Consider the following 43,463-nt stretch of genomic DNA (forward strand, 5'->3'; position numbering starts at 1 on the left):
GTCGCGTTGCCCTCCGGATCAATCCTGCGGATGACATCGCCTTGCTCATTACGCTCGTATTTCCAGACCGCCTCACCACGCCGCACGACCCGTACGAAACCATTGTCATGCTCGTAGGACGTCGGCTCATCCTCACCCGGAAACAGCGCGACCAAGCGACCGGCGGCGTCGTACTGATACGCCGTCACCGCGCCCAGCGGGTCCTGCTCGACGGTCAGTCGGCCCTTGTCGTCGTAGGATTTGAAATGTCGGGCGCCGTCGGGATCGATGCGCTGTACCAGTCGCGCACGCTGGTCATGCACGTAAACTTCCTGGCTGCCATCGGCGTTGTGCACGTTGACGCTGCCGTCATCGCCCCATACATACCGCGTGTCCATCTGCGAAAAACTGGCCCAGTGCCGGACACAGCGCGCGGCTTTACCAGACCTTTCCCACGCCCAGAAGAAACTCGCCCCACCGGCCAACTGCCGCTCAAGAATGACGTGCTGTTCATCGTACCGATAAACCTCGCGTTCACCGACGGCATTGGTCGCCGACACCAGTCGTCCGGCGTCGTCGTAGGCGTAGGAAACGACGTTCTGCTCGGTCACCCAAACGAAGGGTTCATGGCCTTTGGCGCGATGAACCTGGTAGTCCACCGCCACAATCCGACCCAGCGCGTAGCGCAAGAGCAAAGAGCGCCCCGCGCCGTTATCCAGTCGCTCAATGCACCCCAACCGGTCCCGGAAAATACGCAGCCGGTTGTCATACGCATCGCTGATCGCCGTCAGCACGCCGTCGCAAAAGTGATAAAACCGAGAAGCCTGGGCCAGCACCAACTCGTCAGGAACCGAGCCCAAGTAGATCGCCGCTTCCGCCAGGCTATTGGTAATCGCCGGCCGAGCCGCCGTCGGCAAGGGCAGGGTGGTCGAGCGATTCTCATGGTCGGTCCACACCACCGAATCGGCTGACACAGAAAGCCTGTGCGCCAGCGCATGACTCCAGCCAAACCCCAGCCCGCAGTCCACGTCCACCGCACTGGTGCGGTACAAGCGCGTCCACTCGAACGGCAAGATCCCATCCAGCGCGCCGTCGGTCAGGGTCAGCAGTTCCTCGCCGGTGACCATCGACACCGGGCAACCGTGGGTAACGGTCTTGTCCGCAGAAGCCGCCGCATCGCCCTTCGGATTCGACGCCACGGCCGGCACATCATCCACCGGCTCCTGGCGCACCAACGCCGTACGCTGCGTCTTGTTGCGCACCATCGGCACCGCGTTCGAAACCAACTGCTCGCCTGCCTTCAACGGCGCCACCGGCACCGCTTTGACCGGCGTCGCCGCACTCAGCAACAGAGGCTTGGCCGCCTGCACGTGAGTTTCCAGCCCAGGCCCCGGCACCTGCCTGGCCAGCAACTCCAACAGCGCCCGCGCCCGCCCGGACTTGATAGAACTCAACACCTGAGCCCCCAGCCGAAGCTGCACCCCCAACCCCCGCGTGGCCCATATCAGCAAAAGATTGATCAGGACTTCGCCGGTGAGCTCACCCAGCAGTTCGTACATCTCGGGCGGCGGCAGCAGGCGGATCCAGCTGACCATCGCCGACAAATAGATAAACAGCAGCGGCTCGTCGCTGAGCACCAGAAAGCCTTGGGCGAGCGTGTCTTTACCCAGTTTCAGCAGTTCATCGAGTTCGGCCTGGGAAAGGTACTGCAGCAGCTTTTCGCTGTTGGACTTAAGGTTCGCCAGCAGGTCGTACAGCTCGGTGATGTTGTCCCACAGGTTGTAAAACGCCTGGCCAATCCCGCTTGCAAAGGCCGCACCCTGTTTCGCGCTGCGCTTGAAGGGCGGGGCTTTGGCAAAATCGGCCCATTGAGGCTCGAAGCGCTCGCGCCACTGCTTGCGCAGATCCGCTTCCAGCCCGGCAATCACCGACTGGTAGGACGCATACAGCGCCTTGACGTGATCTTTGGAAACATTGGGGTAGAAAGTGACTCGGTATCGCTGGTCGCGGGTGCACTCAGGGACTTGAAGGATGCCGCTGGGGCCGATGGTGCGGTGCAGCGGCGCGCCAAAGGGCGTGCCGTCCGGTGTAATGGCTTGCAGCGTGACCGGCGTGTTGCCGATGGGGACGAAGCGCGTGCTCTCGAACAGATGCACCAGGGTCAGCCCACCCTGGGCCTTGCATTGAGCGACGGTGCGACTGGGCGTGTCGGAAGAGATCGGCGCAACCAGTGCGACCTTGTCCCCGACCTTGAACACCTGCTCGACTTCCAGTGCCGAGCCACTGAAAAAGCTGTCGGCCCAGGCATCGAACGTGTTCAGGCAATTGCGCAAATCCCGCAGCACGCGTTCAACATCCGGCGCTTCGGGGTCCATGGGTGCCAGGACGAAGCTGGCCAGCGCCGGAATCAAAACACAGCCCCAATAACCGGGGCTCTAACGAAAAGAACCATCTGCAATCCCTCGCACTGAATAATCAGGCGAGGGACTTTGCAGCGGTTTGCGGGGCAGGGGAGTAGAGCTTATCCGGCAGTTACGTGGGAAGTTTCAACAACTCTGTCGCGCAGCACCAGGCTGCACAGCGCCGGCAAAAACAACAGCGTCAACACCGTGCCCACCAGCACTCCGCCGATCAGCACATAGGCCAGGGACGACCAGAACACCGACAACGTCAGCGGAATAAAGGCCAGCGCCGCCGCCAGGGCGGTGAGGATCACCGGTCGCGCACGACGCACGGTGGCTTCGACAATCGCTTCGCGTATGGGCATGCCGTGGTCCTGGTTCTGGCGAATCTGGTCGGTGAAGATCAGTGTGTTGCGCATCAGAATCCCGCCGATGCCGATCAGCCCGAGAATCGCGTTGAACCCGAACGGCTGGTTGAACAGCAGCAAGGTCGGCACCGCGCCAATCAGGCCCAGCGGCGCCGTGGCGAAGACCATGAACATCACGCCGAAGGAGCGCACCTGGAACATGATCACCGTGAGCGTCAGCAGGATCATGATCGGGAACAGTGCCGCCAGGGCGACGTTGGCCTTGGCGCTTTCTTCCACCGGGCCGCCGATATCGATGTGGTAACCGGCAGGCAACTTGGCGATCAGCGGCTGCAGGTCCTTGTACACGGCCATTTCCACGTCGGGCGGTTGTACGCCGTCGATGATGTCGGCGCGCACTTCCACCGTGGTCGCGCGGTTGCGGCGCTTGAGGATCGGTTCTTCCATCACCGCCTGGAAATGCCCCACCTGCGCCAGCGGCACCGAGGTGCCGGCGCTGTTGGTCAGGGTCATGTTGTTGAGGTTGCCCAGGTCTTCGCGTTGACTGCCCTGGGCGCGGGCCACCACCGACACCGTGCGGTTGCCTTCACGCACTTCGGTGATCGGGTTGCCGCTGAGCAGGGCATTGAGCTGGGACTTGACCTCATCGGGCGTGAAGCCGAGCAGGCGCAGGCGATCCTGGTCCAGCACCAGGCGATAACCGCTGGCGCGCTCGCCCCACTCGAGAAAGGCGTCGCGGGTCAGCCTGTTGTCGGCCACCACTTGACGCACCTGCTCGGAGAGCCCGCGCAGCACGTCCAGGTCCGGCCCGGACACACGGAACACCACCGGGAACGGCACCGGCGGGCCGAACACCAATTGCGTGACGCGCACCCGCGCCGCTGGAAACTCACCGGCGGCGATGCGTTCGCGCATGCGCACTTTCAACGCATCGCGGGCGTGGGAGTCCGGGGTTTGCACAATCAACTTGGCGAACGCCGGGTCTGGCATCTCAGGGTTCAACGACAGGAAAAAGCGCGGAGCGCCACCGCCCACATAGGTGTCGACCATGCTCGTCTGCGGTTCCTGCAGCAACGCTTTCTCCACCTGCGCCGCCACCGCTTCCGTGCTTTTGAAGGCGCTGCCGGGGGGCATGTACACCTCCAGGATCAGCTCCGAGCGGTCGGAGTCAGGGAAGAACTGTTTCTTCACCACTGCCATACCCAGGCCGCACAGCACAAACGCCGCCACCACCATCCCGGTCACCAGCCAGCGCCCGCGCACGCAGATCTCCACCAGGCTGCGCAGTTTCTGGTAGTAGCGCCCGGCGTAAATCGCATCGTGCCCGCCGGGCACCGGCTTGATCTGCGGCAACAGCTTCACGCCCAGATACGGGGTGAACACCACCGCCACCAACCAGGAGGAAATCAGGGCAAAGCCCACGATCCAGAAGATGTTCCCGGCGTATTCGCCGGCCCCGGAGCGCGCGAATCCCACGGGCAGGAAGCCGATGATCGTCACCAGCGTGCCGGTCAGCATGGGCGCCGCCGTGGAGCTCCAGGCGTAGGTGGCCGCATGGATGCGGTCGAAGCCTTCCTCGAGTTTCACCACCATCATTTCAATGGCGATGATCGCGTCGTCCACCAGCAGGCCCAGGGAAATGATCAGGGCGCCGAGGGTCACGCGGTCGAATTCACGCCCGGTGACCAGCATGATCACGAATACGATCGACAGCGTCAGCGGCACCGCCGCCGCCACCACCAGCCCCACACGAAAGCCCAGGGCCAGCAGGCTGATCAGCATCACCACGGCCAGGGCGACGAAGAACTTGAGCATGAACTCGTTCACCGCCAGGCTGATGTTTTTTGCCTGGTCGGACACCTTGGCGAAATTCACGCCCAGGGGCAGGTCGGCCTGGATCCGGGCTTCCTGGGCTTGCAGACGCTTGTCCAGCTCCAGGCCGTTCCAGTGCTTCTCCATGATCACCCCGAGCATCAGCGCCGGGTCGCCCTGATGACGGATGCGGTAGCTGGGCGGGTCTTCATAGCCACGCCGCACCGTCGCCACATCGGCGATGCGCAGCACGCGGCCATTGACTTGCAAGGGCACGTTCTCGATCAGCGCCAGGCTGTCGAAGGCGCCATCGATACGGATATAGGCGCGGGCGCCGGCGGTTTCGACGAAGCCCGAAGGCGCCACGGCGTTCTGCGCGGCGAGGGCGGCGAAGATCTGTTCGGGCTTGATGCCCAGGGTCGCCAGGCGCTCATAGGAGAACTCGACGAATACACGCTGGGCCTGTTCACCGAGGATATTGACCTTCTTCACCCCCGGCAGGTTGAGCAGGCCCTGGCGCAGCGCTTCGGCCATTTGCACTTGCTGGCGATGGGGCAGGTGTTCGGCCTCCAGGGCGTACAGCGCAAAGTACACATCCGAATATTCATCGTTGAAAAACGGCCCGATCACGCCTTTGGGCAGGTTCGCGGCTTCGTCGCTGAGCTTTTTACGGGTCTGGTAGAACAGGTCCTGTATTTCGCTCGGCCGCGTGGATTCGAGGAAGGTCATGCGCATCGAAACGAAACCCGGCTGGGCGATGGTCTCGACGCGGTCGTAGTAGTCGAGTTCCTGCAGGCGCTTTTCCAGGCGGTCGGCCACCTGCTCCTGCATTTCCTCGGCGGTGGCGCCGGGCCAGGCGGCGGTGATGGTCATGACCTTGACCGTGAACGACGGGTCTTCGGCGCGCCCCAGTTTGCCGAACGCGAAGATCCCGGCGGCGATGATCGCGATGATCAGGAACAGCGTGACGGCGCGGTGCTTGACCGCCAGTTCCGAGAGGTTGATTCCACGCATGCTCATTGGTCCTGTTTGCGGTTGAGGGCCAGCGCCTGGGCGGGCAGCAGGCGCACCCGGTCACCGCTGTGCAGCAGGTGCGCGCCGAGGGCGACGATGGTTTGGCCAGGCGTGACGCCGCTGTCGAGCAGCGCCTCTTCCTGGCCGAGGCTGGCGACTTTCACCGGGGCAAAACTGATCGTGTTGTCGTCAGCGATCAGCCACACGCCGGTGCCTTGGCCCGCGTCCTGCAAAGCACCGATGGGCACGCGGGTTTGCTGGGCCTGGCCGTCACCTTGCAGGCGCAAGGTAATGGTGGAACCGAGGGCGAAACGCTCGACCGGGCCGTGCAGCACGTAGCGCGCGCGGTAGGTGCGGGTGGTGGGGTCGGCGCTGGCGGACAGCTCGCGCAGCGTCGCGGTAACGGCCTGGTCCGGCGCACCGAACGGGAAGGCCAGGGCGTTTTGCGCAGCCCGGGCGCGTTGCTGTTCCGGCAGGTTGACGATGGCTTCGCGGGCACCGTCATGGGCCAGGCGCGCTACGATCTGCCCTTCGGCGACCACCTGGCCGCGATCAGCCAGCATGTCGGTGATGATGCCGTCGCCATCGGCCTTGAGCACCGAATAGGTGCGACGGTTCTCGATCTGGCTGGCATCCGATTGCGCCGCCGCCAGTTCCGCTTCGGCAACGCGCAGGTTGGTCGCCGACTGGTCGAAGATCTGCCGCGACACCGCGCCGGTGCTGGCCAGGCGTTGGTAGCGGTTTTCGTCGTCACGGCGCTGGCGCAACTGTGCCTGGGCGGCGTTGACGCGGTTTTTCGCCGAGCGCAACGCCAGTTCGAAGTCGCCGATATCCAGCACCAGCAGCGTGTCGCCACGGGAGACGTGCTGGCCGGGATCGACCTTGCGTTCGATCACTTTGCCGCTGACCCGAAAGCCCAGGTTGCTTTCTGTGCGGGCCGCCACCACCCCGGTATACGCGCTTTGCTGGGTGCCGCCAGCCTCGACCTTGACGGCCAGCACCGGGCGCGGTGGCGAGACTTGGGCGGCGTTGTCGGCCTGGCTGTTGCAGCCGCTGAGGATCATCAACAAGGCCAGGGGCGTGAAGAGGCGCAGGTGGAGAGGGGGCATGACGGACTCCTGGGTGATCATGGGGAAAAAATTATGGACATAATTTTTTGCTCATATTATGGTCGAAATATAAATTAATCCAGCCCCCGGATATTCCCCATGGCAAACACCCCGGCACCTTCACGCAGCTTGTTGTTCTTGTTGGTTGCCCTCACCGCATTGGGTGAAGTCTCGACGCAACTGATCATCCCGGGCCTGGGCGCCATCGAGCAGGCGCTGGCGGCGCCGCCAGGCTCGGCGTTGATGGCGCTGTCGGCGTTTGTCGGCGCATTCGGTCTGGGGCAGTTGCTGTTCGGGCCACTGTCGGACCGCATCGGCCGCCGCCCGGTATTGCTCGCCGGTCTGACGCTGTATGTGCTGGCGACGCTGTCGATGCTGCTGGTCACCGACATTCACCAATTTATCGCCGCCCGCGTACTGCAGGGCCTGGGCGCATGCGCCGCGCTGGTGCTGGCGCGCACCGTGGTGCGTGACGTATGGAAAGCCGAGGCAGGCCCGGCCCTGGCGCTGACCATGATCGGCATGCTCTATGCCATCGTGGTGGCACCGATGGCGGGCGGTTTGCTGATCAAGCTGTTCGGCTGGCATGCGCCAATCATTCTCGCCCTGATGATCGGCAGCGTCGTGTGGCTGCTGGCGGTGCTGTTCTTTCGCGAGAGCAACCATTACCTCGACCCCAAGGCTGCGCATTGGCGCACCCTCGGCGGGCAGTACCTGGACTTGCTCAAGGGCCGCCCGTACCGCGCCTACGCGGTGGCCCTGGCTTGTACCTACGGGGCCATGTTTGCGGTGATTGCCGGTTCGTCGGCGGTGTTTATCAACCTGCTGGGCCTGAGCAGCCTGGAGTACGGCATCAACTTTGGCCTGATCGTGTCGATGCTGATCGTCGGTTCCACCTATACCCGGCGCAATATCCTGCGCCTCGGGCCGCAGCGGATTGTGACGATGGGCGTGACGCTGGTTGCCGCGGGCGGGGTGTTGGCACTGCTGATTTATGCGCTGTTCGGGCTCTCCGTGGCGGGCCTGGATATTCCCATAGCCCTGGCCACGCTTGGCGGCGGGCTGGTACTGCCTGGTGCGGTCACGGGCGGGGTGATGCCCAACGCCCACCGTGCCGGGCTGGCGGCCGGGCTGATGGGCTTCGCGCAGATGTTCGGCGCCACCTGCAGCGGCGTGCTGTTGAGCCAGCTACGCGATGGCAGCGCGACGCCGATGATCGTCATCCAGGCCGCCTTTGCCGTCACGGCCTTCGTCGCCTTTCATCTACTGCGTCAGCGCACGATCAAAACACTGTCCTATACATAGGACGATCAGGGCTGCTTTCGCCGGCTAGTGCTCTGCGGGTTTGGGACTTATGGTGTAGGCACTTTGGAGGTACACCATGAAAAAACTGATCGGTCTCTACACCAGCCCCCGCGCCCATTGGGTCGGCGACGGCTTTCCGGTACGCACGCTGTTTTCCTACGACACCATGGGCAAACACATCAGCCCATTCCTGTTGCTGGACCACGCCGGCCCGGCCGATTTCACCCCCACCGAAACTCGTCGCGGCGTCGGCCAGCACCCGCATCGCGGCTTTGAAACGGTGACCATCGTCTATGACGGCGAAGTCGAGCACCGCGATTCCACCGGCGCCGGCGGCAAAATCGGGCCGGGCGATGTGCAATGGATGACGGCGGCCAAGGGCATTCTCCATGAGGAATTCCACTCTGAAGCCTTTGCCCGCACAGGCGGGGCATTGGAGATGGTGCAACTGTGGGTCAACCTGCCGGCCAAGGACAAAATGGCCGACGCCGGTTACCAGACCATCGTCAATGGCGACATCCCGGTATTGCCGCTGGCGGGCGACGCGGGGCAACTGCGCCTGATCGCCGGTGACTTCGCCGGTACCCAGGGGCCTGCCCGTACCTTCACGCCCATTGACGTGTGGGACCTGCGCCTCAATCCAGGTAAGGCCGTGACGCTGGACCTGCACGCCGGGCGCAACACCGCGCTGGTGATCCTGAGCGGAACCGTGCAAGTCAATGGCGATGAAGTCGCGCGCCAGGGGCAGTTGGCGTTGTTCGAGCGTGACGGTGACCGCATCACCCTGGAGTCCAACGACGGCGCCAAGGTGCTGCTGCTCAGCGGCGAGCCGATTGACGAGCCCATCGTCGGCCACGGCCCGTTCGTGATGAACACCGAGCAGGAGATCCACCAAGCGTTTGCCGATTTCCAATCCGGCAAGTTCGGGCGGATGCAGGCCTGAAGGCCAGAAGCCTGGCGCAAGCCCTGCGGGAGGGGGCTTGCGCTGAATGCCAGTCTGTTAAGCGTACACCGCCTTTTGTTGGAGCGAGGGGGGCGCCTAGCTCTTGCTCGCGAAAAACGTCAACGATAACGCGTGCCTCCTGAATCAACGCGGCGCCTGTGAGTTTTTCGCGAGCAAGCTCGCTCCTACATAAAGCAGCCGCGCCCACCCGTAACCACGATGCGCAGCGAGTCGCTCTTGATCTGGCTTTTGATCTTGATCTTAGGCGCCCCGTTAAACCACGCTGGCCGAACGCAGGCTTGAATCCGTGGGCAACCCGGCAGGACGCCGGGTTAGCCGCACTGGGCCAGGGATGGCCCATTGCGGCGGCCCACGGATTCAAGCCTGCGTTCGGGCACACCGAGCCTAAGCGAGGTGCCGAGTGGTGGGGCAAGAGCGTTTTGCTTACTTTTGCGCTTTTCAAAAGTGAGCCGCTGTAAAAGCGGAACCCATAGCAGCCGTGACCGCAGAAACGGATATGTACCCAGTCCAACCCAACATCCTGGCCAGCCCAGAGGCCGCCATCGGGGGCAAGTCGAATCGTCGCACCGCCCCTCCCACAGTGGACCGCGGCGTGTCAGTTGAGTAGCCGTCGGCCGGCAGCAAACCCCCTCCCACATTTGCTATACCCGCCAATCCCATTTCATGCGATCTTCTCGGCATTCGCCCTGGAGTCGCCCGGATGCCCTCATTTATCGCTGAAAACCCGATGGTGTGCGCCCTGGCGCTGATCCTCATCGACATCGCCGTATGGCGCCTTATCACCCCCACGCTGGCCAACTGGAAACTCGCCGCGCGGCTGGTGATCTTCGCGGTGTTCAGCGCAGTGTTGTTCAACGACGGCATGAACCCCATGCAGGCGGCGCCCTATGTCGACGACACCGCCCGGCACCTGGCGGCCACGGCCTTGCAGATCGGCTGGTGGCTGTTCGCCGCGCGCACCCTCACGGTCCTGCTCGGCGCGGTGATGATGCAGCGGGTCGGCCACACCGGGCGATTATTGCAGGACCTGATGGGCGCGGTGATTTTCCTGATCGCGATCATCGCCGCCATGGCCTACGTGCTCGACCTGCCGGTCAAGGGCGTGCTCGCCACCTCCGGCGCCGTGGCGATCATCGTCGGCCTGGCGCTGCAAAGCACCCTGAGCGACGTGTTTTCCGGGATCGTGCTCAACACCACCAAGCCTTACCAGATCGACGACTGGATCTCCATCGACGGCACCGAAGGCCGCGTCACCGATATCGACTGGCGCGCCACACGCCTGCAGACCTCCCAGGGCAGCCTGGCGGTGATCCCCAACTCCCTGGCGGCCAAGGCCAAGATCATCAACTTCTCGCGCCCGGCGGACATGTTCGGCCTCACGGTCAGCCTGCAAGTCAGCCCCCATGCGCGCCCGCAAACCGTGATCGAGGCCCTTGAACGGGCGATGCAGGGCTGTCGCGCGCTGTTGGCCAAGCCGGCGCCCAGCGTAGCGTTCAAGGCCTCGGCCAGTGGCGGCGTGGAATATGAAATCAGCGGTTTCGTGCCGGCCATGGGCCTCAAGCGCGAAGTGCGCAACCAGCTTTACGACCTGGCCTTCCGGCATTTGCAGGCGGCGGGCGTGGGGCTGTTGTCCGCCACTGAAGGCAGTACACCCGCCACGGTCTCCGGCGCGCGGGCACTGCTTGAGCGGTCGTCGATCTTCTCCACCCTGCGCCAGGAAGAAAAGGACACCTTCAGCCAGAACATGACCCTGCACACCTACCGCGCCGGCGACATGATCCTGCCGGCGGGGGAGGTCAGCGATCACCTGTTCATCATCGAGTCCGGCGTGGTCTCGGTGATGCTGGTCAAGGGCGGCCACACGTTCGAGGCCGGGCGCATGGGGCCGGGTGAGGTGATTGGCGAATCGGGCATCCTCACCGACCAGGCCACCCTGGCGGATTTCACCGCCAAGACCTTCTGCACGCTGTACCGCATCGAAAACGAATACCTCAAGCCTTGCCTGGATGCGCGCCATGACATCGGCGAAGCCATGAAGGCGCTGCTCGACTTCCGCGTGCACGCCGCCCAGGCGCTGACCGAAGACGCGCCGGTGGTGCCGGTGAAGAAAGGTTTCCTGCAGTGGTTGAGGAGCCGTGGCCTGTAGATTGGTCACCTGTTCTTCGCCCGGATTGGCTATTTCTCCAGAACGCCCAGGTGACTAATCTGCGCACCAATCCCACCGTTCTGGAGTTCCACCATGCAAACCCGTACCGATTTCTACACCGCCTCCCCGGACGCGATGAAGGCCATGCTGGCCCTGGAGGCGGCAGTCGGCAAACTGTCCATCGAACTGCCGCTGCTGGAACTGGTGCGCCTGCGCGTCTCGCAAATCAACGGCTGCGCATTCTGCCTGGACATGCACACCGCCGATGCGCGCAAGGGCGGTGAAACCGAGCGCCGTCTGTACACCCTGTCGTCCTGGCGTGAAACGCCGTTCTTCACCCCGCGTGAACGCGCCGCCCTGACCTGGGCCGAAAGCCTGACCCTGCTCAGCCAGACCCACGCCCCCGATGAAGACTTCAACGCCCTGGCGGCCGAGTTCAGCGCGCAGGAACAGGTCGACCTGAGTGTGGCGATTGCCACCATCAACAGTTGGAATCGCCTGGCGGTGGGTTTTCGCAAGATGCCCAAATAATCAGAAACTCACTGATGCACTCAAGCGCGCCGTCAACGGCGCGCCCTGGAACAGGTAGTCATCGCCCATGTACTCGCCGGCGTCGCGCCAGTAGCGCTTGTCGAACAGGTTGTCGACGCTCAGGCGAAACACGGTTTCATAGCCATCGACTTTGGTGGTGTAGCGGCTGCCGATATTGACCACCGCATAATCGCCCACTTCCACATTGCCGGTGCGGTTGGCGTACTTTTTGGCGCTGTATTGCACACCGCCGAGCACCGCCAGGCCATTGACCCACGGCAACGCATAATCGGCGTACAGGCTGGCGCGCAGCGTGGGCACGTTGATCGCCTGGTGGTCTTCATAGTCCGGCGTGCCGCTGCCGCTCACCCGTGCCCGAATCGCGGCCACGCTGGTTGCGATCTGCAGGCGGTCGGTGGCCCAGCCATTGGCGGACAGTTCGATCCCGGTGTTTTTCTGCTGGCCTTGTTGCACGTAGGTGAAGCCGCCACTGTCGGGCTTGGCGTACTGGTAAGCCTGGCGCGTCTGGAACACGGCGGCGGCGAAGCTGATACGGCGCCAGTCGTATTTCACCCCGGCTTCGAGCTGGCGCGAGAGCGTTGGCGCCAGTGTTTCGTCCGCGTTTTTTGCGAACCACGGCGCAGTGCCGCCCAAAGACAGGCCCTTGCTGTAACTGGTGTACAGCGAAACGTTGTCCACCGGTTTGTAGATCAGCGCGGCCTGGGGCAGGAACACGTACTGCTGGGTGTGGCGTGTTTGGTTGCCGGTGACGCCGTCGAAGGCTTTTTCATCCAGGCGCACTTCGCGGCCACCGAGGAGGGTTTGCCATTGCTCGTTGAAGCGGATGCGGTCGGTGACGAACAGCCCGTACTGGCGGCTGTCGAGGTTGCGGTGGCTGTCGTTCAACGGCTTGTCGGTGGGGGTAAAACTCGGCACCTGTTCGTCGATATTGGCGGTGCCAATCATCTCGTTGACCGACTTGCGCTTGTCGATCACCCGGCGAAAGGCGCTGGTGCCGAAGGTCAGTTCATGGCCGATGCCGGCGGTGTCGAACAGGCCGGTCATGGCCGCCTGGATTTCGTCGTCGCGACGCGTATCGTCGGGGCTGCGGTAGTCGTAGACGTCGTAATTGCCTTCGGGGCTGAAGTGGTTCGGCACGCTTGCCGAGCTGCAGCTGGTCGAGCCGTAGCAGCCCCAGGCAAACGAGCTGTAATCGTCAATCACCACCTTGCTGCGCGCCGCGCTGATGTTGCCTTTCCACTGATCGCTGAAACGGTATTCGAATTTGCCGTTGAGGTTCAGTGAATCGATGCCCACCTGCTTGCCCCCGGTCTGATGGCCCAGCAGCTTTTTCGGCGAGGCGTCGTGAGGCACTTCGGTGCCGCCCAGCAGTTGATAACCCGGAACCGAGCGCTGCTGTTTGTTCTGGTACTCGGCATCCAGTTGCAGCACGGCGTCGGGGCTGATGTTCCAGTCAAAGGCCAGGGACACAAAGTCGCGCTGGCCGTTGGCGTGTTCCACGTAGGTATTGAGGTCTTCATGGGCGACGTTGGCGCGCAGGCCAAATTGTTGCTCGCTGCCAAACCAGCCGCCGACATCGGTGGCGAGATAACCGCTGCCGCGATCATCGGTGGACACCGTCACCGAGCGCACCTCCTCAGGGCGCTTGGTCACGTAGTTGATCACGCCGCCGGGTTCGGAAATGCCGCTCTGCAACCCGGCCAGGCCCTTGAGCACTTCGACCTGTTGCTTGTTTTCCAGGGCGACGTTCTGCTCGCCGGTGATGGTGCGCCCATTGATCTTGTAGCTGCTCGCCGCATTCAGCGAGAAACCACGCACCACGAAGTTTTCGTAGTAGCCGATGGGCGCGTAGCTGTCGCCCACCGAGGCGTCGTTGCGCAGCACTTCGCTGAGCAGGCGGGCTTGCTGGTCCTTGATCAAGGCTGCGTTGATCACGCTGATGGAGGCCGGGGTATCGAGCAGGGGCGCTTCATCGAAGCCGCCGACCGCGGCGGTATCAGTGCGATAACCGGACTCATCCTGGCCCTGGACCTTCACCGCCGGCAGTTCGATCTGCGCCGCCAGGCTATTACCGATGCCGCCACTGAGGAGCAGGCCGAGGGCGAAATGTGACGTGACGACGGGACGAAAACGCAAAACCATGGGCAAGGCCTTAAAGCGCTGGGCGGGGGGCGCATAAGCTAGGGGGAAGTGCGGGACTTTACAAGATGCCCGTAAGGACTCGGTCAAAATGTGGGAGGGGCCTTGCCCCGATGCCAGTCTGTAGGAGCGAGCTTGCTCGCGAAAAACTCACAGGCACCGCGTTTATTCAGGAATCACGCGTTATCGTTGACGTTTTTCGCGAGCAAGCTCGCTCCTACAAAATGCCTTGACTGACTGGCATCAGGGCTTGCCCCTCCCACAGTGTGGATCACGTCAGGCTTGGGCACCGCACCGCTGCGCAATATGTTGCGTGCTGTCCCCGAACGCGAAGCATCGGCGCATACTCCAACTGCCTTCTGGCAGGCGCTGCGCGAGGTGCAGTTGATTTCACCTCGCGCGCCTCTGCCGCGTTAACTTCAGGAGTTCAACCATGAAAATCGATGTAAGCGGCAAAGTGGCGATCGTCAGTGGCAGCACCGCCGGCATTGGCCTGGGCATCAGTCAGGCCCTGGCGCAATCCGGCGCCACCGTGGTGGTGATCGGGCGTGACAGCGGCAAAGTCGACGCTGCGTTGGCGGGCATTCGCCAGGCGGTGCCGGGCGCCAATCTGCGTGGGCTGGTGGCCGACCTGGGGACGGCCGAAGGCGCCGAGGTACTGTTCGCCGCCGAACCGCGCGCCGACATCCTGGTCAACAACCTGGGCATCTTCAATGATGTGGATTTCTTCGAGGCGCCGGACAGTGAATGGACGCGCTTCTATGAGGTCAATGTGATCTCGGGCGTGCGCCTGGCGCGGCATTACGTGCCGGGGATGGTCGAGCAGGGCTGGGGGCGGGTGATCTTCGTGTCATCCGAATCCGGCGTGGCGACCCCGGCGGACATGATCAATTATGGCGTGACCAAAAGCGCCAACCTGGCGGTGTCCCATGGCCTGGCCAAGCGCCTGGCAGGTACCGGTGTGACGGTGAACGCGATCCTGCCGGGGCCGACCTTTACCGACGGCCTGGAACACATGCTCAAGGACGCCACGCAAAAATCCGGGCGCACCGCACGGGACGAGGCTGATGTGTTTGTGCGCAGTGCGCGGCCGACGTCGATTATCCAGCGTGCGGCAAATGTGGATGAAGTGGCCAACCTGGTGGCGTACATTGCTTCACCGCTGTCGTCTGCCACCACCGGTGCCGCGTTGCGGGTCGACGGCGGTGTGGTCGACAGCATGGCGATCTGAATTGTATTAATGTTATGGAGTATTCACCGTGGCAACAGCCTCTTCTGTGATTGAAATCCCTGCGTCGGCGGACCAGGTCTGGAACCTGATCGGCGGCTTCAACAGCCTGCCTGACTGGCTGCCCTTTATCGCCAGGAGCGAGCCGGGCGAAGGCGGCCGCGTGCGCCACCTGCATACCGCTGATGGCGGCGAGATCGTCGAGCGGTTGCAGACTTTCGACAATGTGGCGCGCACCTACAGCTACACCATTGAACAGTCGCCGTTTCCGGTGAGCGCCTACCTTGCGACCTTGCAGGTTGAAGCCTTGACTGACGCGTCGGCAAAAGTGACCTGGTCCGGTGTGTTCACACCGGTTGCGGGCACCACGGACGCGGCGGTGGAGGAGCTCTTTACCGGCGTGTACGGCGATGGCCTGAAGGCCTTGCGCGCCAATTTTCCCGGCTGACGCCTATCGGGGGTGGGAGCTGCGCTAACGCTCAACAGCTCTCACACTCGACAGATAGGCATGGGCTGCGGCGACGGCCTGCGCAGGCGTTAACGCTGCCGTATCGAGCGTGAAGGGCGGGCTGTCCCAGGCTTCATACTCATGTGCCAGCACCGATGGCCATGTCGGCGGCAACAGTCCTGGAATATCGCCCTCACGGCTTTCCACTCTGCGCCGATGCTCCTGCTGATCAGAACACTCCACCCGGATATCGATCAGTTCGACGCCCGCCGCCATGGCCACGGCCCGCCAAGCCTCACGGCTTTCGCTTACCGGGTTCACACAGTCAGCGATCACCCGCTGGCCCACACGCACATTACTCAATGCCAGCGCATTCGCCACGCCGTAGCCTGCGGCACCCACATCGCCGGCCAGTGCACCAGACTCGCGCAGTGCTTGTTCGATCACATCGATGCGCAGATAAACCGCGCCGATCCGGCGTGCCAACTCCCTGGCAATCGTGGTCTTGCCGGTGCCGGGCAGGCCGCTGAATACGATAAGCATGGTCCACCAATCCTTTTGTAGGAGCGAGCTTGCTCGCGAAAAACGTTAACGATAACGCGTAGCGCCAGGTAAAACCTGTTGCCCTTGCGCTTTTCGCGAGCAAGCTCGCTCCTGCAGGGGTGGTAGAGTAGGGCTGCTCAGTTGACCACAGGACTGCCCATGACTTTACCCTTCGTGAAGATGCACGCCCACGGCGACGACTTCATCATCATCGACCGCCGTGGCCAGGATAACCCCATTACCCCGCAAATCGCCCGGCGCCTGGGGGATCGACATACCGGTATCGGTTTCAATCAGCTCGCCGTGATTCTCGACTGCGAAGACGCCGCCGCCCGCGTGCAGTTCTGGAACACCGACGGCACGCCCCTGCAAACCTGCGGCAGCGCGACACGCGGCGTTGCTGATCGCCTGATGCATGAAACCGGCACCCACGCCATTGTGCTGCGCACCGACCGAGGTTTGCTGACATGCGTGCGCGTCAGTGGCCAGCGCGTCTCGATAGACATGGGCGCGCCTTCGTTGGAGTGGGCCGGCGTGCCGCTGTCCAGGGCGATAGACACCCGCGTGCTGCCTATCGACGGTGAGCCGGCTGCCTGCGGCATGGGCAACCCGCACTGCACGTTTTTCGTGGACGACATCGCCGTCGTCGATGTCCAGGCCATCGGCCCGGCCCTGGAACGTCACCCACTGTTCCCGGCCAGGACCAATGTGCATTTTGTCCAGGTGCTTGACCGCAACCGTATCCGCCTGCGCATCTGGGAACGTGGCGGTGGCGTGCCTTTAGGCTCCGGGTCGTGTTGCTGCGCGGCGGTGGTCAACGGGGTGCGGCGCGGGCTGCTCGATGACAAGGTAGAAGTCGAATGCGACGGCGGCACGCTGACGGTGCAGTGGGACGGGCAGGGCGGGGTGGTATTGACGGGCAGCGTCGAGCCGATCATGCAAGGTACGGCGTACCTGCCTGGAACGTCACGCTGAAGGTGGTGCCGCGCGTCGCGCAGGAGCTAACCGCCACATCGCCGCCGTGCACCCTGGCCAGTTCGCGCACGATATACAGGCCCAGGCCCACGCTGCGCACATCGCTGCCCTGGTGAGTGCCGCGGGTCATGGGCTCGAACAGCCCGGGCAGCAACGTCTGCGGAATCGGCGCGCCGTAGTTGTGTACCGACACCTCAGCGCCCCAGGCACCCAGGCGCGAGGTGATGGTGACCGGCTGTTGCAGGTCGCCATAGGCCACGCTATTGGCGACGAGGTTGCCGATCACCTGCTGCACACGGTCGGCGTCCAGGCACGCATTGCCAAGGCCCTGGGTTTGATGCACCAGCGTGGCTCTGGGGAAGGCCACCCGCAGTTCGTCCACGGCGCGATGAATCACGTCGTGCAGATCCAGCGGTTGGGCCCTGATGGTGATGCCCTGGCCGACCCGGGCCTGGGTGAAGTCCAAAAGGTCGGCAATCATGCGCTGGGCGCGCTCGGACGACTGGTCGATATGCCCAAGCAACTGGAGTTCCTTGGGCGTGCGCTCGCCGCGTCGAAGAAAGTCCGACGCCATGCGGATCGCGGTCAGCGGGTTCTTCAAGTCGTGGCTGACAATCGCCACCATCTGTTCGGCGAACAACGCGCGTTGCTGGGCAATGGCATAGGCTTCGCTCAGTTCGGCCTGGGCCTGGTGCAGGGCCCGTTCGGTGGCGGTTTTTTCCTCAAGCAGCGCTTCGGCCAGCTTGCGTGCGTTGAGCAGCTCGCGCTCGTACTTGTCGCGGTCGGTGGTGCCGAACAGCGCCAGGTCGTACACCACGCCCTCGCCCTCGGCCTGCTGGCGCTCACTGGCATTGAGCAGCACCGTGACTTTGTGCCCGTCGCGATGGCGAATGTCGAGCTTCACCTCGTTGACGCTGCCATGCATGCGCAGCATCGGCGCCAGATGGGTCTGGTAGAAAATCCGTCCGCCCATGGTCAGCAGGTCTTGAAAGCGTTGCCCGATCAGTTGGGCTGCGCTGAGGCCGAGCCAGTCGCTCAAGCGCTGGTTGGCGTGCACAATCGTACCGTCTTGCCGGGTCACCGCCAGGGCACAGGCGGCGTTGTCGAACAGCGCGTCAGCCGGCATTGGCGATTGCCCAGGGCGCCAGAAACGTGTCCATCGCCGCGGCGCACGCCTGGGGCGCACTCATGTGCGGGCAGTGGCCGATGTTGTCCACCAGGTGATAGGTGTTGTTGGGCAGCACGGCATGCAGGTATTCGCCAACGGCCACGGGCGCGATCAAGTCGTCGCTCGACTGCAGGATCAATACGGGCGTGGTCAGGCCGATCACATCCTGGCGGTTGTCCGAAAGAAACGTCACTCGAGCAAATTGCCTGGCGATGTCGGGTTCGGTGCGGCAGAAACTCGCGGTCAGTTCGGCGCTCAGTTCAGGTTGGTCCGGGGCGCCCATGATCACCGGCGCCATGCTGCTGGACCAGCCCAGGTAGTTGCTGTCGAGGGTGTCGAGCAGGTCGTCGATATCGTCGCGCTTGAAACCGCCGACATAGCCGTCGGTGTCGATATAGCACGGCGATGGGCCAATCATCACATGCGCCGCCACGCGCCCCGGGGCGAGACGGTCGGCAAGGGTGCCGATCATTGCGCTGACCGAGTGCCCCACCAGAATCACAGGGCCTTGGGCGTAAGCGTCGATAATTTCGTTGAGATCGCGGGCATAGCCGCCCAACGTCGCGTACTTGTCTTTATCGAACGCGCTGAGGTCCGACAGCCCGGCACCGACCAGGTCATACAGCACCACGCGAAAGCGTTCGAGAAAATGCGGCGCCAGGGCATTCCACATCGCCTGGTTGCAGCCAAAGCCATGGGAAAACACCAGGGTCGAAGCCCCTTGGCCCATCACACTGACGTTGTTGCGGTGACGTAGGTCCATGGCGTTCTCGTAGATGGCTTAGTGCTATGCGGCGTAGCGGCAGTTTAGAGAGTCGCGGGCCCTGGGTCACGCGCTTGCACGCAGATAGGGTAAAGTCGGCGCCTTCAGGAAGAAACTTCAGGTAACAATACATGATGGTGATGCTACGGCAATCAGTCTTGAGCGTGCTGGTTCTGGTACTGGCCAGTCTGTTGATCACCGCCAGGGCCGACACTTCGCCTATCGGCGTTGCGCTTGACCAGCGCGTCATTGACCTGACCAACACCCTCGACGCGGACAGCGTCCAGCGCCTCAAGCAGCAACTGGCCGACCTGGAGCAGCGCAAAGGCGCGCAGGTCGCCGTATTGCTGGTGCCCAGCACCGGTGATACCGCCATCGAAGACTATGCCAACCAACTGTTCCGCGCCTGGAAACTGGGGCGCAAGGACGTCGACGACGGCATCCTGCTGGTGGTGGCCAAGAACGATCACACATTGCGCATCGAGGTGGGGTACGGGTTGGAAGCCACGGTCACCGACCTGCTGGCCCATCGCATCATCGAAGAGCGCATCACGCCGGCGTTTCGCCAGGGCGACTTTGCCGGCGGTGTTCAACAGGGCGTGGACGCGCTGACGGTGCTGGTGGACGGCGGCGACCTGCCCGAGGTGGCCGCGCCCCGGATCAATCCGCAATTTTTCGCGCTGCTGGCGGCACTTGTGCTGGGCGGTCTGCTAGGTGTGCTGCTGGCTTCCGGCAAATTGCACTGGCGAAAGGCGTTGATCGTTGCGGTGGTGGCCACGCTGTTGCTGACGCTGCTGGGCGGAGGTCAGGAATGGCCGATGTTTCTGTTTATCATACCGTTCACCTTGTTGATTGGCGGTGCCCTGTTTGGCGCATTGTGGCAGGTGCGGGCGCTGTTCTACGGCGTGATCGGGTTGTTGGTCTATATTGCCGCTCTGGTGGTGGCGGACCGCTACGTGGACGTCAGTTTCATCCATTGGCTGCTGTGGCCGGTGTGCGTGTTGGTGGTGCTGGGGTTGTATCTCGTGCTGCTGCTGATCATGCGGCACACCTGGCGAACCAGCCGCACCGGTTTTATCGTGCGACTGGTAGCGGCGGTCGTGGTGTATGGGGTGGCCGGGCTGGTGATCGATCACGGCCGCGACGGCTGGCTGCTGGCGTTCCCTATCGCGTCGTTCGTGGCGTTGATTCTTTTCGGCAAGGTCGGCGAGGGTTCGGGGTCTGGGTCGGGCGGTGGCTCCGGTTCGAGCTCCAGCGGCTCCAGCTCCAGCAGCAGCTCGTCCGGTGGGGGCGGTTCCAGCGGCGGCGGCGGGGCGTCGGGGAGTTGGTAATGATGCCCATGGCGCCACTCAGATCCAAATGTGGGAGGGGGCTTGCCCCCGATAGCAGTGGTTCAGTCAATACCTACAGTGACTGACACACCGCCATCGGGGGCAAGCCCCCTCCCACAGTTTTGACCGAGTTGGGCATGCCAGGTTGGTCGGATGCAGTTCTTTCAAAAACAGAAAACCGAGACTCTGTATCAAACCCCACTCACCAACTTCCCGCCATCCATCCGGCGCTTATACGCACTGTCCCGACTCGCCAACCAGAAGTACAACGGCGACGTCACCACCAACCCCACCACCCACGACAGGTCCGCGCCGTTGATGTGTTCGGAGATCGGCCCTACGTACAGCGGCGTGTTCATGAACGGAATCTGCACCGCGATGCCCACCGCATACGCCAGCAGCGCCTGGGGGTTGTACTTGCCGTAGATGCCGCCGTCCACGCGGAAGATCGAGGCAATGTCGTATTGGCCTTTGTGGATCGCGTAGAAGTCGATCAGGTTGATCGCGGTCCACGGCACCAGCACTACGAGCAGCACCAGCACCATGTCGACGAAGTGGCCGATGAAGTCCTTGGAGGCGAACACCGCCGCAATTGCGCAGGCCACCAGCACCACAATCGAGATCACCGCGCGGCTTTTCGCCGTGGGGATCCAGCGGTAGGCGAAGGTCTGCACCAGGGTGATGATCGACAGCACCGCGCCGTACAGGTTGAGGGCGTTGTGGCTGATCACGCTGAGCAGAAACAGCACCAGCATCAAGGGGCCGATGGAACCGGTGGCGAGCTTGACCGCCTCCATGGTGTCCATGCCGACGGGCGTGGCGAGCACGGCGACGGCGCCGAAGATGAAGGCCAGGCTCGAACCCAGGGCCGAACCCAGGTAGGTGGTCCAGAAGGTGGCGGCGACGGGCACATCGGCGGGCAGATAGCGCGAGTAATCCGAGACGTACGGCGCAAAGGCGATCTGCCACAGCGCGGCCAGGGACACGGTGGCCAGCCAACCGGAAATGTTGAAGCTGCCACGGGTCAAAAAGTCGCTGGTCTGCACGTGGGTAAAGATGTAGCCGAAGCCCAGCACGATGCCGGCGCCGAGTACCCAGGTGCCGATACGGTTGAGCACATGAATGAAGCGATAGCCGATGATGCCGATGATCCCGGAACCGATGGCGCCGATCACGATGCCAACCGGCACCGGTACCGCATCGACCACGCCGTGCAGGGACTTACCGGCCAGCACAATGTTGGAGGCGAAGAAGCCGATGTACATCACGCCGGCAATCACCACCACCAACAACGCGCCAAGGGAGCCGAACTGGGCACGGCTCTGGATCATCTGCGGAATGCCCATCTGCGGGCCCTGGGCCGAGTGCAACGCCATCAACACACCGCCGACCAAGTGGCCGACCAGGATGGCGACGATGCCCCACACCAGATTGAGGTGGAACAACTGCACCCCCAGGGCGCCGGTCACGATCGGCAGCGGTGCGATGTTGCCGCCGAACCACAGGGTGAACAGGTCTCTTACCTTTCCATGGCGATCTTCCGGGGGCACGTATCCAATCGTGTGTTTTTCGATAAGCGGGGCGGAGGATGTTGCAGTGGTAACCATGACGAGCTCCAAGGCAAGGTGAGTACGTGGACGTACTTCGCTGTGCGCAGCAACGGCGGCGCTTTGTTGTTGCAGCGATCATCTGCAATGGACACGGGGAGGTAAATTAGTAAGTTTGTTGCTACAGACCTTAAAAAAAGTATCTCGCGGTGATTTTTGCTCCGGTATGTTGCATGGGCTCGGATCGATAAAAAAAGCCGGCTTTTCCTGCACTGGTCTGGGGCAGAACACCCTGTTTTTCGGAGGCCCGATGGCTGCCTACAACCTGCGCCAACTCAGATATTTCGTCACCACGGCCGAATGCGGCAGCGTCGCCGAGGCGTCGCGCAAGCTGTATATCGCGCAGCCGTCGGTTTCCACGGCGATCAAGCAGTTGGAAGACAGTTTCGGCGTGCAGTTGTTTATCCGGCATCACGCCCAGGGCGTGTCCCTGACCCCCAGCGGCGCGCGGTTCTATCGCAAGGCGCTGGAGCTGTTGCGCGTGGCCCATGAGTTCGAACAGAACGCCTTGGCCGACAATGATGTGGTGGCCGGGCAGATCGATATCGGCTGCTTTGAAACCGTGGCGCCGCTGTACCTGCCGCGCCTGATCGCCGGTTTCAAGGCGCGTTGGCCGGGAGTGGAGATCCGTATTCGCGATGGTGAGCAACAGGAGCTGGTACAGGCGCTGACCGCCGGCACCATCGATGTGGCGATGCTGTTCGAGCACGACCTGGGCGGCTCCATCGAAACCACGCCGCTGATGCCGCCGCAGCAGCCGTACGCGTTGTTGCCGGCCGATCATCGCTTTGCCCGGCAGGCCAAAGTGTCGTTGGCGGACCTGGTACTGGAACCGATGATCCTGCTGGACGTGCTGCCCAGTCGGACCTACTTCGTGAGCATCTTTGAAGAACGCGGGTTGACGCCGAATATCGTGTTCAGCTCGCCGTCCATCGAGATGGTGCGCGGGATGGTGGGGCGTGGGTTCGGGTTTTCGATCCTGGTGACCAAGCCGTTCAGCGAGTACACCTATGATGGGCAGCAGGTGGTGTGTATTCCGTTGGTGGAAACCGTCACCGGCTCCGGGTTGTCGGCCGTCTGGCTCAAGCGCGCACCGCTGACCAAACCGGTGCAGTTGTTCGTCGATTACTGCCGCAAAGAACTGGCGCGATTACTCGGGTAAAAACACAGGGTCCAATGTGGGAGGGGGCTTGCCCCCGATTACGGTGGATCAGCTACAGATAAGTTGACTGATACACCGCTATCGGGGGCAAGCCCCCTCCCACATTTGATTTGTAGTGCATTCAGAGGCGGATGGCGTCGAGCATCCGCTGCAACATCGCATCGCAACCCTTGAGCTGTTCCAGGCTGACAAATTCATCCGGCTTGTGCCCCTGGTCCATGCTCCCCGGCCCGCACACCACGGTGGGGATGCCGACTGCATCAAACAGCCCGCCCTCGGTGCCAAACGCCACGGTGCCGAACGCCTTGGAACCGGAAAACGCCGCAATCAGCTCGGCGGCCTGGCTGCGCTCATCGGTGGCCAAGCCCGGGTAGGCCGACAACTCGGTGAACCGGATCGAACTCTGCCGGCTCACGGCCTGCATGCGCGGCAGTACCTCTTGCATGGCGTAGGCTTGCAACGCCTCGGCCACTTCACCCGGGTCCGTCGAGGGCAGGGCACGTACTTCAAAATCAAACCGGCAATCGGCCGGCACGATATTCAGGGCCTTGCCGCCGCTGATCACTCCGGTCTGCACGGTGCTGAACGGCGGATCGAAGCGCGGGTCCTGGCGTGCGCGCAAGCGTTGGCCGATACGCCCCAGTTCGCCGATCAACTCGGCGGCATGCTCGATCGCATTCACACCGGACGGTGCATACGCTGAGTGACACGCCTCGCCATGCACCTCGCAGCGCATCGCCAGCTTGCCCTTGTGGCCGAGCACGGGTTTGAGCTCGGTCGGCTCGCCGATAATGCACAGCAACGGTTTTACCGGCCGTTGTTCCAGCACGCCAAGCAGCGAACGCACGCCGAGGCAGCCGACTTCTTCGTCGTAGGACAGGGCGATGTGCACCGGCAGGCGCAACGGCGCCTCGATCAGTTCCGGCACCAGCGCCAGCACGCAGGCGATATAGCCCTTCATGTCGGCGGTGCCACGGCCATACAGCTTGCCGTCACGCTCGGTCAGTTGAAACGCAGGCAGGGTCCAGGGCTGCCCATCCACCGGCACCACGTCGGTGTGCCCCGACAGCACAATGCCGGGCAGTTCCACCGGGCCGATGCTGGCGAACAGGTTAGCCTTGCTGCGCGATTCGTTGTAGATCAACTCACTGGCCACGCCGAAGCCCGCCAGGTAATCGCGCACAAATTCGATCAACTGCAGGTTGGATTCGCGGCTGGTGGTGTCGAACCCCACAAGGTTCTGCAGCAGTTCGCGGCTGCGGCTCATCGCTCGTCCCCGGCCACGCCGTAGCCCGGCGAGCGGTCGGGGGCGAGCGCGCGGTCGATGTAGTCCTGCACTTGCGGGCGGTAGGCGTCCCAGAGTGTTTGCAGTTCGTCGATGGGCGCTTCATCGGCCCAATCCACGCGCAAGTTGATGATCGGCCAGGTCAGCTCGCCCACCACCACCAGCGCAGCCGAATGCACTGGACCTGCTTCGCCGCCAGCGGCGATGGCGGCATGCATGGCCGCCAGCAAGCGGTCGGCCAACTGGCCTTCGCCGTGCTCGAAAGCCTGGACCATTGCTTCGATCACCCCCCGGTCAGCGAGCATATTGCCCGCCGCTACGCACTGTTCGCCCGACACGGCGTTGTGGGTGCCCAGGGTTTCGCTGCCGCTGAAATGCACGCTGCGGCCCAGGTGATCGATCGCGGTCAATTGCCGATATTGGCTGTAGCCGTTGCGCGTCAAGGCGGTGTCGATGGCATCGGCAGGCGTGAGGCCTTGTTCGAGCAAATCGAGCACGTCGGGGCCGAGGGCCGGCAATGTGATGTTTTGCGTAGCGACCGCGCCCACACCGGGGCGCAGCCATGGGCAGCGGGCGCCCACGGCGATGCTCGATGAGCTGATGGCAATGCCCAACTGGCCGGTTTCCGCGCAGCGGCCGACGATTGAAAAGGTCATGGGTGGCTCCTTATTCGGGAATGACCGCGATCACGTCGATTTCCATCAGCCACTGCGGCTGGCCCAGGGCCGAGACCACCAGCCCGGTGGAGATCGGGAACACGCCCTTGAGCCACTTGCCGACTTCCTGATACACCGGTTCGCGGTAGCGCGGGTCGATCAGGTAGGTGGTGGTCTTGACGATATGCGACAGATCCGAGCCCGCCTCCTCAAGCAGCTGCTTGACGTTTTTCATCGCCTGTTCGGCCTGGGCCCGCGGGTCACCAAGGCCCACCAGTTGGCCTTCGAAATCCGTGCCCACCTGGCCACGCACATACACGGTGTTACCGGCGCGCACGGCCTGGCACAGGTCGTTGTCCAGGCTCTGATTGGGGTAGGTTTGCTTGGTGTTGAACATGCGAATACGGGTGTGAGTAGGCATTGTAAAAACTCCGGCAAGGGGATCAGGCGCTGACAGGGGACGGGCGAACCAGCGAGGCGGGCGCGCGGTACTCAAGGTATTGACGCTGGATGGCGATGTGGTCGGCCACGTACTTGGCGTCATGCCACACGCCCCAGATAAACGACGAGCCACGCCGTGACTGCCAGGGCAGCCCGAGGAAATAAATCCCGGCCTCGCTGGACACACCGCGCTGGTGCCGGGGCTTGCCGGCCGCATCGAACGCATCCACCTGGAGCCAGCTGTAGTCCACGGCAAACCCGGTGGCCCAGATGATCGAGGTGATGCCGGCCTGGGCCAGGTCCAGTTCCAGGATCGGCTGCTGGATGCAGTCGGCATCCGGGAACACGCGGCGGGCTTCGGGCTCCAGGGGCAGGTCGAGGCCGTTGCGCTCGATGTAGGCGTCGGCTGCATCCAGCAGGGCCAGGTAGTTCTCATCGCCACGGGCCAGGTTGTCCACCAGGTTGGCTTGGAACGTTGCCACGTTGCCATTGAAGGATTGAGTGAGGCCGACCAACGTCATGCCTTGCTGGGCCAGCTCACGAAAATCAATGGTCTTGCCGCCGTGGGCACCGCTGACGGCGATGGTCACGTGCTCACGGCCAGGTTTCATCGCCGCCTGGTCCCACTCGCCCAGTACCCCCAGCCACCAGCAGAAGTCGCGGTTGCGATAAGCGCGCGGCGGGCGGTCATGGGCGCCGACCGACAGGTACACCTGGCGACCGGCACGCTGCAATTCATCGGCAATCTGCACGCCGGAAGAACCGGCACCCACCACCAGCACAGCACCTGCCGGCAATTGCGCGGGGTTGCGATAGTCGGCGGAATGGATCTGGTGCAGCGCAGTGTCTTTTGGCGCGATGGCCGGGATCACCGGCTTCTGGAACGGCCCGGTGGCGGCCACCACGCGATTGGCTTCGATCACGCCTTCGCTGGTGTGCACGGTAAAGCCCGGGCGACCTTCGTTGCGCACCACCGACGTGACGTCCACGCCCGTGCGAATCGGCGCATTGAACTTGCGTGCATACGCTTCGAAGTAATCCGCCACGCGCTCCTTCGGCGCAAAGCCGTCGGGCGCCACATCATCGAATTCCAGACCCGGGAAACGGTCATGCCAGGCCGGCCCGTTGGCGACCAGCGAGTCCCAGCGCCCGGTACGCCAGCGCTCGGCGATGCGGCTGCGCTCGAGCACCAGGTGCGGCACGCCGTGCTTGCTCAGGTGCTCGCTCATGGCCACGCCGGCCTGGCCGGCGCCCACCACCAGGGTGTCTGTTTTTGTTATTGCTTGGGTCATGTGTCTGTCCTTGCGTAATGCAGTTGGATTCAGCTTGGGCATGACTTCAAGGCTAGGGGGAGGGTGGTTTTTAATAAAATATTATTAAGCTGGGAAGTGAGCATAAATATCGGATGCAGAGACGGGGACGGCACAATGGGATAGAGCTTGCTCGTAAATGCAGCGTGACAGCGAGAAGAAGTCGATGAGCATAAGCCGGTATATTTTATGCGGCAACCGCCAAGCTCGTGTCAAGTGAGACTGAGTCGCAATTAAAAATAGATTGCAAATACTATCTAAATTTTAAATATGATATGGATATCAACAGAGTTGAAGATCTGGTGCCCGGCTTATCAAATGGATTCGCTAAGAAAAAGCGCTTAGATTACAGTCATTGCAACTCCTTGAGCTTATGCAGTTTTTTCTAAGAGTTCTCGGTGAAGAAAGCAATTTGCCATCTCGAAAAGTGCGCTTTCTTCCATCGTCTGAAACAACAAAACTCGTACCGGAAGACAAGACGTGCCCTTGATCAATAGCATTTGACACTCATAGCGGTAGGGTCTATTACTTTCCATGCCATTTCGGCACATACACACTCAAGGAGTTAACTATGGACAGTCAACAAGCAACTCAACTTGAACTGGATGAACAGTTGGTCGAAGTAGATCTTCACGCAGAAGTTGACGATGAACTGGTGCTCGCTATCTCAGCTCCAACGTCAAACAAAGAATGGCAAGAGTAATATAGCTTTTGCTTAATCCCAAAGCTAGGGCGCCCTAGCTTTGGGTACAAGGATGAAGTATGAAAAGCACACATGAAACTTTTGAGAAGCTTACACTCGTCGATCAATTAGAAGTACGCCCGGCATCAATAGTCGAGTATTACACTCGCAACAAAGTTCATCTTGCACCCTCCATGCCGCTGCGTGGCGGCGAGTTTTATACTGAAGCGTTCTGGCAAAAACAAATGCTGAATTATAAGTTGTCATTGGACGCTGACAGAGAGTTGCGCTTTATGATGTTGGATGGCGACGCTGTCATTGGCAGTATCCATTACGATCAGATCATTAAGGGTCCCTTTCAGGCCTGCTATCTGGGTTATAGCATCGATAGAGAGTATCAGGGCAAAGGACTGATGCGAGAGGCATTGTTACAAACCATCAGTCAGACACTATCAACGTTCGGTTTGAATCGCATCATGGCAAATTATGAGCCGTCTAACCAACGAAGCGGTAGATTACTCAAGTCATTGGGTTTTGAGCGAGAGGGCTATGCGAGAAAGTACCTTAAGCTAAATGGCACTTGGAAAGATCATATATTGACAAGTTATATTTCAGACTAGATTTCACGTGAGGTCTTACATGGACGTTATGCGTGCGCAGGAAATAAAGAAAAGGCTAGAACGTCGAGTCAAGGAAGTTGATGCATCTACTGTGTTGGCCCTGCTGGCGCCTGATAGCAATGTCATTGATATACGTGAGGACGAAGAAGTTATTCATGGCATGATACCGGGCGCTAAACACGTTAAGCGTGGAGCCCTGGAATCCTGGCTGGAAGATCATGTGCGCGATGTGGAAGATATTATAGTTTTATACTGCGAGTCAGGCAAGCGCTCAGTATATGCTGTTAACGCGCTGATGAGTTTGGGCTATAAAGATGTATCTTCGCTGCGCGGCGGTATAAATAACTGGAAGGCCCTTGGGCTACCGATTGAACAGCCTTCGAGTTTAAATAAATGCGATTTCGCCCGATACGCTCGGCAAATGATGCTGCCCGAAGTCGGAATTCGAGGTCAGGAAAATCTGGCGGCTGCAAAGGTATTAGTCGTCGGAGCGGGGGGGCTTGGGTCGCCTTGCTTATATTACTTAGTCGCTGCAGGGGTTGGGACGGTAGGCATTGCAGATCACGACATTGTCGATCAGAGCAATCTTCATCGACAGATATTATACGATCAATATGATGTCGGCACACGTAAGGCCATTGCGGCAGAACGAAAAATCAAAAATCTGAATACTCATGTTAAGACTAATCTCTATATAGACGCCGTCACCGAAAATAACGCCGCCGACATAATTGCTTCTTATGATCTAGTCATAGACTGCACTGACAATTTTGCAGTTCGGTATGCATTAAGTGATGCCGCAGTTAAAGTAAATATCCCTATAGTGCATGGCGCCGTGCATCGCTTTCAAGGCACGGTTGGAGTCTTTAATTTGCCAGGTGGGCCGTGTTACCGCTGTGTTTATCCTGAACCTCCTCCCAAAGCCTTATCTCCGAGCTGTACTGACGCCGGCGTATTAGGTGTAACTCCGGGCGTTATAGGCGTACTCCAGGCAGCCGAGGCAATTAAGTTAATTCTGTCGCCAGGCGCCGGCCGACATCACGCCTTGTTGAGATATAGCGGTACGAGCATGTCTTTAACGTCGGTGGAAATCGCAGCCCGTCCAGACTGTCCTTGTCAGTTTAGTAAGAAGAATGAGGCACCGCAATGTCAAACACTTTTGTAGAAATACTCGATAATTTCTATCCTGACCCCTTAACTATCAGGAATCTAGCACTTTCGTTGGATTATTCCCCTAAGGCGGGTGCTAATTATCCTGGTGGCGAGGCTTATAGTGATACCGTTGATTGGGCGCCAGTTAAACAGCAGGTCTTCTCATGTGTGCAGAGTAAAAACGAAGAAAAGCCAATCCCCGGTAAAAATTTTCTACAAGGAAAATTCCGGCTTGCGAACAGTGCAGATAATGAAACCCGACCTGACGGGGTCCATCAAGACCAACAAAGATACTCGGCGGTTATTTACCTTTCTCGTAATCAAGACGTGTCCGGCGGGATAGGGCTGTATAAATGTAAAGGCAGCGGGGAGTTGGCGATGACGACCAAGTGGGTTCAGATGATATCGATCAGGTCAAATGCCGTGCCCGGCGATGAAGCGTTCACGGCTTATCTGAAATCCTACATGCGTGATTGGGACAACTGGCAGCAGATCGGAGAACTCCCTATGCAATTCAACAGAGCGATCATATTGATGTCCAGGTGTTTTCATGCGTCTACAGGCCTATTTGGCTCATCAAAAATTGACGGCCGCTTAACCCAGCATTTTGAATATTACATTTAGTTATAGGAGGGTGAATGGCCCATATCACACTGAGGTTGCCTGATACTGTCTCCTCTGAACCTGAACTGGAAATGAACGCAGAACACTATCAGGATATACCCGCGCAACTAAAAAGAATTGATCGCGGCACTTACGAAAATCTGTATATGGAGAGAGCTGGAAAAACCACGCTGAAGCCATTTGCAAGTGTGTTTATAAATAATAAATTATATTTTGAGTGCGCTGAGAGACTGAACGACGGGGACGTCGTTGAGATAACCATTGCCATCGCAGGAGGCTAAAGTGGATACAAAAAGACTGCAGGCGCAATATGTCAGGCTTCTGTATTCCGGAAATACAGCGGTTCTGGATGCCTCAGAAGAGGCGAATTATCTTCTCGCTCACCTTGATCACGCAAGGTTGGAAGTCGAACATAAAGCCAGAATCAGAAATTTGCGCACGACACTTCATGCAGATATGAAATTTCTGAATCGCTTCATAGATAAAGTTTCGTTATTAGAAGCGGTGGAATCCTATTGCGGTTCTGATGACTTCTGGAAACACCAGGGCCGGACGTTGCTTGAGGATTTTTGTTTGTTCTACTGCAACAATCATAGCCACGAGCCCAGATTGAGAATGCTGGCCGAGATAGAAGGCACCGTCTCCGGCATGTCGATTGGAAATGTTACGACGTCTCCTTGGGTTGGCCATCAACAAAAGATGCAAAACACCGTCGAGGTGTTGGCCGCACATTACATAAAAAATATAAAACAGTTGCAAACTACAACCAGCATAGATGACTTTTCACCCACGCCTGATGGCGGGTTTTTTGAGCTCACCAAGGATGCGAACTCTATACGGATCAAAATAATGGGGGGGGCTTAAATGAGCAATGTAGGCCTAGGCTTGGACTTTCAGCACTTGGGAAGCTACGGCGTTTCTTTTGAGAACTTGATTTCAGCCTGCGAAAGTTCGTTGTCCCATTACTCGATCGTAGCAATCACTAATTCAGAAGAAGCCAAACGATTTAAAAAGATGTCAAACGGTACTCCCTTGATACACCATTTTACCGGTGTGGCGCCTGGAGGAATAGAAGGTGTGAACCGACGGCAATTGGCCGTTCAATCAAAAATTTCAAGCATTCTCGAGGCCAAGTGGTGCCTGGAAGACTTGGGTATATGGAACATTGGCCCTTACAGCATACCTTATTTCGCACCACCGGTTTTATGCGCTGCCACACTAGAACGTACCATCCAGGAAATTAAGGTTCTACAAGCAGAATCAGCGCTTGAGTTTCTGCCAGAAGTCCCATCCTGCAGTTTTGTGGTCGGTGACATTGGCTTGGGCGTCTTTTTTACAAAAATAGTAGACGCATGCGGGTGCAATATAGTCTTGGATATCAGTCACGTGTTTTCTTATGCGATTTATTATGATATTTCACTGAAAGAAGCATTGATGAGTTTTCCGTTGAATGCCGTCAAGGAATTCCACGTGGCTGGTGGTTCTGTACATCCCGAACATAAATGGAGATACAGAGATACACACAGTGAACATATTGTTCCGGCTGTCCTGGAACTTATGGAGTTCGCCATTCCCTTGTGCTGCAATTTAAAAGCGATTACTTATGAGATCGGTATTGGCCTGCCCCTGGAGTTGCTGTCCGTGGAAATCAGAGCACTTAACGCGATATGTGAAAAAGTGGGGTTTGTTAAGGGTATTTAACTGACGTGCGGTTATACATTTGAAGGGATATCAATGATGAGCGAAGATAGCGGATGTCTTGAATATGACGCAAAATGTTTGGTTGCAATCTATGATGATGGCATCGCGGGCGTGGTTTCAACTGTAAACGTATCGGCCACGAGCGCCGACCACTCGGTAAAAGTTGCCAATGTCAAACTCCGTGACTCTAAAATAACGCTGCCCCTTGTGGCGAAAGTTTTGTCGGTGAGTTACACCGATTGTATGCGATCAGGCTATGACAAAATAAAAGAACGCCTCGTAAGTGAGTATGGCCAAGTTACCATCGAGGCACATGCCTACTCAGCGCCTGAAAGTGCTAAATTGGAAAAATTTCATAAGCAAATTAGAACGTATAGCCGCGACAAGAAACTTCGGAGTTTAATAATTTGTTCGCCTGGGCATACCCAAGGACAAATGCGCTTTCCTGCGACGGTCGTCGGCGTTCATTCTGTTGGTTTGATCACAAGCGATAATCAAATTATTGGAGAGGCGGCTAACGGGGAGCTAAAACCAACCTTTCTCGTACGTGATGAGCCCTTCGAGACTAACGACAAAAATGGCCATCCCCAAGTGTTTCGAGGCACGTCGGCTGCAGTGGGCTACGTAGCCGCCCTGGCGGCGGTTGCTTTTCAGAACCTGAACAATCGGGATGATGCAGTGAATTCGCTGTTTGCGGCATTGATCTTAATCTCGAGAAAGTATCACGGAAGTTATCTGATCGATAGCGAACGTTTGCTTCATGATTCGCTAAGTGTTATCGAGGTTCCTAAAAAAACCACAAGACGAAGAGTGCTTGATTTGAGTTTCGTCAAAGGGAAGGGGCGCGATGCGCGCTTGGCGGTAGTTGCACAGCATTCTAATACACATCATGGTTGGGCCCCTCGTGACATAGCGATATCGGCGACGTTGAACGGTGGATGTTCTAAAACAGAAAATAACGCTACGAATGTGTTCATTGATGGCAGTTTGGAAGGCCAGGAAATTAAAATTGAAATCACGCTTGAGGGCGTGTGTGATACTGTAAGTATAGTCGCAAGTGGCGGCACCGCTGTGCTCAAAAGTGAAACCAGCCATTTGGTAAAAGCGCTAGATGATTTGGTCATTGTTGGGCTTTCCGCAAGTCATGATGCATCAGCTTGCGTCATGATAAATGAAAAAATAGCGACGGCGGTACAATTGGAGCGGCTCTCGAGAGTTAAACGTGATGGTGCGGTGTTTCTTCAAGGTGATGATGCGATAGACTATTGTTTAAGTGCTAATGGATTGACATTGGAAGACGTAGATTATTTTGCGTATAACATACAATCATTAACACCCGAATATGTGGGCTTGGGCCAGCCTGTTTCCAAGGGATTGAATGCTTTCGATCCACTCGGTGCAAATGCCATTTACACCAGCCATCACCTTTGCCATGCATTTGCTGCGCTATCTGGATCCAGGTTTTCATACCCGACAGTCGTAGTCGCAGATGGCTCTGGCGGAGTGACTGTGGGTGAACATGACCTGATTATGAACGGTCCGGCGATGGCAGCGTATCTTCACAGGGGGCTGGGCGTAGATAACATCCGCCCGATGCTTCACACCTTTTCCGTGTACGAGTTTTCCCCGACAGGATATAAAATTACGCACAGAGAGTGTTCACCGTCGTTTAATACACGCAGCGGTAGCAGGAGTTTGGGGGAAACGTACGCTGCCGTTAGTCAATATATATTTGGGTCATGGCAAGCGTCTGGAAAACTAATGGGGTTGGCGCCTTATGGTAATCCGGAGGTTCATGGTAATTTAGTGTCAAAAAATGAACAAGGTATATATAACTTCGATTATCAGTGGAAACTGAATCATTCAAAAGTCATTGACCCTGATGCTTATAGGGAATGTGCTGATTTGGCCGCTTCGGTTCAAAAGGGTTTGGAGTGGTCACTTCAAAGTCGTTTTTCCTTATATGTTAAGGGCGATGCACCAATCGTATTCACTGGCGGCATCGCACTAAATTCTGTTGCCAACCATAAAATAAGAAAACAATTTCCAGCTCAAGATTTTTATTTCTTTCCAGCTCAGCATGATGCGGGAGTCTCAATAGGTGCTGCTGTGTCGGCTCACTTTCATATCACAGGAAAGATAATTAATGACGCATTTGACAATGACCATCTCGGATACCTGTACGGCCGAGGAGATGTCAGCAGGGCATTGAATAGGTATTCACATCTAATAAAATACAGACCTATACACACGGATGAAATCGCCAGAAAGTTGGCGGGCGGGGACGTGCTTGGCTTTTTTTCCTTGGAAAAAGGTAGTGAGTTTGGCCCCAGGGCACTGGGTGCGCGTTCAATTTTGGCTGATCCACGGCATTTGAAGACGTGGGCTTTTATAAATCGCTGGGTAAAATTCAGGGAAGATTTCCGTCCTTTTGCGCCCATGATTGCGAAGGAGCATGTGGGCCAGTATTTTGAGGGAGAGGGCGATTATCCATATATGTTGGAAGTCATTCATGTTCGACACGCCTACCGAGATCAACTATCAGCCATTACGCACGTGGATGGCACAGCCAGAGTACAAACAGTAGATAAAAGCGACAACGCGTCTTTACACCGCTTATTGATAAGTTTCATGAACGTTGCTGAGTTCCCTATTTTACTCAATACCTCATTCAACGTGAGAGGGCAGCCGATGGTTGAAACTCCGTGCCAGGCAATTGAAATGCTTTTAAGCACCCATCTTTCTGGTGTTGTCATGGGTGACTATTTATTGGAATTAAAAAATAGTGTTGAAACGCTGACAGGAGAGGATGTTCTAAATTTATCACCTGGGACAAAAATTGTTTCGGAGAGGACTTCGACCTCCCTCAAAAGAAAGATGATAGTCGGTCACCAGGGTAAAACTGTTGGAATACCAAATTCTCTATACAGGATACTCGAAAGCATAGACGGAGAGAGAAATATTGCTTCGCTTAGCGGCGGCGACGTATCAGCTTTAGAGCCTGAGGTATTGGAAAAGTTGAGCAGATTCGTAAGGCTTAAATATCTAAATGCGTCTGGAAGGTAGCACATCATGGAGGATTCGAACGTAGGCTTGATACCCTCTCGCTTGCTTGGCGCGAAGGAAGTGGTGGCAAAAGTAATGCCGCTTACCGGCTTATTGGGTATTTCTCGTATAACTGAGACAAACAGTTACGTAGATATTGGGGTCTCAATCGTCTCGGCCGTAAGACCGGGTATTAAACTTGAGCAAGTTTCTTCAACACAAGGCAAAGGGTTTAAGCTCAGTCAAGCCATCGCAGGTGCAATCGTAGAAGCACTCGAAAGGTATTGTGCGGCAAACATTGACCAGCGTTCACTATTTTCGGGTACAGGCAATTTAAGCCCGGAAGGCGATGCGTTGGGCCTGGAATTTGGATATGGACAGGATTTCTACCCTTCCAGATGGATCCGAGGGGTGGATTTATACAGCAATCTACCTGCATGGGTTCCCGCGCTGGAGGTGGCTTTTCCTTATAAACGGTGTGGTTCCGATCCTCCCTATATACGGCCGAACACATCGGGCCTAGCGGCGGGCGGAGATATCGTCGAAGCCAGTCTATTTGCCATGCTGGAGGTTTATGAACGTCATGTAACGTCTCTTTTTTATCGTCATGTGCGATCCGCGAACATCGGGGCTGTCATTGATCCTTGTAGCGTTGATGATGTCAAGTCCAGTGCCTTGTTAAACGATCTTCGCTCGAAAGGTTATGAACTGCTCATTTTCAGAGTTACGGCTATTTTTCCCACTTATTATGTGGCGGCATTAGACACGTTGGGTTTAGCGCCTAAATTCATGATTGCGGGGACAAGCACTGCGCTTTCAGAAGAAGACGCGTTAAATGGTGCGTTGTTGGAGTGTATACAAGGTCTGGTGACCGCCCTGTCAGGAGGTCGTGAAGATCTTGTCCGTTCCGCCCCCAAGTATGAAAAACAAGTGTATTCAAAAACTAATAATTTTTACAAAATTAGAGACCTATTAATTACCAAAAATGGATTAGAGAATTTTCCCCGGCAGCCATCGAAACCGGTAAGTTGCGAGTGGGCCCTGAAAAGAATCTTGAATTCGCTACAGGACATAATCAAGGGCCCGTGCGTCATGTGTGATCTTAGTCATGACACGCTACCACTGAAAGTTGTAAAAATTGTCGTGCCGGACTTAAATGACTTTCTGGTTAATCCTGGAAGAAAAACACATGCTGATTTCACCAAGGTATAAGCCCATTGTATTCGGCGGTCCATCGCTTGAGCTTGCAATGGAAAAATATGGAAAATATTTCGATTTTAGACCTCCTATACAACGCGGAGACCTTGAGGCGTTGGCAGGTGATAAACGGCGCTCCGGCTGTGTTCTAATTACAGATGGTGTATTTGGAAGTACCTTGAGTGTTAGCCCGGTTGAGTGTCTTCGCGTACTACAAAAAGGCTGGCTTTTGCTTGGGTCGTCCAGCATGGGCGCACTGAGGGCCGCCGACTGTAATAGCGCAGGCATGGTAGGCATTGGACATGTCTACATGGGGTATCAACTGGGTTACTATAAGTCTGATGCGGATGTTTCAGTCGTCTATGCGGGTGTGCCGAGTAAAGAGATAACGATATCCTATGTTCACGCAGACTACATAGGACGCATTCTTCAACGCTCGCAATCGCTGTCATCGGTCAATCACCGTAAATTTTTAAGCTTCCTCAGGCGAACGCCCTGGTATGACCGGAACAGGAAAAGTGTAGCGTCGGAATTTTCTATCGCGCATGGGAAGGGGGAGCTCGCTGAAGTTTTTTTGGATATGAGTCATGACGCGAGTTGCCACCCAAAAAAGCTGGATGCTTTATTAGCGTGTGATTACATGTGGGGTTTATATAAAAAAAGGGGGCTGCATGAGTGATTTAACACGTACGGTGGGATACCTGCAGAATATTTCCAAGGGGAATGAGTCTGCCGCCGCTCAAATAGCTCATTTGATTATAGGCGTTTTTGGAGGGTTGCCCCCTTATGCCGTTTCTCTTAGGGTCACGATTGCGTTTTATGTATCCTGCATACTGGAAGTTCCAAGTGGTGTGGTGGCTGACATCATAGGGCACGCGCGATCCATGGTGTATGCGTGCATATTTTATTCTATGGCTTGCGTTTTTATCGTCGTGGCTGTCGTGGCATCGAGTGATGATTTCAGTTTAATAATGGTGGTCATAAGTAGTGTGCTTTCCGCGTTGGGTGGGGCGCTTTCTTCCGGGTCATTTCAAGCTTTATTACAAGATTTAATTGATAGGGAAGCTCTTTCCATACCTGCCGTAGAACGCACGAGTTTCAAAATTAGGACACTTTCTCTTTCTCAAGGTCATGGCGCATATTTTGCGTCTTTTTTTCCAGTGGTCGTAATGGCGATTCTGTTTTTTTGGGCCAGGTATTGGGAGGGAGAAGAATATATATTGTTTTTGCCAGCCGTAGCATTTCTCGGTTTTGCTATGTATTTTCAGAGCTTGGTGCCGGATCAGGGATACGTTCTTCAAAAAAATAGAGTCAGGGTGGCATGCGCGTCTTACATTGCAGAGTTAAAGCATCTTAAGTCATGGCTTATTAGCGGGGCACTTAATAAGCGCATCTATTTTTATGGGTTTTCATTGTTGATGGTTTTTTCAACACTGCTAATGATTCACGTACACACCTATCTTATGATTTCACAATTGCGCGAGGTCGATATTAGGGCGGTTGATGTCAAAGGCGGCGCAATAATTTTTCTGATGCTGGCCTCTTTTGATTTGGCGCATTTGGTAAAAGGCTGGCTCGTCCCGTTCTTGACGAGAAAATTCGCTGACATAGCGTTGCTTTTAATTTCCTATTTTAGCGTGGCGTCGCTGTCTTTTTTGGCATGGCTTGGCTGTTATTATGAATATCAATTGCTCTCTTTAATTGTTTTTGTTCTTTTTTTTCGTGCATTTCTTACGCTGGGTCAAAATATCATCCAGTCAACCGTTCTTGTGATGCTTCCGGAAAATAATCGTGCCACTGCTCTGAGTGCGATACAGGTAATTGTGATACTTGTTTATGCTTCTTATTCTCTCTACTTGACATTTGTAGGTATTGAAAGCCCTCCGGAAATACTCATGGAGGTACTGGTGCTTAGTATGTGCTGCCTGTTAGTTGCTCTGACTGTGTATGTTTGCTGTGGTCAATTTAATTTCAAGGATTTAGCGGGTGACTCGGTATGATATGCAGTTGTTTTTCTGATTTCATCCGGCATTAATGTGCCACTGGTATTTGCTCCATTGACGGTGCACCCAGGCATTCTATAAATACAAAGTCCCGCACCCGTCCGGATATTGATCTGCATCAATCGCAACTCTCGTTGAGGCATGCGTCACGCAGACGCCTAGAACTCCCCGGAGTATTTCACCGCCGCCGCCGCCCGCGTCGTCACCTTCAAGCTGCGCAGCAACGACGACACATGAATGCGCACGGTAAACGGTGAAATATCCAGGGCCTTGGCGATTTCCTTGTTGGTCTTGCCCTGGGCAATCAGGCGCAGCACGTCCTGCTGGCGCGGGGTGAGCGTATGGGTGTCCAGCGGCAGCAGGCCGGAGGGGGCGAACCTGACCAGCACTTCACCGTCGCGGATCGCCAGCAGCGCGTGGCCGATTTCGTCGGGGGCGATGTTCTTGCCGATAAAACCGTCGACGCCCAGGGCCATGACCTGTTCGATCAGCGCCGGATCATCCACCATCGAGACCACGATCAACGTGGTACGCCGCAGTTGCCGGCGCAGGTCGGCGAGCTGGCTGATGCAGGTCAGGCCGGGAAAGCGCAGGTCGAGGATCAGGGTGTCGATGTCGCCTGGGTCGAGCAGCAACCCATGCACCGCGTCCAGGTCCCCGGCTTCCTGTACCCGGGCCTCGGGCAGCAGGCGCTGCACGGTGCGCGCCATGGCTTCGCGAAACATCGGATGGTCGTCGGCGATAATAATCCGGCCGGTCATGGTGAGCTCCTTGCTGGGCATGGCTGTGTGCAGGCATGCTGTTTTATTATCGGGCCCAATGCCCGCCTCGCTCGTACAAAGGGCCAGGGCTATGACAACAAGGACGTAACCCATGGGGCTCGAGACCAACTCCGAACTCGACCAGGCGAACCTGCGCATTGTGGTGGCAACCATCGCCATTGTGTATATAGGCGTGCTGGGCTTTTTGCCCGGGCACTCGCTGGACACTTACTGGCCGGTGCTCCTGTATATCGTCCTGTTCCTGCTGGCGTCCATTGCCTTGCGCCAGGTGATCGCGCGTTGGCCCGGGCATTACCCGGCGCGGCGGATTTTCGGCATGCTCCACGACTATACCGGCACTTCGTTTGGACTGGTGGTGGGCGGTGAGGCTGCGTTGCCGCTGTATGCGGTGATGGTGTGGGTCAACCTGGGCAACGGCATGCGCTATGGGTCGCGCTACCTGGCGATTGCCACGGGGCTGGCGTTGTTGGCACTGTTGATGGTGTACCAGCTCACGCCGTGGTGGCAGGCACAGCCGTTCATGGTGCTGATGCTGATGATCACCAGCACGGTGATCCCGATCTACGCGCATATCCTGCTGGAGCGTACGCGCAAGGCCTCCGAACAAGCCATCGCCGCCAACCTGGAAAAGTCCCGTTTTCTCGCCCAGGCCAGCCATGACCTGCGCCAGCCGATCCACTCCATCGGCCTGTTCACCGCCTGCCTGCGCGAAGCCCGCCTGGGCGATGACGAACGGCGGCTGGTGGACAATATCGATCGCTCGCTGCTCAACGTGTCGCAGTTGTTCCGTTCCATTCTCGACCTCTACACCCTGGACAACGGGCGTCTGCTGCCCAAATACCAAGTGATCCATCTGGGCGATTTTCTCGCCGACCTGGTACGCCAGAACGCCGAAGCCGCACGCTGGGCGGGCGTGGAGTTGCGCTTGCGACCGTGCGCCCACTGGGTGCTGGTGGATCCGGGGATGCTGGCGACCATGGTGCAAAACCTGCTCTCCAATTGCTTCAAGTATGGCGCGCAACGGCCAGTGCTGATCGGTGTGCGTATTCGCGATAACCGCTTGGTAATAGAGGTGCATGACCAGGGCCGGGGGATTGCAGGGGAGCATCTGGCGAAGGTCTTCGAAGAGTTCTATCGCGTGCGCCAACTGCGCGACAAGGACGTCGAAGGCGTCGGCCTGGGGTTGTCCATCGTCAAGCGCCTGGGGCAATTGATGGGGCTGCAGGTGAGCCTGCGCTCGCGGGTAGGCCGGGGCACGTCGGTAAGTCTGCATGGCCTGGCCCCGGCCCCTGCGCCGGCTCAACCGGTATCGCGTGACGATGCACGCCAGGCCGGCCTGCTCAGCGGTTTGAAAGTGTGCCTGGTCGAAGATGACCACAATGTGCTGCTGGCCACCCGGGCCCTGCTCGAACGCTGGGGCTGCGAGGTGCAGGCCGAGTCCACGGGGCAGGGCCTGGTCAGCAACTGCGACATCATCGTCGCCGACTATGACCTGGGCAACCACGCCACCGGCATCGAATGCATCGACCACTTGCGCCGGCAACGCGGCTGGGCGGTGCCGGCGCTGATCCTCACCGGGCACGACGTGGAGAAAATCCAGGCTGCGTTGCACGACCGTCAGATCGCCATTCTGTCCAAACCGGTGCGCCCTGCAGAACTGCGCGGCGCCTTGCGTGAGCTCAGCCAGGAAAAAACTATTGTGTGAACGGCGTCAACCCATTGCCCCGCGCACCCTTGGGCATGCAATAGGCCGCGGGTTTCATCAGGCCAAAGCTGGCAATCGCAAACGCGCCGCCGCTGGCACCGCTGGGCACCGAGCAGTTGTACTCGCCGGAGGCGGTGTTGACCACGTAGTAGGTGGTCATGGAGTCGCTGCGTACATTGGAGATGCGTTTGACCGGTTCGCCCAGGTTGGTCTCCGAGAGTTTCTTGAGATGGTCTTCGGTGGGTTTGATATTGCTGCAACCGGCAACGCTGATGATCAGGGCACCGAGCAGGGCAAGGCGCGTCACAGGGGAGGGGAGTTTCATAATGCTTCTTCCTTGGGATTGTTTTGGTTTTTCCAGCGCGCAACGACCCCTCGCGCATTGAGTGCGCGGTGTTGGCTGAGCGTTGGAAGTGCCGGGGAATATAGCGCCGGGGGAAGCGCGGGTCGATTAGCACACATGGGCTAATGGCATATTGAAATCAAGGAAGGGAGAAGGCTGTGTTGCAGATAAAACGAGCTACGCCAGAGGATGCCGACAGCGCGTTTGAGATTCGTCGTGAGGCTATTCTCGGACAATGCATCGGCGCCTACACCGCAGAACAAATGGCGCTCTGGACGCGTGGCAGTGCGAGCGATGGTTACAGCGTGCTGATGGAAAAACGCTTCTACCTGGGCTGTGTGAACGGCGAGCCAGTCGCCACCGGCATGCTCGATCTTGCCAACAATGAAGTCGGCGCCTTGTTTGTACGCCCCGCATTCACCGGGCGGGGGTATGGCAACGCAATGCTCGACCACCTGGAGACGGTCGCGCGTCATCTCGCCGTTGAAGAGGTGGTATTGGATGCGACGCTCAATGCGGTGAGTTTCTACAGGGCGTGCGGCTATGTGGGGGATGAGCAGGCGGTGTATCACTCGCCGTCGGGGTTGGTGTTGGCGTGTGTGCCGATGGTCAAGCGCCTGCGGCTGATGAGTGAGTCTTGAACCAAATGTGGGAGGGGGCTCTTCCTCATCGAGAGCCCCCTCCCACAGGGATTTCAGCGGTTCAGGAACGCCAGCAGGTCTTCATTGAGTTGTTGGGTATGGGTAGCGGCAAACCCGTGGGGCGCGTCCTTGTACACCTTCAGTTGCGCGCCCTTGATCATCTCGGCCGCGACCTTGCCGGTGGTTTCGAACGGCACGACCTGGTCACCGTCACCGTGGATGACCAGGGTCGGCACGTCGATGCTGGCCATGTCCGGGCGGAAGTCGGTCTGCGAGAACGCGGTCACGCAGTCCACGGTGGATTTGAGCGAGGCCTGCAGGGCGATCTGCAGGGTCTGGGTGAGCACACCGTCCGAGACTTTCTGGCCCTTGTTGAGGCCGAAGAATGGCGTGTTGAAATCGCTGATGAACTGCGCGCGATCCTTCAGCAGGCCGGCCTTGATGCCATCGAATACGTCGTCGGGCATGCCCTGTGGGTAGTCGTCCTTCTGGCCGAAGATCGGCGTCACGGCGCCGAGCAGCACCAGGCCGGCGACCCGTGCGCTGCCATGGCGCGCGATGTAGCGGGCCACATCGCCGCCGCCCATGGAGAAGCCCACCAGGGTCACGTCCTTGAGGTCCAGGTGTTCGATCAATTGGGCGATATCGTCAGCGAAGGTGTCGTAGTCGTTGCAGGTCCACGGCTGGTCCGAGCGACCAAAGCCCCGGCGGTCGAACGCGAGGGTGCGAAAGCCACGGCTGCTCAGGTATTCCATCTGGTATTCCCACATGTCGGCATCCAGCGGCCAGCCGTGGCTGAACAACACGGGCTTGCCGCTGCCCCAATCCTTGAAATAGATCCGGGTACCGTCTTTGGCAACGAATGTGCTCATCTGAAACTCCTTTGTCTGCATGAAAACAGTGAGTTGAAAATCCGCATGGGCTTACGTCTCGAAAGCTTGCACCAAACGCCGCCGCGCGGCTTGTATGGACGTGCTCGGTTGAACGTTTCAGCGGCCAGGCGTGTCCACCGAACTCTTCCGTCAGATCATACAGGTGAACGAAATGGCCAGGACTTACAGCTACGCCGCTCGGGACTCCAAGGATTCGCTCAAGCCCTTTACCTTCGAGCGCCGCGCCCCCGGCGCGGATGACGTACAGATCGACATCCTGTATTGCGGCGTGTGCCATTCCGACGTGCACACCGCCCGCAACGAGTGGAACAACACCCTTTATCCTTCGGTACCCGGCCATGAAATTGTCGGCCGTGTGACGGCGGTCGGCGCCAATGTGAAGACATTCAAGGTGGGTGACCTGGCCGGTGTCGGCTGCATGGTCGACAGCTGCCAGCAATGCGCCTCCTGTGCCGAGGGCGAGGAGCAATATTGCGAGAATGGCTTCACCGGCACCTATAACGGGCCGCTGTTCGGCGGCGAAAACACCTACGGTGGCTATTCCGACAACATCGTGGTCAAGGCGCAGTTCGTGCTGCGCATTTCCCACGACGACACTAACCTGGCGGCAGTGGCTCCGTTGCTGTGTGCCGGGATTACCACTTATTCGCCGCTGCACCACTGGAAGGTCGGCCCGGGTAAAAAAGTCGGGGTGGTCGGCCTCGGCGGGCTTGGGCACATGGCGGTGAAGATTGCCCATGCCATGGGGGCTCATGTGACGCTGTTCACCACTTCACCCAACAAGCGCGAAGACGGCCTGCGCCTGGGGGCCGATCAGGTGGTGGTGTCGAAGAACGCGGATGAAATGGCCAAGGTGGCCAACAGCCTGGACTTCATTCTCAACACCGTCGCTGCGCCGCATAACCTGGATGCCTTCATCAGCCTGCTCAAGCGCGACGGCACCATGACTCTGGTGGGGGCGCCTGACAGTCCGCACCCGTCGCCTGCGGTGTTCAACCTGATCTTCAAGCGCCGCAGCCTGGCGGGTTCGTTGATCGGGGGGATTCAGGAAACCCAGGAGATGCTCGATTTCTGTGCCAAGCACGGGATTGTTTCGGATATTGAGATGATCGATATTCAGGGGATCAATGAGGCGTATGAGCGGATGCTCAAGGGGGATGTGAAGTATCGGTTTGTGATTGATATGGAGAGTTTGAAAAAGGAGAGTCGTGTGGCTTGAGCGCAAGTGCGGCGGCCTTGGAACTGACCGGTATCTTTTGCCGATCCGAGGTCCAAATGTGGGAGGGGGCTTGCCCCCGATGGCGGCCTCTGGGCTGGCCAGTATCTTGGATCAGACCGAGTACATATCCATTATTTAGGTAACGGCCA

Annotated in this window: 38 protein-coding genes; 23 read left to right on the forward strand and 15 right to left on the reverse strand. The window is 58.5% G+C overall.

The annotated features are described in order from the left end of the window. The 3 genes from BFQ00_RS16005 to BFQ00_RS16015 form a co-directional block, all read right to left on the reverse strand. The coding region (locus BFQ00_RS16005) for a DUF6531 domain-containing protein (protein WP_256536532.1) at positions 1-2,390 on the reverse strand (2,390 nt) is incomplete at its 3' end. Between the two features lie 110 nt (positions 2,391-2,500). Next, positions 2,501-5,575 (reverse strand): efflux RND transporter permease subunit, encoded by a 3,075-nt coding sequence (locus tag BFQ00_RS16010; RefSeq protein ID WP_065934082.1) that lies wholly within the window; start codon positions 5,573-5,575, stop codon positions 2,501-2,503. A 2-nt stretch (positions 5,576-5,577) separates the two neighbouring features. Next, the gene (locus BFQ00_RS16015; protein ID WP_065934083.1) at positions 5,578-6,684 is read right to left on the reverse strand and encodes an efflux RND transporter periplasmic adaptor subunit; all 1,107 of its coding nucleotides are present in this window, start codon (positions 6,682-6,684) and stop codon (positions 5,578-5,580) included. Between the two features lie 99 nt (positions 6,685-6,783). Between BFQ00_RS16015 and BFQ00_RS16020 the strand changes: the two genes are divergently transcribed. The 4 genes from BFQ00_RS16020 to BFQ00_RS16035 all read left to right on the forward strand — a co-directional run bounded on the left by BFQ00_RS16020 (position 6,784) and on the right by BFQ00_RS16035 (position 11,630). Beyond that, positions 6,784-7,989: a multidrug effflux MFS transporter gene (locus BFQ00_RS16020; protein ID WP_065934084.1), complete on the forward strand. Its 1,206-nt coding sequence runs from the start codon at positions 6,784-6,786 to the stop codon at positions 7,987-7,989. A 76-nt stretch (positions 7,990-8,065) separates the two neighbouring features. Beyond that, positions 8,066-8,932: a pirin family protein gene (locus tag BFQ00_RS16025; protein ID WP_065934085.1), complete on the forward strand. Its 867-nt coding sequence runs from the start codon at positions 8,066-8,068 to the stop codon at positions 8,930-8,932. 721 nt (positions 8,933-9,653) lie between these two features. After that, complete coding sequence (locus BFQ00_RS16030; RefSeq protein ID WP_065884778.1) at positions 9,654-11,099, forward strand: mechanosensitive ion channel family protein; 1,446 nt, start codon at positions 9,654-9,656, stop codon at positions 11,097-11,099. A gap of 93 nt (positions 11,100-11,192) precedes the next feature. Further along, positions 11,193-11,630 (forward strand): carboxymuconolactone decarboxylase family protein, encoded by a 438-nt coding sequence (locus BFQ00_RS16035; RefSeq protein ID WP_065896242.1) that lies wholly within the window; start codon positions 11,193-11,195, stop codon positions 11,628-11,630. Here BFQ00_RS16035 and BFQ00_RS16040 read toward each other — a convergent pair whose 3' ends face one another. Beyond that, the gene (locus BFQ00_RS16040) at positions 11,631-13,793 is read right to left on the reverse strand and encodes a TonB-dependent siderophore receptor (protein ID WP_065934086.1); all 2,163 of its coding nucleotides are present in this window, start codon (positions 13,791-13,793) and stop codon (positions 11,631-11,633) included. A gap of 430 nt (positions 13,794-14,223) precedes the next feature. Here BFQ00_RS16040 and BFQ00_RS16045 point away from each other — a divergent pair, with 430 nt between their 5' ends. Both BFQ00_RS16045 and BFQ00_RS16050 read left to right on the forward strand, forming a co-directional pair. Further along, entirely contained in the window at positions 14,224-15,021 is a 798-nt protein-coding gene (locus tag BFQ00_RS16045; RefSeq protein ID WP_065934087.1) for an SDR family NAD(P)-dependent oxidoreductase, read from the forward strand. A 28-nt stretch (positions 15,022-15,049) separates the two neighbouring features. Next, on the forward strand, positions 15,050-15,466 hold the full coding sequence (locus tag BFQ00_RS16050) for an SRPBCC family protein (protein ID WP_065884775.1): 417 nt from the start codon (positions 15,050-15,052) through the stop codon (positions 15,464-15,466). Between the two features lie 24 nt (positions 15,467-15,490). Here the strand turns inward: BFQ00_RS16050 and BFQ00_RS16055 are convergent, their stop codons facing one another. Continuing rightward, the gene (locus BFQ00_RS16055) at positions 15,491-16,009 is read right to left on the reverse strand and encodes an AAA family ATPase (protein ID WP_065934088.1); all 519 of its coding nucleotides are present in this window, start codon (positions 16,007-16,009) and stop codon (positions 15,491-15,493) included. Positions 16,010-16,168: 159 nt separating this feature from the next. Here BFQ00_RS16055 and dapF point away from each other — a divergent pair, with 159 nt between their 5' ends. Beyond that, on the forward strand, positions 16,169-16,984 hold the full coding sequence (gene dapF / locus BFQ00_RS16060) for a diaminopimelate epimerase (RefSeq protein WP_065934089.1): 816 nt from the start codon (positions 16,169-16,171) through the stop codon (positions 16,982-16,984). On the opposite strand, the gene BFQ00_RS16065 is transcribed toward dapF, so the two are convergent. Further along, the gene (locus BFQ00_RS16065; protein WP_065934090.1) at positions 16,944-18,110 is read right to left on the reverse strand and encodes a PAS domain-containing sensor histidine kinase; all 1,167 of its coding nucleotides are present in this window, start codon (positions 18,108-18,110) and stop codon (positions 16,944-16,946) included. The genes dapF and BFQ00_RS16065 overlap by 41 nt on opposite strands. Next, positions 18,100-18,915 carry an alpha/beta fold hydrolase gene (locus BFQ00_RS16070; protein WP_065934091.1) on the reverse strand — a complete coding sequence of 272 codons (816 nt, stop codon included), beginning with the start codon at positions 18,913-18,915 and terminating at the stop codon, positions 18,100-18,102. The genes BFQ00_RS16065 and BFQ00_RS16070 overlap by 11 nt, the downstream gene beginning before the upstream one ends. Positions 18,916-19,046: 131 nt before the next feature. On the opposite strand from BFQ00_RS16070, the gene BFQ00_RS16075 reads away from it, so the two are divergent. Continuing rightward, the gene (locus BFQ00_RS16075; RefSeq protein WP_065934092.1) at positions 19,047-20,246 is read left to right on the forward strand and encodes a TPM domain-containing protein; all 1,200 of its coding nucleotides are present in this window, start codon (positions 19,047-19,049) and stop codon (positions 20,244-20,246) included. 191 nt (positions 20,247-20,437) lie between these two features. On the opposite strand, the gene BFQ00_RS16080 is transcribed toward BFQ00_RS16075, so the two are convergent. Continuing rightward, on the reverse strand, positions 20,438-21,853 hold the full coding sequence (locus BFQ00_RS16080) for a purine-cytosine permease family protein (RefSeq protein WP_065892918.1): 1,416 nt from the start codon (positions 21,851-21,853) through the stop codon (positions 20,438-20,440). A gap of 250 nt (positions 21,854-22,103) precedes the next feature. Between BFQ00_RS16080 and BFQ00_RS16085 the strand changes: the two genes are divergently transcribed. Then, a complete protein-coding gene (locus tag BFQ00_RS16085) occupies positions 22,104-23,015 on the forward strand; it encodes a LysR substrate-binding domain-containing protein (protein WP_065934093.1) in 912 nt (303 codons plus the stop codon). 121 nt (positions 23,016-23,136) lie between these two features. Here BFQ00_RS16085 and argE read toward each other — a convergent pair whose 3' ends face one another. Genes argE through BFQ00_RS16105 form a run of 4 tightly spaced genes read right to left on the reverse strand, consistent with a single transcriptional unit; the run spans position 23,137 to position 26,731 of the window. Beyond that, a complete protein-coding gene (gene argE, locus BFQ00_RS16090) occupies positions 23,137-24,282 on the reverse strand; it encodes an acetylornithine deacetylase (RefSeq protein WP_065934094.1) in 1,146 nt (381 codons plus the stop codon). Next, positions 24,279-24,956 (reverse strand): DUF1028 domain-containing protein, encoded by a 678-nt coding sequence (locus BFQ00_RS16095; RefSeq protein WP_065934095.1) that lies wholly within the window; start codon positions 24,954-24,956, stop codon positions 24,279-24,281. The genes argE and BFQ00_RS16095 overlap by 4 nt, the downstream gene beginning before the upstream one ends. Before the next feature lie 10 nt (positions 24,957-24,966). Beyond that, positions 24,967-25,377, reverse strand: coding sequence for a RidA family protein (locus BFQ00_RS16100; RefSeq protein WP_065884765.1), 411 nt, complete (start codon positions 25,375-25,377; stop codon positions 24,967-24,969). A 22-nt stretch (positions 25,378-25,399) separates the two neighbouring features. Continuing rightward, complete coding sequence (locus tag BFQ00_RS16105) at positions 25,400-26,731, reverse strand: flavin-containing monooxygenase (protein WP_371914199.1); 1,332 nt, start codon at positions 26,729-26,731, stop codon at positions 25,400-25,402. A 547-nt stretch (positions 26,732-27,278) separates the two neighbouring features. On the opposite strand from BFQ00_RS16105, the gene BFQ00_RS30070 reads away from it, so the two are divergent. The 11 genes from BFQ00_RS30070 to BFQ00_RS28245 are packed head-to-tail and all read left to right on the forward strand — an operon-like array spanning position 27,279 to position 37,728. Then, a complete protein-coding gene (locus BFQ00_RS30070; protein WP_256536533.1) occupies positions 27,279-27,410 on the forward strand; it encodes a hypothetical protein in 132 nt (43 codons plus the stop codon). A 59-nt stretch (positions 27,411-27,469) separates the two neighbouring features. Further along, positions 27,470-28,009, forward strand: coding sequence for a GNAT family N-acetyltransferase (locus BFQ00_RS16110; protein ID WP_065934097.1), 540 nt, complete (start codon positions 27,470-27,472; stop codon positions 28,007-28,009). Positions 28,010-28,028: 19 nt separating this feature from the next. After that, positions 28,029-29,174, forward strand: a complete 1,146-nt coding sequence (locus tag BFQ00_RS28225) for a ThiF family adenylyltransferase (RefSeq protein ID WP_083227381.1) — start codon at positions 28,029-28,031, stop codon at positions 29,172-29,174. Continuing rightward, complete coding sequence (locus BFQ00_RS16115) at positions 29,156-29,785, forward strand: DUF6445 family protein (protein ID WP_065934098.1); 630 nt, start codon at positions 29,156-29,158, stop codon at positions 29,783-29,785. Before BFQ00_RS28225 ends, BFQ00_RS16115 begins: the two co-directional genes overlap by 19 nt. Positions 29,786-29,799: 14 nt before the next feature. Continuing rightward, positions 29,800-30,066: a MoaD/ThiS family protein gene (locus BFQ00_RS16120; RefSeq protein WP_065934099.1), complete on the forward strand. Its 267-nt coding sequence runs from the start codon at positions 29,800-29,802 to the stop codon at positions 30,064-30,066. Position 30,067: 1 nt separating this feature from the next. Continuing rightward, a complete protein-coding gene (locus BFQ00_RS16125) occupies positions 30,068-30,649 on the forward strand; it encodes a hypothetical protein (protein ID WP_065934100.1) in 582 nt (193 codons plus the stop codon). Continuing rightward, a complete protein-coding gene (locus BFQ00_RS16130) occupies positions 30,650-31,486 on the forward strand; it encodes a multinuclear nonheme iron-dependent oxidase (protein ID WP_083227382.1) in 837 nt (278 codons plus the stop codon). It abuts the gene before it with no gap. A gap of 36 nt (positions 31,487-31,522) precedes the next feature. Next, positions 31,523-34,552, forward strand: a complete 3,030-nt coding sequence (locus BFQ00_RS28230) for a carbamoyltransferase C-terminal domain-containing protein (protein WP_165386142.1) — start codon at positions 31,523-31,525, stop codon at positions 34,550-34,552. 6 nt (positions 34,553-34,558) lie between these two features. Beyond that, complete coding sequence (locus BFQ00_RS28235) at positions 34,559-35,743, forward strand: YcaO-like family protein (protein WP_083227384.1); 1,185 nt, start codon at positions 34,559-34,561, stop codon at positions 35,741-35,743. Continuing rightward, positions 35,721-36,407, forward strand: a complete 687-nt coding sequence (locus BFQ00_RS28240; protein WP_165386143.1) for a TfuA-like protein — start codon at positions 35,721-35,723, stop codon at positions 36,405-36,407. The genes BFQ00_RS28235 and BFQ00_RS28240 overlap by 23 nt, the downstream gene beginning before the upstream one ends. Next, a complete protein-coding gene (locus BFQ00_RS28245) occupies positions 36,400-37,728 on the forward strand; it encodes an MFS transporter (protein ID WP_083227386.1) in 1,329 nt (442 codons plus the stop codon). Before BFQ00_RS28240 ends, BFQ00_RS28245 begins: the two co-directional genes overlap by 8 nt. A 161-nt stretch (positions 37,729-37,889) precedes the next feature. Here BFQ00_RS28245 and BFQ00_RS16140 read toward each other — a convergent pair whose 3' ends face one another. Continuing rightward, positions 37,890-38,492 carry a LuxR C-terminal-related transcriptional regulator gene (locus BFQ00_RS16140; RefSeq protein WP_065884763.1) on the reverse strand — a complete coding sequence of 201 codons (603 nt, stop codon included), beginning with the start codon at positions 38,490-38,492 and terminating at the stop codon, positions 37,890-37,892. A gap of 112 nt (positions 38,493-38,604) precedes the next feature. Between BFQ00_RS16140 and BFQ00_RS16145 the strand changes: the two genes are divergently transcribed. Next, positions 38,605-40,218 (forward strand): ATP-binding response regulator, encoded by a 1,614-nt coding sequence (locus BFQ00_RS16145; RefSeq protein ID WP_065934103.1) that lies wholly within the window; start codon positions 38,605-38,607, stop codon positions 40,216-40,218. Here BFQ00_RS16145 and BFQ00_RS16150 read toward each other — a convergent pair. Continuing rightward, positions 40,208-40,543: a hypothetical protein gene (locus tag BFQ00_RS16150; RefSeq protein ID WP_065884761.1), complete on the reverse strand. Its 336-nt coding sequence runs from the start codon at positions 40,541-40,543 to the stop codon at positions 40,208-40,210. The genes BFQ00_RS16145 and BFQ00_RS16150 overlap by 11 nt on opposite strands. Before the next feature lie 176 nt (positions 40,544-40,719). Here BFQ00_RS16150 and BFQ00_RS16155 point away from each other — a divergent pair, with 176 nt between their 5' ends. Further along, entirely contained in the window at positions 40,720-41,202 is a 483-nt protein-coding gene (locus tag BFQ00_RS16155) for a GNAT family N-acetyltransferase (RefSeq protein ID WP_065884760.1), read from the forward strand. 53 nt (positions 41,203-41,255) lie between these two features. Here the strand turns inward: BFQ00_RS16155 and BFQ00_RS16160 are convergent, their stop codons facing one another. Next, positions 41,256-42,074, reverse strand: coding sequence for an alpha/beta fold hydrolase (locus BFQ00_RS16160; protein ID WP_065934104.1), 819 nt, complete (start codon positions 42,072-42,074; stop codon positions 41,256-41,258). Between the two features lie 172 nt (positions 42,075-42,246). On the opposite strand from BFQ00_RS16160, the gene BFQ00_RS16165 reads away from it, so the two are divergent. Then, the gene (locus tag BFQ00_RS16165) at positions 42,247-43,314 is read left to right on the forward strand and encodes an NAD(P)-dependent alcohol dehydrogenase (protein ID WP_065934109.1); all 1,068 of its coding nucleotides are present in this window, start codon (positions 42,247-42,249) and stop codon (positions 43,312-43,314) included. Positions 43,315-43,463 lie beyond the last annotated feature (149 nt).

The organism is Pseudomonas sp. 28 E 9, from assembly GCF_900004785.1.
GTDB lineage: Bacteria > Pseudomonadota > Gammaproteobacteria > Pseudomonadales > Pseudomonadaceae > Aquipseudomonas > Aquipseudomonas orientalis_A.

Bases quoted from the DNA above. Each gene is read 5' to 3' on its own strand.
- BFQ00_RS16115 (WP_065934098.1), top strand. From the start codon at position 29,156: ATGTCAAACACTTTTGTAGAAATACTCGATAATTTCTATCCTGACCCC.
- BFQ00_RS16080 (WP_065892918.1), bottom strand. From the start codon at position 21,853: ATGGTTACCACTGCAACATCCTCCGCCCCGCTTATCGAAAAACACACG.
- BFQ00_RS16160 (WP_065934104.1), bottom strand. From the start codon at position 42,074: ATGAGCACATTCGTTGCCAAAGACGGTACCCGGATCTATTTCAAGGAT.
- BFQ00_RS16165 (WP_065934109.1), top strand. From the start codon at position 42,247: ATGGCCAGGACTTACAGCTACGCCGCTCGGGACTCCAAGGATTCGCTC.
- BFQ00_RS16025 (WP_065934085.1), top strand. From the start codon at position 8,066: ATGAAAAAACTGATCGGTCTCTACACCAGCCCCCGCGCCCATTGGGTC.
- BFQ00_RS16075 (WP_065934092.1), top strand. From the start codon at position 19,047: ATGATGGTGATGCTACGGCAATCAGTCTTGAGCGTGCTGGTTCTGGTA.
- BFQ00_RS28245 (WP_083227386.1), top strand. From the start codon at position 36,400: ATGAGTGATTTAACACGTACGGTGGGATACCTGCAGAATATTTCCAAG.
- BFQ00_RS16040 (WP_065934086.1), bottom strand. From the start codon at position 13,793: ATGGTTTTGCGTTTTCGTCCCGTCGTCACGTCACATTTCGCCCTCGGC.
- BFQ00_RS16015 (WP_065934083.1), bottom strand. From the start codon at position 6,684: ATGCCCCCTCTCCACCTGCGCCTCTTCACGCCCCTGGCCTTGTTGATG.
- BFQ00_RS16045 (WP_065934087.1), top strand. From the start codon at position 14,224: ATGAAAATCGATGTAAGCGGCAAAGTGGCGATCGTCAGTGGCAGCACC.
- BFQ00_RS30070 (WP_256536533.1), top strand. From the start codon at position 27,279: ATGGACAGTCAACAAGCAACTCAACTTGAACTGGATGAACAGTTGGTC.
- BFQ00_RS16145 (WP_065934103.1), top strand. From the start codon at position 38,605: ATGGGGCTCGAGACCAACTCCGAACTCGACCAGGCGAACCTGCGCATT.
- BFQ00_RS16110 (WP_065934097.1), top strand. From the start codon at position 27,470: ATGAAAAGCACACATGAAACTTTTGAGAAGCTTACACTCGTCGATCAA.
- BFQ00_RS16030 (WP_065884778.1), top strand. From the start codon at position 9,654: ATGCCCTCATTTATCGCTGAAAACCCGATGGTGTGCGCCCTGGCGCTG.
- BFQ00_RS16105 (WP_371914199.1), bottom strand. From the start codon at position 26,731: ATGCCCAAGCTGAATCCAACTGCATTACGCAAGGACAGACACATGACC.
- BFQ00_RS16100 (WP_065884765.1), bottom strand. From the start codon at position 25,377: ATGCCTACTCACACCCGTATTCGCATGTTCAACACCAAGCAAACCTAC.
- BFQ00_RS16095 (WP_065934095.1), bottom strand. From the start codon at position 24,956: ATGACCTTTTCAATCGTCGGCCGCTGCGCGGAAACCGGCCAGTTGGGC.
- BFQ00_RS28225 (WP_083227381.1), top strand. From the start codon at position 28,029: ATGGACGTTATGCGTGCGCAGGAAATAAAGAAAAGGCTAGAACGTCGA.
- argE (WP_065934094.1), bottom strand. From the start codon at position 24,282: ATGAGCCGCAGCCGCGAACTGCTGCAGAACCTTGTGGGGTTCGACACC.
- BFQ00_RS16085 (WP_065934093.1), top strand. From the start codon at position 22,104: ATGGCTGCCTACAACCTGCGCCAACTCAGATATTTCGTCACCACGGCC.
- BFQ00_RS16150 (WP_065884761.1), bottom strand. From the start codon at position 40,543: ATGAAACTCCCCTCCCCTGTGACGCGCCTTGCCCTGCTCGGTGCCCTG.
- BFQ00_RS28240 (WP_165386143.1), top strand. From the start codon at position 35,721: ATGCTGATTTCACCAAGGTATAAGCCCATTGTATTCGGCGGTCCATCG.
- BFQ00_RS16055 (WP_065934088.1), bottom strand. From the start codon at position 16,009: ATGCTTATCGTATTCAGCGGCCTGCCCGGCACCGGCAAGACCACGATT.
- BFQ00_RS16065 (WP_065934090.1), bottom strand. From the start codon at position 18,110: ATGCCGGCTGACGCGCTGTTCGACAACGCCGCCTGTGCCCTGGCGGTG.
- dapF (WP_065934089.1), top strand. From the start codon at position 16,169: ATGACTTTACCCTTCGTGAAGATGCACGCCCACGGCGACGACTTCATC.
- BFQ00_RS28235 (WP_083227384.1), top strand. From the start codon at position 34,559: ATGGAGGATTCGAACGTAGGCTTGATACCCTCTCGCTTGCTTGGCGCG.
- BFQ00_RS16020 (WP_065934084.1), top strand. From the start codon at position 6,784: ATGGCAAACACCCCGGCACCTTCACGCAGCTTGTTGTTCTTGTTGGTT.
- BFQ00_RS28230 (WP_165386142.1), top strand. From the start codon at position 31,523: ATGAGCGAAGATAGCGGATGTCTTGAATATGACGCAAAATGTTTGGTT.
- BFQ00_RS16120 (WP_065934099.1), top strand. From the start codon at position 29,800: ATGGCCCATATCACACTGAGGTTGCCTGATACTGTCTCCTCTGAACCT.
- BFQ00_RS16035 (WP_065896242.1), top strand. From the start codon at position 11,193: ATGCAAACCCGTACCGATTTCTACACCGCCTCCCCGGACGCGATGAAG.
- BFQ00_RS16140 (WP_065884763.1), bottom strand. From the start codon at position 38,492: ATGACCGGCCGGATTATTATCGCCGACGACCATCCGATGTTTCGCGAA.
- BFQ00_RS16010 (WP_065934082.1), bottom strand. From the start codon at position 5,575: ATGCGTGGAATCAACCTCTCGGAACTGGCGGTCAAGCACCGCGCCGTC.
- BFQ00_RS16130 (WP_083227382.1), top strand. From the start codon at position 30,650: ATGAGCAATGTAGGCCTAGGCTTGGACTTTCAGCACTTGGGAAGCTAC.
- BFQ00_RS16070 (WP_065934091.1), bottom strand. From the start codon at position 18,915: ATGGACCTACGTCACCGCAACAACGTCAGTGTGATGGGCCAAGGGGCT.